Origin of the sequence: Comamonas faecalis (genome assembly GCF_039538025.1) — a bacterium.
In the GTDB taxonomy this organism is placed as follows: domain Bacteria; phylum Pseudomonadota; class Gammaproteobacteria; order Burkholderiales; family Burkholderiaceae_C; genus Comamonas_C; species Comamonas_C faecalis.
Genome location: NZ_BAABBP010000029.1, coordinates 1 through 46064 on the forward strand (window position 1 = coordinate 1; position 46064 = coordinate 46064).

Here is a 46064-nt window from a genome sequence, read left to right on the forward strand (position 1 = left end):
AGGCCGGATCCAACAGCGCGCTCAACTCGGCTATCCCGTTGGCGGGCAGTGCCTCCAACGTCTCGTTCAGGGTGATCTGCAGCAGGCTCAAAGCAAAAAAGGGAACGTGGTTAACACGCTCCCTTTTAGACCAATTCAGCCTCGCCCTGGCTTAACTGATCGGCATTGCCCGTCACTCCGGCAAAAGCCGGAGTCCGGTGACGGCGCCTCCCTCGCTGAAAGGGCAGGATATTGGCTCCGGATCAAAGTCCGGGGCCATTTTTTTCGTCCGCAGGACGGAGCGCACGGAAAGCTTGGACCGCCACCAAAACAGTTCCCCTATTCGGCACCAGGCAGCACCAGCTGCTGCCCCCAGGGTACGCCCGTCCACTGGTCATAGTGCGCCACGACGACGATGCGCTGGGACTGCAGCTGCGCCGAGGCGGCCAGCGCCTGCGCCAGGTAGCGCACCGACGCCTTGTCCAGCGCCGCCTGCGGCTCGTCGATCAGCGTCAGCGCCGCGCCGCTGGCCAGCGCCGCGGCCAGCAGCGCCTTGCGCCGGCTGCCGGTGGACAGGCGAAACATCTCCTTGTCCTGGTGCTCCACCAGCCCAAAGCCCTGCAGATGGGCCTGCCACTGCGGCTCGCTCCAGCCGGCGTGCTGGCCTGCGCACTGCGCACCCCACTGCAGCGGCGTGATCTCGGGCCAGTCCTCGCGCGTATCACGCCAGAACACCTGGGCTCGCAGTGCCGCAGGCGCCTGGGCCATCTCCGCGCCCTGCCAGCGCACGCTGCCCGCCTGCGGCGCAAGCTGGCCGGCCAGCAGGCGCAGCACGCTGGTCTTGCCCGCACCGTCGTCGCCCACCAGCAGCGTCAGGCCAGGGGGAAAATCGGCACTCCAGTCGCGCAGCAGCACCACGCCGCCAAAGCCGAGCGATACGCCCCGCAGCTGCACGGCGCCCATCGTGTCTCCATCCATTGCCCAACCCTTCCATCGTGTTGCACTACCTTGATTTTGACGCCGCCGAGGACGACGCCGGCAACCAGACCTGGGACGCGCTGGCCTGCGTAGATGTCGCCCACCTGGCGCCGCTGCAGGCCGAAATCTGCGCCGTGCTGGCCTGGGCGCACCGGCAGTTTCCCGGCGGCTGCGCGCCGCTGGATGACGGCGGGCTGTGGGACGTCGACCTGCAGTGCGAGCGCGCGAACCAGCCGCTGCAGCCCCTGCACTACGACGCTGCCAGCGGCCGGCTGCTGCCGCCGATTGCACTGGGCGAGGGGGAGCGCGCCACGCTGTCGCTCACACTGTGCTGCGTGCCGGCGCTGGCGGCCGACTTCGAGGCTGCGCTGCAGCCGGCTGACTGACGGCCGGCCAGCACACCCATCAAGGCTGCGGCTTGCCACCCGGCCCATCGCCCGGCCCTCGCGGCAGCGCCTGCGCATTGCGCTCGCGCAGCTGGGCGAGCTTCTGGCCGATCTGGATCTCCAACCCGCGCGGCACCGGCTCGTAGAACACCGGCGGCTCGATGCCCTCGGGAAAGTAGCTCTCGCCCGCGGCGAAACCACCCTCCTCGTCGTGCGCGTAGCGGTAGTCGCGCCCGTAGTCCAGCTGCTTCATCAGCTTGGTCGGTGCATTCCTCAGGTGCAGCGGCACGGGCCGCGTGCCGTCCTGGGAGACGAAGGCGCGCGCCTTCTTGTAGGCCGTGTAGCCGGCATTGCTCTTGGGCGCGGCCGCCAGGTACAGCACGGCCTGCGCCAGCGCAAGCTCGCCTTCGGGACTGCCCAGGCGCTCGTAGGTCTGCGCCGCGTCCTGCACGATCGTGAGCGCCCGCGGGTCGGCCAGGCCGATGTCCTCCCAGGCCATGCGCACGATGCGCCGCGCCAGATAGCGCGGGTCGGCGCCGCCATCGAGCATGCGCACCAGCCAGTACAGCGCGGCGTCGGGGTCGGAGCCGCGCACCGACTTGTGCAGCGCGCTGATGGTGTCGTAGAACTGCTCGCCGCCCTTGTCATAGCGGCGCATCTGCTGTCCCAGCACCGACACCAGCCATTCATCCTCGATGCGCGCCACCTTGGCCTGCGCGGCGGTGACCGCCAGCGTCTCCAGCGTGTTGAGCAGGCGGCGCGCGTCGCCGTCGGCGTAGGCAATCAGGCGCTGCAGCGCTGCGTCCTCGATCTCGGGCAGCGCGCCCAGTGCCTGCGCCTTGGCGACGATCTGGCCCAGCTCCGGCGGCGACAGCGGCTCCAGCACGTACACCGTGGCGCGCGACAGCAGCGCCGAGTTGACCTCGAACGAGGGGTTTTCCGTCGTCGCACCGACGAAGGTGAACAGCCCGCTTTCGACGTGCGGCAGGAACGCGTCCTGCTGGCTCTTGTTGAAACGGTGCACCTCGTCGACGAAGACGATGGTGCGCTGCTGCATCAGGCCGTCGCGTGCGCTCTCGGCCTGCTGCACCGCATCGCGAATGTCCTTGACGCCGCCCAGCACCGCGCTGATCGCGATGAACTGCGCGTCGAACGCCTGCGCCATCAGGCGCGCAATCGTCGTCTTGCCCACGCCGGGCGGGCCCCAGAAGATGCACGAGTGCGGGCGCCCCGACTCGAACGCCAGGCGCAGCGGCTTGCCCGGCCCCAGCACATGCTGCTGGCCGATCACCTCGGACAGCTGGCGCGGACGCAGGCGCTCGGCCAGCGGCTGGTGGAGTGGGTTGCTTGCGGACGTGGTTGTGGACATGGTGGCAATCGTAGCCCTTGGCCACGATCGCTCCAGGCCAATCCACTCCTTTTTATGATGGCTGCATGCCCACCGAACGCCGTGAATCCCTGCCCGCGCTGCTGCGCCGCGTGCGCGCCTGCCAGATGTGCGCCGCCCACCTGCCGCTGGGCCCGCGCCCGGTGCTGCAGGCAGCGCGCGGCGCGCGCATTCTGCTGGCCAGCCAGGCGCCGGGGCGCAAGGTGCACGACACCGGCATCCCGTTCAACGACGCCAGCGGCGAGCGCCTGCGCGACTGGCTGGACGTGAGCCGCGAGCAGTTCTACGACCCGCAGCTGTTCGCCATCCTGCCCATGGGCTTTTGCTACCCCGGCAAGGGGACATCGGGCGACCTGCCGCCGCGCCCCGAATGCGCGCCCGCCTGGCGCGCGCCGCTGCTGGCGCGCCTGCCGCGGCTGGAGCTGACGCTGGTGATCGGCCAGTACGCGCTGGCCTGGCACCTGCCCGACGCACCGCGCAACCTGACCGAAGCGGTACGCGGCTGGCGCGCGGCGCTGGACGGCGCCGGCCCGCACACGCTAGCCCTGCCCCACCCCAGCCCGCGCAACAACGGCTGGTTCAAGCACAACCCCTGGTTTGCCGACGAGGTGCTGCCCAGTCTGCGCGCGCATGTGGCGCAGCTGCTGCAGCGGTAGGTCAGGCTGGGGGCAGGCGGGCGCCGTGAGTTCGGCCAGCAGCGGGTTGGCGCTGGTGCCCGGAAGGCGCGCGTCCAGCAGCTCGATCACGACGTCGATGTCCTTGATGCGCTCGGCAATCGCCTTGCGCGTCAGGTGCATATGACCGGGGAACCACTGGATGGCCATGGGCTGTACCTGCACTTGTCAAACGCAGTGAAGGCACCAGGGATAATCGCCCCCATGGCTTCTTCCCCTCAGAGCAAACAGGATTCCGAGCTGCTGCTCAAGGGCACCGTCTGCGCCCTCATCGGCGCCATCATCCTGCTGGCCCCCTACGTGGCGCGTTCGCCCGACGTGCGTGAACTCATGGCGCAGGTGTACCTGGTGGGGTGGTTTGCGCTGGTGCTGGGCTGCGCGTTTCTGCTGCGCTACGGACTCATTCGCTGGCGCGGGAGGCGCTGACATGGGCAAGCCAGCTTTCGACCCTGAGCTTTTCGTTGCCCAACTGGGGAGTTGAGTAGCAGCTTATTCCAGCGCTGCCCTCATCCCGCCTCCCGCTGGCTGCGCACGGCCAGCACGAAAACGGTGTCCAGACATGGGCGGCCGCGGGGCACGGGCCGGGCTGGCCGCCCGCCCTGGGTGCGCTCGCTGAGGTATTCCATTTCCACATCAATAGAGCCCAGCCACACCCCCAGCTACACCCCCAGATACGCCTGCTGCACCGCCGGGTCGTCGATCAGCTGGCGCGCGCTGCCCGAGAGCGTGACGCGGCCGTTCTCGATGACGTAGGCGCGGTCGGCCGCCGACAGCGCGACCTGCACGTCCTGCTCGACCAGCAGCACCGTGACGCCCTGCCCGCGGATGTTGGACAGCACCCCGACGAGCTGCTGCACGATCACCGGCGCCAGGCCCAGGCTCATCTCGTCGATCATCATCAGGCGGGGAGCGGCCATCAGCGCGCGGGCCATTGCGCACATCTGCTGCTCGCCGCCCGACATGCTGCCGGCCAGCTGCGCGCGGCGCTCGCCCAGGCGCGGAAAGAGCGCGTACATGCGCTCCAGGTCGCGCCGCACCTGCGCCTTGTTCTGCCTGCGAAAAGCCCCCATCAGCAGGTTGTCCTGCACCGACATGCGGTCAAACAGCTGGCGCCCCTCGGGCACCTGCACCAGGCCCTGGCCAAAGACCTGGTCGGGCGTGCTGGCGGTGACGTCGCGGCCGGCAAACGTGATGCTGCCGGTACACGGCAGCAGGCGCGAGAGCACGCGCAACAGCGTGGTCTTGCCCGCGCCGTTGCTGCCCACGAGGGCGACGATCTCGGCCTGGCGCACCTCGATCGACAGTTCGTGCAGCACCGGCATCAGGCCGTAGCCGGCGCTGACCTGCCCAACCTGCAGCAAGGGCGTGGCGGCGGCGGTCATGCGCGCTTCTTTCCAAGATAGGCCTGCACCACGGCGGGGTCGGCCAGCACCGCGCCGGGCGTGCCGTCGGCGATCTTCTGGCCGTGGTGCAGCACCAGCAGGCGGTCAGACAGGCTGCGAATGGCCTTGATCACATGCTCGATCACCAGGATGCCGATGCCCTGCTCGCGCACCTTGCGGATCACGGCGATCACTTCCTCGATCTCGACGTGGTTGAGCCCCGCCATCACCTCGTCGCACAGCAGCAGGCGCGGCTTCATCGCCAGCGCCTTGGCCAGCTCCAGGCGCTTTCTGCCGGGGCCGCCCAGCTCGTCGGCGCGCTGGTCAGCGAATTTGCCCAAACCCACGAATTCCAGGCTCTGGCGCGCCTGCTCGCGCGCCTTGCCCAGCTGCGACTGTCCGCCGCCGTGGCCGAACAGCGCGCCGATCGCCACGTTGTCCAGCACCGACAGGCCCGGAAACGGCTGCATGATCTGGAAGGTGCGGCCAATGCCCAGCCGCGCACGCCGAAACGCCGGCAAGCGGGTGATGTTCTTGCCGTCAAGCAGCACCTCGCCCTCGATGGGGCGGATGGTGCCGCTGATCAGGTTGATCAGCGTCGTCTTGCCCGCGCCGTTGGGGCCGATCAAACCAAGGATTTCTCCCGGTGCCAGCGTGAAGCCGACGTCCGAGACGGCCACCAGGCCCGAGAAGCGCTGCGTCACGTGGCGCAGCTCCAGCAGCGGTGCGGCAGCGGCGTTCACAGCCGGTTCTCCCTGACGTTGTCGCCAAAGTAGCGCCAGCCGCGCTGGCGGATGCGCGCGGCCAGGTGCGTCAGCCCGCGCGGCATGAAGACCACGGCGGCGACGATCACCGCGCCGAAGAACAGGCTGGCAATGCTGGTCACCTCGCTGGACAGCCATTCGGAGACCGCCGCCAGCGAGAACGCGCCGATGATCGGGCCGAACACCGTGCCCGCGCCGCCAAACACGGCCATGATGATCATCTTGACGTTCAGGCTGATGTCGAAGGCGCTCTCCGGGTCGAGGAAGGTGATCCAGTAGGCGTGGATGCCGCCGGCCAGCGCGCTCATCACGCCCGAGATCGTGAACGCGGCCACCTTGTACAGCGTGGTGTTCACGCCCATCACGGTGGCGCCATCCTCGTTCTCGCGGATCGCGATCAGGCCGAAGCCGAAGCGGCTTTTGGTGAGCCACCAGACCACCAGCGTGGAGAGCACCAGCAGGCCCAGCGCCAGGCCGTAGAACAGCCGGTCGTCATTGAGCGGCGGCAGCACCAGGCCGATGTTCTGCCCGGCCAGCGGAATGTTGGAGACGATGGCCGCCATCACGCCCGCCAGCGCCAGCGTCGCAATGGCAAAGTAATGCCCGCGCAGGCGCAGCACCGGCACGCCCAGCGCCAGCGCGAAGACGACGGCCAGCAGCACGCCGAACGCCATGCCGGCGGCAAACGGCAGATGCCACTGCACCATGGCGATCGCCACGCCATAGCTGCCCAGGCCATAGAAGACCGAGTTGCCGAACGAGGGGTAGCCGGTGTAGCCGCCGATGACGTTCCAGCCCTGCGCCAGCACCGCCAGCAGCAGGGCGTTGATGCCGAACTGCACCAGCACGTCCGAGCCGAACCAGGGCACGCCGGCCAGCAGCACGAAGACCAGCGCGACGACGAGTTTCTGCCAGGTCTTCATGCCGTTCTCCCCAGCAGGCCCGTGGGCCGCACGACCAGCACCAGCACCAGAATGCCAAAGCTCGCCACGTCGACGAAGGTGGGGCCGATGTAGAGGATGGTGAGCGACTCGATGATGCCCAGCAGCAGCCCGCCGACCAGCACGCCCAGCGGGTTGTCCAGCCCGCCGATGATGGCGATCGCAAAGGACTTGAGCGTCAGCGACGCACCGATATAGGGGTTGATCTGCGAGACCGTGCCGTACAGCCCGCCCGCCGTACCCGCCAGCGCAACGCCAATGGCAAACGTCATTGCATACAGGTGGCGCGGCTCCACGCCATACAGGCGCGCCGCAACCAGGTTTTGCGCCGTCGCGCGAATCGCCCGGCCCAGGCGCGTGTGCAGCAGGAAAAGCCACATGCCGATGGTGAGCACCAGCGCCGCGCCAAACGCCGCCACGCGCACCGCCGGCAGCACCAGCGGCCCCAGGTGCCACTGGTGGCCGGCGTAGCCCGGGTTGATCGCGCGAAAGTCGGCCGAGAACGCCAGCTGCGCCAGGTAGGTGAGCACCACGTCAAGCCCGAAGGTGAGCAGCAGCGTGTTGAACATCGGCGCGCGCACGATCAGGTTCAGGATGCCGCGCTGCACCGCATAGCCCAGCGCAAACATCACCGCCGCGGTCAGCGGCAGGCCCAGAAAGGGGTCGACGTGCAGGTAGTGAAACAGATGCCAGGAGCAGTAGGCTCCCAGCATGATGAATGAGCCATGCGCCAGGTTGACGATGTTGAGCACGCCCCACACCAGGGCGAGCCCCAGGGCCATCACGGCGTAGAGCCCGCCCAGCAGCAGGCCGTTGACGAGAACCTGGGCCAGCAGTTCCACGGGCGTCCCCTTTCTCTGCGGGTCAGTGGGCGTGAGCGTTCAACAGTCGCGCAGCATCACCGCGCGTTCCATGCGGGCATCGGGTAATGCGCCTCATGCAAGAAGCCCTTGGCGCCGTAGACCTCGACCACCTTGCCGTTCTGCACCTGGATCACGATCTGCGGCAGGTCGATCTGTCCGTTGGCGCCAAACTTGATCGGGCCGTACAGGCTGTCGAAGTTGCTCGCCGCCAGCGCGTCGCGCACTTTTTGCGGATCCAGGCTGCCGGCCTTCTCCAGCGCCATGGCCACGGCCTCGACGTCGGCCGCACCGGAGGCGGCGTGGTAGTCCGGGTCATAGCCGAACCGGGCCTTGTACTCGGCGGCAAACTGCGCCGCGTCGCCGAACCAGCGGTCTTTCAGCGTCGCCTCGGGCAGCCATGCGGTCATGCCGAAGGCGTAGTCCGCGTCCTTGCCCAGCGCCTTGCGAAAGTCCTCGCTGGGCACGCCCACGGTGAAGGAGTAGAGCTTGGGCGCGACGGCCAGGCTCTTGGCATTGCGCACGAAGTTCAGGATCTCGGTCTCGTGGCCCGCCACCAGCACCGCGTCGGCGTTCTTGGCCTTCACCTGCGACAGCAGCGTGGAAAAGTCGCTGGTGTTGCTGCTGTAGCGCTCGTCCATCACCAGGTTGAAGCCGGCGGCCTTGAGCAGCGGACGCGTGCCCTCGGCGGTGGAGACGTCGAACGAATCGTCTGCGTACAGAAGCGCAACATTCTTGGGCCCGTCCTTGAGCGACTTCATCATCTCGACCGTGCTGCCAAAGTAATTGCTCGCCGGCGCCAGCGTGCCGAAGATGTACTTGAAGTCGCGCGCAAAAATCTCGTTGGATGCGCCGCCGCCCTGCACCATCGGGATCTTGTACTTCTCGGACACCACCGAGTCGGCCAGCTGGAAGTTGCTGGCAAAGCCGCCGAGCAGGAAGTTGACCTTGTCCTGCGTGACCAGCTGGGTGTACTGGCGCACCGACAGGTTCACGTCCGACTGGTTGTCGTACAGCTTGAGCGCCAGCTTGTGCTGTTTGCCGGCAACCGTCACGCCGCCGGCGGCGTTGATCTTGTCGACCGCGATCTGGTAGGCGTCGCGGTAATAGCGCCCGGTGTTGGCCACCGGCCCGGTGAGTTGCACCGATGCGCCGAGAACGATGTCCTGTGCCTGAACCGGTGCCGCGGCCGCCATTGCAAGGCCCAGCGCGCACAACGAAGACACGAGGTGCAGCGATTTCATCAACATTGCCGTCTCCTTCGCTTTCAAGACCCGTCTGTCGACGCACGGCCCGATCCAGCCAGTGCAAGACGGTACGAAGTCAGGCTACTCCCGGTGCAATAAAGACATTGCAGGCGTGGACTTTGGGCGCACGCCTCTTCAGCGGCACGCGGCAGCTGCCGCAAAGAAGAGGCGTAGCCGGGAAGGCGGGCGAAGCCGCGTCAGGATCGGCGCCGCGCGTGCGGCATGTGAAAGTCCAGCGCCCGCATGGCCATCAGGGTTTCGACGAAGAAACTCAGCAGCGCCAGCATGAAGGCCAGCACGCCGGTGAGAAACCCATTTGCGGCCCAGCGGCTGGTGGCCCAGTCCAGCGTCTCGCCGACGAAGAGCACGACGATGGTCAGTCCGATCAGCAGCGCGCACAGCGTCAGCAGGCCGATGCATACATTGGCCAGGCGCCCGCGCCGGCGCAGCCAGGCCAGCTCCTGCAGCGCAAGCTGCAGCTCCTGCGCTTCCTGGCAGGCCAGCGCACGCTCTTCCACCTTGCGCCCGCGGTCGATGATGCGCGCCAGCCGCCCGGCGACCACGCCCATCATGCCGGCCACCGCGGTGAGCAGAAACACCGGCGCCACCGCCAGCTGGATGCTGTGCGTGATGCCCGAAGGATCGAGTGGCAGTGCCATGGCAATCACCTGCGCCTACTGGCGCAGCACGTCCGCGCCGGCCGGCGGCGTGAAGCGGAAGGTGGCGGCAGGCAGCGGGTTGTTGGTCTGCAGGCCCTCGAAGCGAATCAGCGAGTGCTGGCCGAAGCTGTCCTCGATGTCCAGCGCCGCCAACTGCTGGCCGGCAAAGCCCACGCGCACGTTGCGGATCTGGCCGTCTGCCGCCTTGGGCGTGGCCAGCACCCAGTGCAGGCCGTCCGCGTCGGGGGCGTTGTCCAGCGTGAACTCGGCACGCAGCGCCGCCATGTCGGGCGCAGTGGCCAGCAGCGCCGCGGGGGTAGCGCCCAGCGCCTGGTCCTGGGCGCGCTCGGTCACCTGATTCAGGTCTTCGTCATACAGCCACAGCGTGCGCCCGTCGGCAATGATGGACTGGGCAAACGGCTTGTCGTAGACAAAGCTGAAGCGCCCCGGGCGCTCGAACGCAAAGTGCCCGCTGGACACCTTGGGCGCCGCCACCTCGCCCGCGCGCGGCGGCGCCGTCACGGTCTGGGTGAACGCGGCGCTGCCGCTGCGCGCGTTTTGCAAAAACTGCGCCAGGCTCTGCAGGCCATCGGCCCAGGCCAGCGGCACGCCGGCCAGTGCCAGCAGCAGGGCTGCCAGGGGTTTTTTCATGAGTCCGTCCTTGCGCATGCGCCAAAGGTGGGGAAATTCAGGTGTGCCAGTGTGCACCCGGCGGCGGCGCCGTCAATCCTCGCGCGCGGGCACCAATACTTCACGCTGGCCGCTGGAGGTCAGCGCGCTGACCAGGCCGGCGCGCTCCATCTGCTCCAGCAGGTTGGCCGAGCGGTTGTAGCCGATGCGCAGCTTGCGCTGCACATAGGAGATGCTGGCCTTGCGGTCCTTGAGCACCACCTCGACGGCCTGGTCGTACATCGGATCCTTCTCGCCGTCGGCGTCGCCCCCGTCCAGGCCCAGGCCGGCGTCGTCGCTGCCCTCGCCGCCTTCGAGCACGCCTTCGATGTAGTCGGGCTCGCCCTGCTCCTTCAGGTAGCTGACGACGCGGTGCACCTCGTCGTCGCTGACGAAGGCGCCGTGCACACGCACCGGCAGGCCGGTGCCGCTGGCCATGTAGAGCATGTCGCCCATGCCCAGCAGGGTTTCGGCGCCCATCTGATCCAGAATGGTGCGGCTGTCGATCTTGCTGCCCACCGAGAACGCAATGCGCGTGGGAATGTTGGCCTTGATGAGACCGGTGATCACGTCGACGCTCGGGCGCTGCGTCGCCAGGATCAGGTGGATGCCGGCGGCGCGCGCCTTCTGCGCCAGGCGGGCGATCAGCTCCTCGATCTTCTTGCCCACGACCATCATCAGGTCGGCCAGCTCGTCGATGATGACCACGATGTGCGGCAGCCGGGTCAGCGGCTCGGGCTCCTCGGGCGTCAGGCTGAAGGGGTTGCCGATCGACTCCTCGCGCGCGGCGGCCTCGTCGATCTTGGCGTTGAAGCCCGCCAGGTTGCGCACGCCCAGCTTGCTCATCAGCTTGTAGCGCCGCTCCATCTCGGCCACGCACCAGTTCAGGCCGTGCGCAGCCTGCTTCATGTCGGTCACCACCGGGCACAGCAGGTGCGGAATGCCCTCGTAGACGCTCATCTCCAGCATCTTGGGGTCGATCATCATCAGGCGCACGTCGCGCGCCTCGGCCTTGTACAGCAGCGACAGAATCATCGCGTTGATGCCCACCGACTTGCCCGAGCCGGTCGTGCCCGCCACCAGGCAGTGCGGCATCTTGGCCAGGTCGGCCACCACGGGCTTGCCGACGATGTCCTTGCCCAGGCCCACGGTCAGCAGGCTCTTGGCGTCGTGGTAGACCTGCGAGCCCAGGATCTCCGACAGGCGGATCATCTGGCGCTTGGCGTTGGGCAATTCGAGGGCCATCGTCGTCTTGCCGGGCACGGTCTCGACCACGCGGATCGACACCAGCGAGAGCGAGCGCGCCAGATCCTTTGCCAGGTTGACCACCTGCGAGCCCTTGACGCCGGTGGCCGGCTCGATCTCGTAGCGGGTGATGACCGGGCCAGGCTGTGCCGCCACCACGGTCACCTCGACGCCGAAGTCCTTGAGCTTTTTCTCGATCAGGCGGCTGGTCATCTCCAGCACCTCGGGCGAGACCGTCTCGCGCTGCGCCGCGGCCGCGTCCAGCAGATCGACCTGGGGCAGGCTGCTGTCGGGCATCTCGGTGAACAGCGGTTTTTGCCGCTCCTTGACCACGCGCGTGCTCGGCACCGCCTCGACCAGCACCGGCTCGACAATGGTCACCGGCTGCGGGTGGTGCGCCTCGATGTCGTGGCGCTCTTCCTTCAGCACCGCCTCGCGCTCACGCGCGGCGCGCCGCCCCTCGGCCTGGTCGCGCGCGCGCTCGCGCCGCGCCAGCCCGCCAAGCACCAGCGCGTCGATGCGCGCGCCCAGGCTCTCGGCCAGCCGGCCCCACGAGAAGCCGAACACCAGCGCCATGCCCAGCACCAGCGCAATCACGCCCAGCAGCCCCGAGCCGGTAAAGCCCAGCCAGCGCTCGGCCAGCGGCCCGGCCAGATAGCCCAGCACGCCGCCGGCGTGGCCCGGCAGCTGCGGCTCGAAGCGGTACATGCGCGACCACTCCAGCGCCGAGCTGGTCGTCAGCAGCAGCACCAGGCCCGCGCCATGCACGGCGCGCTCGCGCCAGCCGGGCGCTCCGCTGCCCGCGCGCATCCAGCGCGCCAGCGACGCCAGCCAGCCATGCACCGCGGCGGCCACCAGCCACCAGACGGAAAAGCCGAACAGAAAATAGCTGGCATCGGCCAGCCAGGCGCCCAGGCGCCCCATCCAGTTCGCGGGCGCATCCGCGCCGCTCAGGCCCGATGTGGACCAGGCCGCGTCCTGTGCCGAATAACTTGCCAGCGCCAGCAGCCACACCACCAGGGCCAGCAGGCCCAGCAGCAAAACCAGCTCGTGGCCCAGGCGCAAGACCCCCGACCGGGGCGCCGAGCGCGCCGCCGCGGAGGCATTCAGGGTATTGAGGGAATAGGTCATACGAAGCAACCCGCAAGCTTAACCCATGGCCCTGCCCGGTTGCCCCAGGCCAGTCGGCGCGATAAGCGCGATACTTGCCGTTTCACCTTTGTTGCCCAACAAACAGCGATCCGCCATGACGACCAACACGCACGCCAAAGTCCTGATCCTCGGCTCCGGCCCCGCCGGCTACACCGCCGCCATCTACGCCGCCCGCGCCAACCTCAACCCGGTGCTGATCACCGGCATGGCCCAGGGCGGGCAGCTGACCACGACCACCGACGTGGACAACTGGCCCGCCGACGTCAACGGAGTGCAGGGCCCCGAGCTGATGCAGCGCTTTCTGGAGCACGCCGAGCGCTTCGAGGCAAAAATCGTCTTCGACCAGATCAACGAGGTCGACCTGTCCAAGCGCCCGTTCACGCTCAAGGGCGACAGCGACCAGTACACCTGCGACAGCCTGATCATCGCCACCGGCGCGTCGGCCAAATACCTGGGCCTGCCCAGCGAAGAGTCCTTCATGGGCCGCGGCGTGTCGGCCTGCGCCACCTGCGACGGCTTCTTCTACCGCGAACAGCCCGTGTGCGTGATCGGCGGCGGCAACACCGCCGTCGAGGAAGCGCTGTACCTGGCCAACATTGCCAGCAAGGTCACGCTGGTGCACCGGCGCGACAAGTTCCGCGCCGAGCCCATCCTGGTCGACAAGCTGATGGAGCGCGTCGCCGCGGGCAAGATCGAGCTCAAGACCTTCTTCACCCTCGATGAGGTGCTGGGCGACGACAGCGGCGTGACCGGCATCCGCATCAAGAGCACGCAGGACGGCCACACGGAGGACATCGCGCTGCAGGGCTGCTTCATCGCCATCGGCCACGCGCCCAACACCGACATCTTCAAGGGCCAGCTGGAGATGGAAGGCGGCTACATCACCACCCAGGGCGGCCACAAGGGCTTTGCCACACAAACCAGCGTGGCCGGCGTGTTTGCCGCCGGCGACGTGCAGGACTACGTCTACCGCCAGGCCATCACCAGCGCCGGCACCGGCTGCATGGCGGCGCTGGACGCGCAGCGTTTCCTGGAACAGCAGGAATAAGAACGTGTTCACGATCTCCACGCGGGTGTGCAGGCGCGGAATCGGGCGCCCCTTCGCGCGAGATCGTGAACACGTTCCAAGGGCAACCGCGCTATAATGCGCGGCTTTGCTGAATTTGGGCCCGCCCGAAGGACGCCGGGTTACCGCCACCCGATGCAATTGGCGAGGTGAGGTTGCAGGCCGATGCATGTCAAGTGCACAGGGCCTGCGGCCGTGCAATTACGGAAAAGTCCACAATGGCACGCGTATGTGAAGTCACGGGCAAGAAGCCCCAGGTGGGACACAAGGTCTCCCACTCCAACATCAAGACCAAGCGCCGCTTTCTGCCCAACCTGCAGTACAAGCGCTTCTGGGTTGAGAACGAGAACCGCTGGGTGCGCCTGCGCGTTTCCAGCGCCGCCCTGCGCCTGATCGACAAGAACGGCATCGAGTCCGTGCTCGCAGACATGCGCGCGCGTGGTCAGGCCTGATTTTCTTTAAAGGAGAAACACCATGGCCACCAAAGGCGGACGCGAAAAAATCAAGCTGGTTTCCACTGCGGAGACCGGCCACTTCTACACCACCACCAAGAACAAGAAGACGATGCCCGAGAAGATGAGCATCATCAAGTTCGACCCCAAGGCGCGCAAGCACGTCGAATACAAGGAAGCCAAGCTGAAGTAATTCGGCCCCGCTCCTGCAAAAACCGCCATGGCTTGCGCCCTGGCGGTTTTTTTACGCTGAAGGCGCGGGCGTCAACGTGAAGCAACGCACGCCCCCTTCTTCGTCATTCCGGCGAAAGCCGGAATCCAGGGCCGCGACCCTGGACCCCTGTCCCTCGCCCAACGTCAACTCCGCTGCCACACAGCAGCAAAAAAACCATCCGTCTGGTGTCGGTGCGGCCACAGGCGCAGGTAACGCTGGCCGTCCTCGCCGCCGCTGCACAGACCGACCGCGCCCTCCACCTTCAGCTGCGCCAGCAGGTCGCCTGCGGCCAGCGGTGTGAAATCGGCATGCGCCGCGCCAAAGGCCTCGGCAATCGCCTCGTTCTCCCCAGGCAACACGCTGCAGGTGGCATAGACCAGGCGGCCGCCACTTTTGACCAGACGCGCGGCACTTGCCAGGATCGCCGCCTGTTTGGCGCAAAGCTCCTGCACCGCCTGCGGGCTCTGGCGCCACTTCAGATCGGGGTTGCGCCGCAGTGTGCCCAGGCCGCTGCACGGCGCATCGACCAGCACACGGTCGATCTTGCCCGCCAGGCGCTTGACGCGCTCGTCGCGCTCATGCGCCAGCGCCGCCGGATGCACGTTCGACAGTCCCGAGCGCGCCAGCCGGGGCTTGAGGGCATCGAGCCGGTGGCCGGACACGTCGAACGCATACAGCCGACCGGTGTTGCGCATCTGCGCGCCAATCGCCAGCGTCTTGCCGCCTGCGCCGGCGCAAAAATCCACCACCATTTCGCCGCGGCGCGCGTCCAGCAGCAACGCCAGCAGCTGCGAGCCCTCGTCCTGCACCTCGACGGCACCGCGTGTGAACGCGTCCAGGCGGTTCAGCGCCGGCTTGCCCTGCACGCGCAGGCCCCAAGGTGAATAAGGCGTGGCCACGGCCTCGATGCCCGCCTGCGCCAGCTCCTTGCGCACCTCCTCGCGCTTGGCCTTGAGCAGATTCACACGCAAATCCAGCGGTGCCTGCTGCTGCAGACTCTCGGCCAACGGCCAGAAATCCGCGCCCAGCTGCGCCTTGAGCGGCTCCGCCAGCCACTGCGGCAGGTTGTGGCGCTGGGGCTCCAGCAGGTCGGCCTCGGACACCGCGTCGCAGTCGTCCACCCAGGCGCGCTCCTGGGGTGTCAGCGCGCTCTTGAGAAAGTCGCGCGGCCCGGCAAAGCCAAGAATGGCCAGGCGCCGCTCGCGCGGGCCGTTGCCCGAGCGTGCCAATTGCTCGAACAGCAGTTTCCTGCGCAGCACGGTGTACGCGGTCTCAGCCAGCGTCGCGCGCTCGCGCGGACCCAGACTGCGGTGGTTGCGAAAGTAGCGCGACACCACGGCATCCGCCGGGTGCTCGAAAGTCAGAACTTGCTGCAGCAACTCGGCGCAGGCGTCCAGAAGGGCTTTGGGATGCATGGGGGGATTGTCCCATTGCCGGCACGTGTCTCGGCCGGGGGCACGCTCACGCGCGCAGCAGCGCCGCGATTGCCCGCGGATAAATCACATGCTCCTGCGTCAACACGCGCGCGGCCAATGTGTCGGCGGTGTCGCCGGGCAGCACCGGTACCACGGCCTGCTCCAGGATGGGGCCTACGTCCAGTTCTGCCGTGACCTGGTGCACGGTGGCACCGGCGAATTTGCAGCCGGCGTCGATCGCCCGCTGGTGGGTGTGCAGGCCGGTGAAGGCCGGCAGCAGCGACGGGTGGATGTTGAGCAGCCGCCCGGCGTAATGCGTGACGAAGCCCGGCGTGAGGATGCGCATGAAGCCCGCCAGCACGACCAGCGCGGGCTGGTGGCGGTCGATCAGCTGCATCAGCGCGGCGTCGAAATCGTCGCGGCTGGCAAAGCCCTTGTGGTCCAGCGCTTCGGTGGCAATGCCCTGGCTGCGGGCAAACTCCAGGCCTTTGGCGTCCGCCTTGTTGCTGACGACGGCGGCCACGCGCGCCCCCAGGGTGCGCGCCCAGTCCTGTTGCTGCGCCGCGCGCACGATGGCGGCCATGTTGGAGCCGCCGCCAGAGATCAGAATCACGATGTTTTTCATGTTCCCCGGATTATCCCTGCCATGCCCTTCGATCCCCGCACCCAGCCACTGACCGCGGCGCAAGCGCGCGTGCTTGCCACGCTGCTCGAAAAGTCGCGCACCGTCCCCGACAGCTACCCGCTGACGCTCAACAGCCTGGTGGCCGGCTGCAACCAGAAGACCAGCCGCGAGCCGGTGATGCAGCTGGCCGAAGCCGACGTGCTGGCCGCGCTGGACGCGCTGCGTGACCGCACGCTGGTCGTCGAGATCGGCGGCGCACGCGTGGCGCGCTGGGAGCACAACTTCGAGCGCGGCATTGGCGTGCCGATGCAGGCGGCGGCGCTGCTGGGCCTGTTGATGCTGCGCGGCCCGCAGACCGCGGCCGAGCTGCGCCTGAACGCCGAACGCTGGCACCGCTTTGCCGACACATCTTCGGTCGAGGCGTTCTTGCAGGAGCTGGCCGAGCGCAGCGACGAGCGCGGCGGGCCGCTCGCCCTGTTGCTGCCCAAGGCGCCGGGCGCACGCGAAGCGCGCTGGGCACAGCTGCTGTGCGGGCCGGTCGACCTGGCCGCCATCGCGCAGCCGGCCGTGGCGGGCAGCGGCGGCGACGCGCTGGCGCAGCGCGTGCAGGCGCTGGAAGATCAGGTCGCACAGCTGCAGGCGCAGGTGCAGGCCTTGATGCAGCAGCAGCCGTAGCCGCACCGCCGCGTGTCCTCGGGGGGCCGCAGGGTGGGGCCGGATGTCTCGCCGCTGACAGCCAAAAAACGAACGCGCGTGCTACAAAAGCAGCTGATCAGAGGAGACACTGCATGGATCTAGCCTTCACCCCCGAAGAACAAGCCTTCCGTGAGGAAGTCCGCGCCTGGGTGCGCGCCAACTTGCCGGCCGAGCTGGCGCACAAGGTGCACAACGCGCTGCGCCTGACGCGTGACGACATCCAGGGCTGGGCCAAGGTGCTGGGCAAGAAGGGCTGGCTGGTCGCCGGCTGGCCCAGGGAGTTTGGCGGCCCGGGCTGGACCGCGGTGCAAAAGCATTTGTTCGAGGAAGAATGCGCTCTGGCCGGCGCGCCGCGCATCATGCCGTTTGGGCCGGTGATGGTGGCGCCGGTCATCATGGCCTACGGCACGCCCGAGCAGCAAAAGCGCTTCCTGCCCGGCATCGCCAGCGGCGAGGTGTGGTGGAGCCAGGGCTATTCCGAGCCCGGCTCGGGCTCCGACCTGGCGAGCCTGAAGACCCGCGCCGAACGCGTGGGCGACAAATACATCGTCAACGGCCAGAAGACCTGGACCACGCTGGGCCAGTACGGTGACTGGATGTTCAACCTGGTGCGCACCAGCAACGAAGGCAAACCGCAGACCGGCATCTCCTTCCTGCTGCTGGACATGAAGAGCCCCGGCGTGACAGTGCGCCCGATCAAGCTGCTGGACGGCGAGTGCGAGGTCAACGAGGTGTTCTTCGACAACGTCGAGGTGCCCTTTGATCAGCTGATCGGCCAGGAGAACAAGGGTTGGACCTACGCCAAGCTGCTGCTCAGCCACGAGCGCACCAACATTGCCGACGTGAACCGCAGCAAGCGCGAGCTGGAGCGCCTCAAGCGCATCGCCAAGGCCGAGGGCGTTTGGGACGACATACGCTTTCGCGACCAGATCGCGCTGCTGGAGGTGGACATCGTCGCGCTGGAGATGATGGTGCTGCGCGTGCTCAGCATGGAAAAAAGCGGCAAGAACCCGCTGGACATCGCCGGCCTGCTCAAGATTCGCGGCAGCGAGATCCAGCAGCGCTACAGCGAGCTGATGATGCTGGCCGCCGGCCCCTACGCGCTGCCGCTGCTGCAGGAGGCGATGGATAGCGGCTGGGCCGGCCACTACCCCGGCGGCGTGGTGGCCAATGCGCCGCTGGCGAGCACCTACTTCAACATGCGCAAGACGACGATCTACGGCGGCAGCAACGAAGTGCAGCGCAACATCGTCGCGCAGACGGTGCTCGGCTGACGCCGTTCACCGTCCGCGCTGTGCGCGACAGGACTGCTCCCCCGCGCCCCCTCCGGGAGGGGGCTCTAGCGAGAGCTTCGCTGCATGTAAAAGCGCTACGCGCTCACTGAAAAAACGCATTGAGGAGATTGGCAATGGATTTCAATTTTTCCGACGACCAGGAACAACTGCGCGACGCGGTGCGCCGCTGGGTGGACAAGGGCTACACCTTCGAGCGCCGCCGCACCATCGTTGCCGCCGGCGGCTTTGACCGCGCGGCGTATGGCGAGCTGGCCGAGCTGGGCCTGGCGGCGCTGACCGTGCCCGAGGCGCACGGCGGCATGGGCCAGGGCGCCATCGATGCCATGGTGGTGATGGAAGAGCTCGGCCGCGGCATCGTGCTCGAGCCGCTGGCGCAGACCTACGCTGCCACCGCCGCGCTCGGCCAGTACGCCGGCGCCGACCTGCAGGAGCGCTGGCTGCCGCAAATCGCCAGCGGCGAGGCGCTGGTGGTGCTGGCACAGCAGGAGCGCAAGGCGCGCTACCGCCTCGACGTTTGCGAGGCGAAAGCGGCTCAAACCCAGGCGGGTTATGCGCTGACAGCCATCAAAAGCATTGTTCCCGCCGGCGACCAGGCGGACGCCTTTCTGGTGCCCGCGCAGCTCGGCGGCGCCATCGCGCTGTTCCTCGTCGAGCGCACCGCCAGCGGCGTCGCCACGCAGGGCTACGGCCTGCAGGACGGCAGCCGCGGCGCGGAGCTGACGCTCACCGACGCCCCGGCCGCCCTGGTGACCACCGACGGCCTGGCCGCGCTGGAGCTGGCCGTGGACACCGGCATCGCCGCCGCCTGCGCCTACGCCGTCGGCGTGATGGATCAGACAGTGCGCGTCACCGCCGACTACCTGAACCAGCGCAAGCAGTTCGGCGTGGCCATCGCCAGCTTCCAGGCGCTGCGCCACCGCATGGCCGACATGAAGATGCAGCTCGAACTGGCCCGCTCGATGAGCTACTACGCCAGCCTGAAGCTCGGCGCCCCGGCGGCCGAGCGCCGCCGCGCGCTGGCGCGCGCCAAGGTGCAACTGGGCCAGTCGATGCGCTTCGTCGGCCAGCAGGCGGTGCAGCTGTCGGGCGGCATCGGCGTGACCGACGAGTACATCGTCAGCCACTACTTCAAGACGCTCACGCAGCTGGAGATGACCTGGGGCGACAGCCTGCACCACCTGGGCGAGGTGTCGAGCCACATGCAGGAGACGGCCGGCGTGTTTGCCTGACACGGCGGGCTGTGACACAGCGGTTGCAGGCCACGGTCATGTCGATGTTTCCCGAAAAAAATCAACGACGCCCGTGCACCGCCTGCGGCTCACGCTCCATGGTCTCAAGCAAAAACCGCTCCTGCGGTTTTTCTGACGCGGTTTTGGGAATCTGCGCCAGCACCTGGATGAAGCTCGGCATCATGCCCGCCTCCAACTGCTGGCGGCAGTGAGCAAAGAGCTGCTGCGCATCAAAACTGCTGCCGGGCTTGGGAACGACGGCGGCAACCACCTCTTTCTCGCCCGGCGCCAATTGCTCGCTGGCGACGCCGTAGACGTAGACGTCATCGACCAGGCCGGATTCGGCAATGGCTTTTTCGATGAAGGCGGTGGCGATGAATTCGCCGTTGCGCCGGATGCCGCTGCCCTGGCGGTAGTCGAAGTACAGCCAGCCGTCCGCGTCCTCGTGCACCACGTCGCCCATGTGCAGCCAGCCGCCGGCGCACTTGCGCGCCGAGGCCCCGGGGTTGCCGTAGTACTGCACGACAAACGGTTCGCCGCTGGCGTGGCGAAACCAGAGTTCACCCTGCTGGCCGCGCGCGACGTCGTTGCCGGCCTCATCGACGATGCGGTGCTGCAAGGTGGGCGGGGGCTTGCCGATGCTGCCCACCGGCCCCTGGCCGGGGTAGTTGAAGGTCAGGCCTCCTTCGGCCGCGCCGTAGAACTCCAGGATTTGCACACCAAAGCGTTGCTGGAAGTTCTGCCAGAGGGCCGCCGGCATGCCGGCCGAGACGACGAAGCGCACCGGGTTGTCGGCGTCATCCGCCTTGGGTGGCTCGGCGTAGACCGCCGTCGTCATGCCGCCGAGCAGCGTGAAGCTGGTGGCGCCGTATTTGCGCGTGATGTCCCACAGCCGCGACTTGGTAAAGCGCCGCGAGAGCACGCAGCGCAGGCGGCAGGCCAGCGCCGCGCCCAGCGTCAACAGCTGCGCGTTGGCGTGGGTGAGTGACAGGCCGGAATACAGCACGTCGCCCTCGCGGTAGCCAAACAGGCGCAGCGCCAAGGCGGCCGTCTCGCAATAGCGCCGGTGCGTCATGACGATGCCCTTGGGATCGCCGGTGGTGCCGCTGGTGAAGATCAGCTCCAGCGGGGCGTCGAGGTCGGTGCTCAAGATGGGCAGGTCGGGCACGGCCAGGGGCGCGGCGGCGACCCAGTCGACCACGTCGGCGTAGGCGGTCAGCGGCTGCTCGCCCTCGTCGGTGGCAAAGGCCAGCACCCAGCGCAAGCCGGGCAGGCGCGCGCGCAGCGGCTGCAGATGGGGCAGCGCGTAATCGGCGGCAAAGGCGGCGCTGCACTGGCTGCTGGCCAGCAAGAAGTGCAGCTTGTCGCCCTTGGTGCGCGGGTCTATGGGCACGACGGCCGCGCCCACGATGCCCGCCGCCACCATGGCCTCGACGAACTCGGCGTGGTTGGCCATGAGCAGCGCAATGCGCTCGCCCGGCTGCACGCCCAGCTGCAGCATCAGCTGCGCCATGCGTCGGCCGTTGTCCCACAGCTCGCGGTAGCTGCGCACCTCGTCGGGGCGCTGACCCGCGCCTTCGATGGTCAGCACCGGAAAGTCCGGCAGCTCGGCGGCGCGGTTGGCGATCAGGCCGGGGAAGATGTTGTCTGCGTACTGCGTCATCTGCGTCTCCTTCACATGCCAAGCAGCGTCAGGCAGGCCACGGCCTCTTCCACGCCCGCCAGCCCGCCGCCGTTTTCCGCCAGCGCAATGCGCGCGCCCGCCACCTGGCGCGGCCCGGCCTCGCCGCGCAGCTGCGTCACCAGTTCAAAAACCTGCCCCAGACCGGTCGCGCCAATCGGGTGGCCCTTGCTCTCCAGCCCGCCCGAGGGGTTGATGGGGATGCGCCCGCCGATCGCCGTCTCGCCGCGCTCGGCCGCCAGCCCACCCTGGCCCATGGGCACCAGGCCCAGCAGCTCGGACTGCAACACCTCGCCGATGGCGGTGGCGTCGTGCACCTCGGCCACGCCCACGTCCTGCGGCGCCACGCCGGCCTGCTCGTACAGGCGCTGGGCAGCTTTACGCACCAAGTGGTTTTCCAGATCGGTGGCGTCGCGCTCGCTGCCGGTTTGCAGCACGCAGCCGAGCACGCGCACGGCGCGGCGCGCCTCACCCGAGAGGCGCTTCAAACCCGCGGCGTTGCAGACGACGGCCGCCGCCGCGCCGTCGCTGACCGGCGAGCACATGGGCAGCGTCAGCGGGTAGCTGATCGGCGGCGCGGCCAGCACCTGCGCGACGCTGAAGGCCTCGCGGAACTGCGCCAGCGGGTTGTGCACCGAATGCGCGTGGTTCTTGGCCGCCACGGCGGCAAACTGGCGCTGCGTACTGCCAAATTCGCGCATGTGCATCCGCCCCATGGCGGCGTAGATGTCCATGAACACGCTGTAGGGGCGGCCCGACTGGCTGCCCTCGGGCGGCATGACGCCCTGGCCCATGGCCAGCAGCCGCGCCTGGCTGGCGGCCGTGTCGTGCACGTCCCAGGCGCCGTCGAAGGCGGCAAACATGCGCGCCTTGTCCTCACTCACCATCTTCTCGGCGCCCACGGCCAGCACGATGTCGCAGCTGCCGGCCTGCACCTGCTGCACCGCCAGGTGCAGCGCGGTGCTGGCGCTGGCACAGGCGTTTTCCACGTTGATGATGGGTATGCCCTGCACGCCCATGGCGCGCAGCGCCAGCTGCCCGCGCACCATGTGCTGGCCTTCCATATGGCCTTGCGTGGCGTTGGCGAAATAGGCCGCCTGCAGCTGATCGAGCGCGCAGCCCGCATCCTGCAGCGCCGCCTGCACGGCCTGGCGCGTCAGGTCTTGCACGCTCAAGGCCAGATGGCGGCCAAACGGCGTCATGCCGACACCGGCAATAAAAATCGGTTCCACAAGCGGCTCCTGCCCTGGGTTTTGAACAAAAAAGGCCGCCAGCGCTTACCAGACAAGCGCCAACAGCTATTAAAAACGCAGCATCAATGCGTTTTCACTTCCCAGGACAGAAAGCCCTCATTGGCCTGCGCGGCCAAGAGCTGGCGTGCGCCCAGGATGCGTGCGCCCGAGCCAAATCCCACCGCCTTGAGCTGCTTGCCCAGCACGCGCTGGGCGGCCTCGGCGGCGAACACGCCGGTTTGCGAATAGGCGCAGCTGCCGCGCAGGATGACGCTGACGGACTGCGTGTTGCCGCGCGCCTGGCAGGACACCAGGGCGCGGTGCACCTCGGGGTTTTCGCGCGGCGGCTCGACCTGGGTGATCTGCTGGCCGATGGCGTTGGTCACCTGCTCCTGCGCGGCGGCGTCCAGGTTGCGGTGATCCTTCTCGAAGTTTTTCAGCACGTCGAGCACGGCCATCATCATGTCCTGGTTGCCCAGCGCGAACAGCACCTGGCAGTTCTTGACGCGAGGGTCGCCGTGGTACCACACCGGCTCGCCCGCGCCGCCCCAGGGCATGCCCTTCAGGATGCGGTGCACGCCGGGCACGGCCACGTCGTAGGCCTGCGCCCAGGGCCACTGCACCAGCTCGCCACCCTTCAGGTAATACATGGGCTTGGTGCACATGCGCAGGAAGGACATGGTCGAGGCCACGCTGATCTGCGAGTCACCGTAGTACATCAGATCCAGGCTGTCGATGCCGGGCGTCTCCAGCGCAATCTCGGCGGCAATCGCGCCTTCGGTCCACATGTAGGAGTTGGCCGGGCACAGCGCCAGCTCCTTCGCCGCAAAGGCAGCGCCGTACTCCTTTTGCAGGTAGAGCATCCAGTCGGTCTCGCCGGTGGTGTCAAAGTAGTGGCAGCCAGCATGGAGCGCCGCCTGCACCACCGGCTCGCCCAGCTGCATGAAGGGGCCGACGACGTTGAGCACCACCTTGCGGCCCTTGAACAGCTCGGCCAGGCTGGCGCGGTTGTGCTCCACGCCCACGCATTGGTAGTCGTGGCCTTCGAGTTCTGGAATCCTGGCCATCTCGGCCTTCAGGCGATCGGCGTTGCGCCCAGCGGCGATGAAAGGAATGCCGCGCTCGGCGAGCTTCCACGCGGCCAGCTTGCCGGTGTAGCCGCTGGCGCCGTACAGAACGACTTGGTATTGCGATGCCATGGTGTGTCTCCTTGGGTTGGTTTAGAGCAGGTCGGGGTTCATCAGGTGGTAGCCGCCCTTGATGGCGAGGATTTCGTTGCAGCCGTCCTCGATCAGCGAGGCACGCGCGTCGCGCATGATTTTTTCGACCGGGTAGTCGCGCGTCAGGCCGTTGCCGCCGTGCATCTGCACCGCCTCGCTGGCCACTTCAAACGCGGTTTGCGTGGCCGTCACCTTGGCCGCCATGGCCGCCTGCAGCGCCATGGCCGGGGCCTGGAAGTTGTAGTGCAGCACCCGGCGCGAGAGCGCGCAGGCCGCCTCGACCTTGCGGAACATGTGAAACAGCCGGTGCGCCACCTGCTGGTGGCGAATGATGGGCACGCCGCCGGCCTTGCGCTCATGCGCGTAGGCCAGCGCCAGGTCGTAGGCCGAACGCGCGCAGCCGGTGAAGATGGCCGACATCAACCCGTTGGCCAGGGTGTGCACCAGATAGGTGGCCTGCTGGTACTGCTCCGGCCCGGCGAGCAAATGGGCCTTCGGCAAGCGCACGTTGTCAAAGTAAATCTCGCCCTGGTTGAGCGCGCGCTGGCCCAGCTTGTCCAGCGGCTTGCCGCGCGTGATGCCGCGCGTGTCCATCGGGACGATGACCACGGCGCCGTGCTTCGTGTCCGGCCCGCTGCCCGTGTCGCAGGCGGCGTAGAGGATGCCGACCTGGCCTATGGTGCCGTTCGATACCCAGGCCGACTTCTGGCCGGTGATCACCAGCTCGTCGCCCTCGATCTTCACCACACAGTTTGGCCGGCCGTATTCGCCCTGGGGGTGAAAAATCATGCGCGCCGGATCCAGCGTGTCGCTGCCGTGATCCGGTTCGGTGATCATCCAGCAGCCCAGCTTGGCATCCTGCGCAATGCTGCGGCAAAAGCCGTTGCCCAAAATCGCGCTGACCATGGCCGGGATCAGCCCGGCGCCGATCGAAATCGCCAGGCCGGCGTCGCCCCAGCCCAGCTCCTCGAACAAGATCGCCATGGTGCGGGCGCGCTCCGCCGGCTCCAGCGCCAGCAAATCGTCCACGCCAAAGCCCAGCGCGGCAAACTGGCCGTACATGGCCCACAGCGGCGAATCGGGCGCGATCACCGCCTCGGGCGCCATGCTGTCAAGCTGGCGGCCCAACGGGCGCAGCACCTCGCTGGCAAAGCGGCGCACCGTCGCCTGGATGGCGGCGGGCGTGTCGGCGAAATCGGGCTCGGCGCCCAAGGGGGTCAAGGCTACGTAGGCCATGGGTGTGTCTCCTGGTTGGCAAAATCGATGGGGCCACTGTAGGAACCGCCCTGCCCGGCGCCCATCCCCCAGCGTCGGCGACGACGGGGGCGCGGCGGGGGATGGCCCGGGGGATGCCATGGGGGATGGGGCAAGCCCCCTGCCCCGCACCGGCGGGGGGGCCTAGACTCGGTGCCCATGTCCGCCTGTGCCCCCGCCCCCTTCTTGCGCACCAAGATCCGCGTGCTGCGTCCGCCGCACGGCAGCATCGACCGGCCCCGGCTCGACGCGCTGCGCGAGCAGCTGCTGCAGCTGCCGCTGATGACGCTCAGCGCACCCGGCGGCTTCGGCAAGAGCACGCTGGCCGCCAGCTGGGTCGCGCACTGGCAGGCGCAGGGCCTGCACTGCACCTGGCTGACGCTCTCGCAGGACGAGGACGAGCCGACGCGTTTCGTGCACGCGCTGGCGCAGGCGCTGCAGCGCCTGGGGCAGAACGTCGGCCAGGCGGCGCTGGCGCTGCTGCAAGGCCGCGCGCTGGCCGCGCCGCGCGCCGTGCTGGCGCTGCTGCTCAACGACCTGGAGGACTTCGACGGCCAGGCCATCGTCGTGCTCGACGACTACCAATGGATAGAGGACAGCGCCATCCACGACGCGCTGGCCTTCTTCATCGCCCACGCGCCACCGCAGCTGCACGTGCTCATCACCTCGCGCGTCACGCCCGCGCTGCCGCTGGCGCGCCTGCGCGCGCACGGCCTGTGGCACGACGTGGACGCGGCGCAGCTGCGCTTTGACCTCGACGAGGCCACGCGCCTGCTGCACGACGGCAGCGGCCCGGCGCGCCACAGCAGCTCGCAAATCAGCGCACTGCACGCCAGCACCGAGGGCTGGGCCGCCGCGCTGCGCCTGGCGGCGCTGGGCCCGCCGCCGCAGGCCGCGCCTCTGTCAACGCCAGCGGCGCCAGCGCGGGCACTGCCTGCGCAGCACGGCGGCGCCGCCCTCTTCGCCACCTTGTTCGAGGACTTGCTGCAGCGCCTGCCGGGCGAGACCGTGCGCTTCATGGCGCAGACCGCCGTGCTCGAACGCCTGTCGCCCGCGCTGTGCGACGCCGTCGGCGAACGCGCGGACAGCGCCGCGCAGATGCAGCAGCTGCAGCAGCACCACCTGCTGATCGCGCCGATGGACAGCGAGGGCCGCTGGCTGCGCATCCACCAGCTGCTACGCGAGCATTTGCTGGCGCAGGTGCTCGCCCGCCTGGGGCTGGACGCGGCGCAGCTGCACCGGCGCGCCGCACAGTGGTTTGCGCAACAAGGCGCCTGGAGCGACGCCGTGCGCCACGCGCTGCAGGCGGGCGACCAGGCCCAGGCCGCCCAGTGGCTGGCGCACTGCGGCATGGCGCTGGTGCAGACCGGCGACCTGCTGACGCTGCTCTCCTGGCGCCGCCAGCTTCCGCCCGCGCTGCTGGCCGGCCAGCCGCGCGTGCAGCTGGCCATTGCCTGGGGCCTGGCGCTGGCCACGCGCTTTGCCGAGGCCGAGCCGCTGCTCGCCGAGATCGAGCAGGCCGCACACGCGCGCCTGGCCGGCCAGGCGCTGGCGGACACGCTGGCCGAATGCCTGGCGATCCGCGCCGTCAACGTCGCGCTGCAAGACGACTCGCTCGCCGCCGGCGAACTGGCGCGCCAATGGCAAAGCGCGCCGCGCAACGCCGACGCCTTCACGCACAACGCCGTCGGCAACGTGCTGCGCTACGTGCACTGGAAGGCAGGCGACCTGGTGCAGGCCTACGAGCAACCCTGGCAGGCGACGACTGCCGAGGAAGACCGGCACAACGCCTTCTCCACCGTCTACCGCCACACCATCCTGGGCGGCATTGAGCTGGAAAAAGCCTGCCTGGACCTGGCCGAGCGCCACGCGCGCGAAGCGCTGCGCTGCGCGCACCAGTACGGCGGCGCGCTGTCCGTCTCGGCGGCACTGGCCGCGCCGCTCCTGGCGCAGCTGCACTACCAGCGCGGCGACTGGCGCGAGGCGCAGGCGCTCCTGGCGCCGCTGCAGCCGCTGATCGACAACACCGCAATGCACGAAAGCGCCCTGCTGGCCTACCAGGTGCTGGTGCGCACCGCGCAGTTGCAGGGCCTGCCAGTGCTGGCCTACGAGCAGCTCGAACGCGGCGAGGCCATGGGCTACAACCGTGGCTGGGACCGGCTGGTGGCCGCCATGCTGCACGAGCGCGTGCGCCTGTTGATCGGCGAAGGGCGGCTGGACGAGGCCAACGCCACCTGCATCCGGCTCACGCGCCTGGCTGCCCACGCTGACGCCCTGCCGCGCTGCGCGCGCTCTGCGCTGTGCCTGCTGCGCGACAACGCGCTGGCGCGTCTGGCCCTGGCCCAGCAGCGGATCGGCGAGGCGTGTAGCGCCTTGGCCGGGCAACTGGCCCAAGCCCAAGCGCACGGACAGATACTGCACGCTCTGCAGCTGGGCACCTGCCTGGCGCTGGCGCACATGGCCGCAGACCAGCAAGACGCCTGCTTCGCCCAGCTATGCAGCACGCTGCAAGGCGCACAAAGCGCTGGCGCGCCCCGCTGCATCCTCGATGAAGGACCCGAACTGCAGGGTTTGCTGGCGCGCTTTAGCGCCACACGTCAGTGCGACGGCGAACTACCCGCCTTCGTCGCAAACCTGCTGGAACGCAGCCAGCAGCACGCCGGTACCCGCACCGCCCTCACTGCTGCAGGCGGCCTGACCGAACGCGAACAGCACGTACTGCAGCAGGTGGCGCAGGGCCGCTCAAACAAAGAAATCGCCCGCGCCATGGCCATCTCGGCCGAAACCGTCAAAACCCACCTGAAGAAGATTTTTGAAAAACTCAAGGTGCAGCAACGCGCCCAGGCCGTTGCGTTGGGCCGCACCCTGGGGTATTTGTAACCTCAGCAAACGCCGGCGTGTTTGCTCAATACGACGAGCTGCGACGCCGTCACACCCTGACGCCGCACCAGCAGGCCGCGCTTCATTTGCCGCTACGCAGCGGCCGGCATAACGGGCACAGCGGCGCTTAACTGAGCAGCCGCGACGACCGGGGCACGTGCGCCATCAGGAATTGCATCTGGTCGGCCAGGATGCGGCGATTCCTCAGGATGAAGTCTTCCCACAGGCTAGGCACGTAGGGTGTGTACAGCAGCGGCATGTGCGCCTGCTCGGGCGTGCGCGGGCCCTTGCGGTGGTTGCAGGCGCGACAGGCGGTCACGACGTTCATCCAGTGGTTCACGCCCTGGCGCGCCACCGGCACGATGTGCTCGCGCGTCAGCACATCGTCGTGGAAATGCCCGCCGCAGTAGGCGCAGATGTTGCGGTCGCGCGCAAAAAGCTTGTCGTTGGTGAGGCTGGGCGTCTGGCCGAACGGGTCGATGTGGGGCACGCCGCGCGTGCTGATGATGCTGCTGACCGCAATCTGCGACTGCACGCCGGTGCGCGCGTTGTGGCCGCCGCGAAACAGCGCCACCTGCGCGCCCAGCTCCCAGCGCACCGCGCCCGCGGCGTAGTACACGACCGCGTGCTCCAGCGAAATCCACGACTGCGGCACGCCCTGTGCCGACAGCTTCAAGACCTTCACGGCGACTCCCTTGCCCCCGAGGGCGACAATTGAACCGGTTCACACGCTGCAACGTGCGCCCCCCAGGGAACGCCGGCAGCACCAGCCAATATACTCCCAACGCTTACAACCGGCAGCAACCGCATTGCAGCCTGGTACCGAGTGTTAGTGCAGTGTTCGATGCTTGATGCGACAAATAAAACCGATGGATTTTTGGTCTGGGCAAGGCGTAAACCGCAACGATAGCCGTCGCTATCGCGAGAATTTGCAACGCCGCCCAGGCCGAAAAGACGCGGTTTTATGTCGCAGATAGCGTCGAACACTGCACTAGCAAAACCAAAGCATTCCCATGAAAATCTTCCGTGGCTTCCAGCGCCCCCAGCTGGCCAGCGCCTGTGCGCTGACCATTGGCAACTTTGACGGCGTGCACCGCGGCCACCAGGCCATGCTGGCGCTGCTGGGCAACGAGGCGCGCCAGCGCGGCATTGCCAGCTGCGCGCTGACCTTCGAGCCGCACCCGCGCGACTACTTTGCCCAGGCGCACCGCAAGCCCGAGCTGGCGCCCGCGCGCATCGGCACGCTGCGCGACAAGCTGCTGGAGCTCGAGCGCTGCGGTATCGACCAGGTGGTGGTTCAGCCCTTCAACGCAGCATTCGCCGCGCTGTCGGCGCAGGACTTCATCGACCAGGTGATCGTGCGCGGCCTGGGTGCGCGCTACGTGCTGGTGGGCGACGACTTTCGCTTTGGCAGCCAGCGCCAGGGCGACTACGCGCTGCTGGACACCTGCGGCCAGCGGCAGGGCTTCGACGTGGCGCGCATGATGAGCTACGAGGTGCACGGCCTGCGCGTATCGAGCACCGAGGTGCGCGCGGCGCTGGCCGAAGGCCGCATGCAGGACGCCGAGCGCCTGCTGGGCCGCCCCTACGCGATCAGCGGCCACGTGGTGCACGGGCGCAAGCTGGGACGCAGCCTGGCCGAGTCGCGCCGGGGCCTGGGCGACGGCTTTCGCACGCTCAACCTGCGCTTCACCCACTGGAAGCCGGCGGCCAGCGGCATTTTTGCGGTGCTGGTGCACGGCCTGAGCGACGCACCGCTGCCCGGCGTGGCCAACCTGGGCGTGCGCCCATCGCTGGATCCGCGCGACGTGAACGGCGGGCGCGTGCTGCTGGAGACGCACTGCCTGCAGTGGCCCGCCCACCTGGGCGCCGAGGGGGGCTACGGTAAAATCATCCGCGTGGAACTGCTGCACAAACTGCACGAAGAGCGCAAATACGACAGCCTCGCGGCGCTCACCCAAGGCATTGCCCGGGACTGCGAAGACGCCCGCGCGTACTTTGCCGCGCTGCCCAGCCACACCGACATCCGCCGCCAGACCACGCGCGACCGAATTTGACGGGGCGCGCCAGCCCCTGCCTCCCGCACACCCGATGCCCCCTGCAGGCAAGCCGCCTGCACGTTCCTGTTTTGAAGGTAATCCATGTCTGAGACCCAAGCCGCCGGCGGCAAGCGCAAGCCAGCCGACAACCCCTACCGCGCCACGCTGAACATGCCCGACACGCCGTTCCCGATGCGCGGCGACCTGCCCAGGCGCGAGCCCGCCTGGGTCAAGGAATGGGACGAGCAAGGTGTGTACAAACAGCTGCGCGATGCGCGCCGGGGTGCGCCCAAATTCATCCTGCACGACGGCCCGCCGTATGCCAACGGCCAGATCCACATCGGCCATGCGATGAACAAGATCCTCAAGGACATGATCGTCAAAAGCCGCCAGCTCGAAGGCTTTGACGCGCTCTACACCCCCGGCTGGGACTGCCACGGCCTGCCGATCGAGAACGCCATCGAGAAGCTGCACGGACGCAACCTGCCACGCGACGAGATGCAGGCGCGCGGCCGGGCGTTTGCCTCCGAGCAGATCGCGCAGCAGATGGAGGACTTCAAGCGCCTGGGCGTGCTCGGTGAATGGGACAACCCGTACAAGACCATGAACTACGCGAGCGAAGCGGGCGAGTTGCGCGCGCTCAAGAAAGTCATGGAGCGCGGCTTTGTCTACCGCGGCCTCAAACCCGTGTACTGGTGCTTCGATTGCGCCAGCTCGCTTGCCGAGTTCGAGATCGAGTACCAGGACAAGCAGAGCCAGACGCTGGACGTGATGTTCCCCGCGGCCGACCCGGCCCGGCTGGCCGAGGCCTTTGGCCTCAAGCAGCTCGACAAGCCGGCGTTCGCAGTGATCTGGACGACGACCGCCTGGACGATTCCGGCCAACCAGGCGCTCAACGTCAATCCCGAGCTGGAATACAGCCTGGTCGACACCGACCGCGGCCTGCTCGTCCTGGCCAGCGCGCTGGTCGACAAATGCCTGGAGCGCTGGGGCATTGCCGGCAAAGTGGTCGCCACCACCGTCGGGCAAAAGCTCGACCACATGCCCTTCAAGCACCCGCTCAGCGCTGCCGATGCGGGCTATGACCGCATCTCGCCGGTCTACGTGGCCGACTACGCCACCGCCGAGGACGGCACCGGCATCGTGCACTCCTCGCCCGCCTATGGCGTGGACGACTTCAACAGCTGCGTGGCCAACGGCCTGAAGTACGAAGACATCCTCAACCCGGTGCAAGGCAACGGCCAGTACGCGGCGGACTTTCCGCTGTTTGGCGGCCAGCCCATCTGGAAGGCGGTGCCCGTCATCATCGACGCGCTGAAGGTCGCCGGCCGCCTGATGGGCACGGCCGGCATCACACACAGCTACCCGCACTGCTGGCGCCACAAGAGCCCGGTGATCTACCGCGCCGCCGCGCAGTGGTTCATCCGCATGGACGAGGGCGAGGGCGTGTTTACCGACCCGGCGCAAAAGCCGGCCAAGACGCTGCGCCAGATTGCGCTCGAAGCCATCGAGCACACCCACTTCTACCCCGAGAACGGCCAGGCGCGCCTGCGCGACATGATTGCCGGGCGCCCGGACTGGTGCATCTCGCGCCAGCGCAGCTGGGGCGTGCCCCTGCCCTTCTTCCTGCACCAGGACTCGGGCGAGCTGCACCCGCGCACCATGGAGATCATCGACCAGGCGGCCGCCATCGTGGAGGCGGGCGGCATCGAGGCCTGGAGCCGCGTGACGACGGAAGAAATCCTGGGCTCCGAGGACGCCAAGGCCTACACCAAGAGCACCGACATCCTTGAGGTCTGGTTCGACTCGGGCTCGACCTTCTGGCATGTGCTGCGCGGCACCCACGCCGGCATGCACCACGACGAGGGCCCCGAGGCCGACCTGTACCTGGAGGGGCACGACCAGCACCGCGGGTGGTTCCACAGCTCGCTGCTGCTGGCCAGCGCCATCTACGGGCGCGCGCCCTACCGCGGGCTGCTCACCCACGGCTTCACCGTCGACGGCCAGGGCAAGAAGATGAGCAAGTCGCTGGGCAACACCGTCTCGCCGCAGCAGGTCAGCGGGAAGATGGGCGCCGAGATCATCCGCCTGTGGTGCGCGTCCACCGACTACTCTGGCGACCTGGGCATCGACGACAAGATCCTGGCGCGCGTTGTCGACGCCTACCGCCGTATCCGCAACACGCTGCGCTTTCTGCTGGCCAACACCAGCGACTTCGATCCGGCGCAGGACGCCGTCGCCCATCAGGATCTGCTGGAGATCGACCGCTGGGCACTGGCGCGTGCCGCGCAGTTCCAGGCCGAGGTGCTGGCGCACTACAAGGTCTACGAATTCCACCCGGTGGTCTCCAAGCTGCAGCTGTTCTGCTCGGAAGACCTGGGCGGCTTCTATCTGGACATCCTGAAGGACCGCCTGTACACCAGCGCCGCCAAGAGCCTGGCGCGGCGCAGCGCCCAGACCGCGCTGCACCAGATCACGCACGCCATGCTGCGCTGGATGGCGCCGTTTCTGTCGTTCACGGCCGAAGAGGCGTGGAAGGTGTTCGGCAGCTCGCCCAGCATCTTCCTGGAGACCTACCAGACGCTGCCCGCGGGAGACGACGCGCTGCTGGCCAAGTGGGAGCGCCTGCGCGCCATCCGCGACGTGGTGAACAAGGAGATCGAGCACCGGCGCGAGGCGGGCGATGTCGGGGCGTCGCTGCAGGCCGAGGTCCGGCTGGCCGCCCAACCCGAAGACCTGGCGCTGCTGCAGTCGCTGGGCGACGACCTGAAGTTCGTCCTCATCACCAGCGCCGCCAGCGTCCACGCCGGCGATGCGCTGGCTGTCGACGTGCAGGCCAGCGAGCACGCCAAGTGCGAGCGCTGCTGGCACTGGCGCGCCGACGTGGGCGCCAACCCGGCCCACCCCACGCTGTGCGGGCGCTGCGACAGCAATCTGCACGGCGCGGGCGAAACCCGGGCGTACGCCTGAGCATGGCCGCGCGCGATGACGCGGCCGCCAGCGCGCGGCTGTGGCCCTGGCTGGCCTGGGCCGGCGTGCTGGCGCTGCTCGACCAGTGGAGCAAGGCGCTGATCCTGCAGCACTACGCCTGGGGCGACGCAACGCCGGTCACCGGCTTCTTCAACATCGTGCGCGCGCACAACACGGGCGCCGCGTTCTCGCTGCTGGCCGATGCCGGTGGCTGGCAGCGCTGGCTGTTCACCGCGCTGGGCGTGGCGGCGGCGGGCTTCATCGTCTGGCAGCTGCGCCAGCACCCGGGCCAGCGGCTGTTCGCGTTCTCGCTGGCCAGCATCCTGGGCGGCGCCGTGGGCAACGTCGTCGACCGGCTGCAGCACGGCTACGTCGTCGACTTCCTGGACTTTCACTGGCCGTGGCTGGCCGGCCTGTTCTACCGCGGGCACTTTCCCGCGTTCAACCTGGCAGACGTGGCGATCAGCGTCGGCGCAGCCTGCCTGGTGCTCGACGAGCTGCTGCGCCTGCGGCGCAAGAACCCGGCCTGAATCCACCCGCCACCGCAGCGCGGCGGGCGGCTGGCGGGCGTCACGCCTGCGGCGCGTAGCCGACCAGGGCGCTTGCCGCCGCCTGCAACGCCAGCTCCGGCGCGGCGGACGACCGCCGATTCACTGCCGCACCCTGCTCCAGCCGGAAGCTGGCGGCCAGCTCGGCCAGCTGGCGCGCCTGCTCCTGCAGCGCGCTGGACGCGGCCGAGGTCTGCTCGACCAGCGCGGCGTTTTGCTGCGTCACGCCATCGAGGTGCGACACCGCCTGGTTGATCTGCGACAAGCCCATCGACTGCTCGCGGCTGGCGCTGGCGATCTCGTCGACGATGCCTGCCACGTTCTGGATGCCGCTGACGATCTCCTGCATCGTCGCGCCGGCCTGCGCCACCTGCTGCGTGCCCACGTCTACCTTGCCCACCGAATCGGTGATCAAGTCCTTGACCTCGCGCGCCGCCTGGGCGCTGCGCTGCGCCAGCGCCCGCACCTCGCCGGCCACCACCGCAAAGCCGCGGCCCTGCTCGCCGGCGCGCGCCGCCTCAACCGCCGCGTTCAGCGCCAGGATGTTGGTCTGGAAGGCAATGCCGTCGATCACGCCAATGATGTCGACGATCTTGCGCGAGCTGGTGTTGATCGCCTCCATCGTGTCGACCACCTGCCCCACGACCTGGCCGCCACGCTGCGCCACACCTGTGGCGGCGCTGGCCAGCTGGTTGGCCTGCAGCGCGCTGTCGGCATTGTTCTGCACCGTGCCCGACAGCTGCTCGGTGGCCGACGCGGTCTGCTCCAGCGCACTGGCCTGCTGCTCGGTGCGCGAGGACAGATCCTGCGTACCCGCCGCCACCTGGGTCGACGCGCCGGCAATCGCCTGCGCGCCGTCGCGCACCTGGCCGATCGTGCGGCTGAGGTTGCTACGCATTGCCTCCATCTGCTGCAGCATCCGGGCAATCTCGTCGCTGCCGCTCGCGGTGATCGGCTGGGTCAGGTCGCTGGCGGCAATCGCCGCGGCTGCGCGGTTGGCGCGCGCGAACCCGCGCACCAGCCGCGCCAGCAGCGCCAGCGCCAGCAGCGACGCGGGAAGGCCCAGCAGCACGATGGCGCCGGCAAACCACCACAAGCCCTGGCGGTAGCGCTGCTCGGCCGCCTGGTAGGCCGCGTCGGCACGCGCCACCTGGTAGGCCCGGAACCGCTGCGACGCCTGCACCAGCGCATTGCCCTCGAACTGCCCGGCGGCCAGAAAGCCGGCCATCACCTGGTCGTCATAGTTACCCGCCTGCAGCGCCTGCACCGCCTTGTCCAGCTGCGCCACCCAGGCCTGGCGCGCCTGCTGCATGCCGCGCGCCAAGGCCTTCTCCTCGTCGCCCAGCGCCTGCTCTGACAGCGCTTGCATCTCCTGCGACACCTGGGCGCGATTGGCCGCCACCGCGTCCAGGTGCTCCTGCACCGGGTGATCGTGCAGCCCTGCCAGCGCACCGTCCGGCGCATGCTGGAAGGCCAGCAGCACCTGCAGGCGGTTGTGCACCGTCAGATCGGCCGCGTCGCCGGCCTTGAGCGCCAGCACCATGGCGTGGCCGTGCACCTCCTGCAGACTGTTTCGCGCCATATACAAGCCCCAGAAGCCGACCCCGATGACCACGGCGCCCGACAGCCAGCAGCCGAGCAACACCATCAGATAGCGGTGGGTGATGCGCAGGTTGTTCCACATCGTTTCAGTACCAATAGAAAAAAATTAAACAAATACTGACAATTGTGGCCGATTTTGCCAGTCACTTCGGGCAAGCCGCAGGCCATGGCTCGGGCATTGCGGTGCATGCTGCAGGCGGAGCAAGTCCATGGGGAGAAAGGCCCAAGGCGCGCGCCTTGCCCTTGCAACGTCAACGCAAGTCCCTGTTTGGGGTTATGGTGTAAGGTTTTTCCGCGACTCGTCGTCGCACCCCGTGTCCACCGCCCGGTTTTATGAAGCATTTGTTGAACTTGTTGGCCGCCGTCGCCCTGCTGATCTGGGGCACCCAGCTGGTACGCACGGGCGTGCTGCGGGTGTTTGGCGCCAACCTGCGCACGATACTTGCCAAGAGCCTGGGCAACCGCTTCACCGCCGCGCTGGCGGGCATCGGCGTGACCGCGCTGGTGCAGTCGAGCACCGCCACCTCGCTGATGACCGCCTCCTTCGTCGGCCAGGGGCTGATCACGCTGCCGGCGGCGCTGGCGGTGATGCGCGGCGCCGACATCGGCACCGCGCTGATGGCGCTGCTGTTCTCGCAAGACCTGTCATGGCTGTCACCGGTGTTCATCTTCGTGGGCGTGGTGCTGTACGTGTCGAGCAAGGCCACCACTGCCGGGCGCGTGGGGCAGGTCTTCATTGGCCTGGGGCTGATGCTGCTGGCGCTGGAGCGCGTGGTGCAGGCCACCGAGCCGATGATGGCCTCGCCCATCACCCACCTGATTCTGGAGACCATGGCCAGCGACCTGACCGCCGAGATCATCGTCGGCGCGATCCTGGCCATCGTCTCCTACTCCAGCCTGGCCGTCGTGCTCCTGATCGCCGCGATGGCCGACACCCAGGTCGTCCCACTGGGCATGGCCCTCGGGATGGTGCTGGGCGCCAACCTGGGCAACGGCCTGGCGGCGGTGCTGACCATGGCCAAGTCCAGCGTCGAGGTGCGCCAGGTGACCATTGGCAACATGTTCTTCAAGATCATGGGCGTGGCGCTGATGGCGCCCTTCATCGGCACGTGGATCCGCTACGTCGAGCCGCTCCTGCCGGGCACGGCGCACAGCGTGGTGCTGTTTCACCTGGCCTACAACATCATCATCAGCGTCGGCTTCATCGGGCTGACACAGTGGGTGGCGCAGCTGATCAGCCGCGTGCTGCCCAAGCCCGCGCCCGCGCCGGGCGACCGCCCGCACCACCTCGACCCCTCGGCGCTGGGCACGCCGTCGCTGGCGATCTCGTTTGCGGTGCGCGAGGCGCTGTACCAGGCCGACGTGGTCGAGACCATGCTGGTGGGCGTGATGCACGTGATCCGCGACAACGACGAGGCCCAGGCCGAGCGCCTGCGCAAGATGGACGACGAGGTCGACACGCTGTATTCGTCGATCAAGTACTACCTGACCAAGGTGCCGCGCGACGACCTGGGCGAGAAGGAGAGCCGGCGCTGGACCGACATCCTGAGCTTCACGATCAACATGGAGCAGATTGGCGACATCGTCGAGCGCATCATCCAGGACATCGAGGAGAAGAAGATCCGCCGCGGTTTCAAGTTCTCCGAAGCGGGCCTGCGGGAGATCTCCGAGCTGCACCAGCGCCTGGTCAACAACCTGCGCCTGGGCATGAGCGTATTCCTCAACGGCAACGTGCGCGACGCGCAGCGTCTGCTGGAAGAGAAGGCGCTGTTTCGCAACCTGGAGCGCTCCTACGCCACCAACCACCTGATGCGCCTGTCCGAGCGCACCGTGCAGAGCATGGAGACCAGCTCGCTGCACATCGACCTGATCAGCGACATGAAGCGCATCAACTCGCTGATCTGCTCGATCGCCTACCCCATCCTGGAGCAAGGCGGCGCCCTGCCCACGCCGCGCCCGCGCGACCAGCAAAGCGGTGGGTCACACCTGCAAAGCGATCATCCCTGATTCCATTTCCATATCAACCGATTACTTTGTCGGCTTCGCTTGTCGTGCTACAGCACTGTCTGCGCTTCACCTTCGCGTACTCGATCGATATAGAAATGGAATGAGGCGCAGCAAGCCGCCGGTCACTGCGGCCGGCGCGCATAGCGCTGCGCCAGCACCGCGCAGACCATCAGCTGCATCTGGTGGAACACCATCAGCGGCAGCACCACCATGCCCGCGGCCTGCGAGGCGAACAGCACCTTGGCCATGGGCACGCCGCTCATCAGGCTTTTCTTGGAGCCGCAAAAGACGATGGTGATCTCGTCCTCCTTCGAGAATCCCAGCCGGCGCGCCAGCACCGTGGTGCCGACCAGTGCCGCCGCCAGGATCACCGCGCACACCAGCAGCAGGCCGGCCAGTGAAGACAGCGGCAGCATGGCCCACAGCCCGCCGGCCACCGCGGCGCTGAACGCGGTGTAGACCACCAGCAGCACCGCGCCCTGGTCGACGAACTTGAGCGCCGCGCCGTGGCGCGCCATGAGCGGCGCGCTCCAGCGGCGCGACAGCTGGCCCAGCACGAAGGGCAGCATCAGCTGCGCCATGATGCTGCCGATGCTGCCCCACAGGTCCTGCTGCGCGCTGCCCACGTGCGGCAGCACCAGTTCGACCAGCACCGGCGTGATGAAGATGCCCAGCAGCGTCGACGCCGACGCGCTGCAGATTGCAGCCGCCATGTTGCCGCGCGCCACCGCGGTGAAGGCAATGGCCGACTGCACCGTCGCCGGCAGCGTGCACAGAAACAGCACGCCCATGTACAGCTCGGGCGTGACCAGCGGCGCCAACAGCGGGCGCAGCGCCCAGCCCAGCAGCGGAAACAGCGCAAACGTGCTGGCCACCACCAGCAGGTGCAGCCGCCAGTGCGTCAGCCCCGCGACGATGGCCTGGCGCGACAGTTTTGCGCCGTGCAGAAAGAACAACAGCGCCACCATCGCGACGGTGGCGTATTCGAACAGCGCCGCCGCCACGCCGGTGGCCGGCAGCAGCGAAGCAAGCGTCACCGTGGCGACGAGCAGCAGGGTGAAACGGTCGGGAAGCCAGTGCGGGACAGCCATGGTGGGTCTTGAGAGTGTGTTTACGCTCTGAGAAAAAAAGGGGGGGAGATTGTGCGGCAGCGCAACGCGCCAAGACACCGGCACGGCTGCAGGCTGCATTCACCAGCCGTAAAAATCGACCAGCACGCGCGCCGCTTCGGGCGTGAAGCGCTCGTGGGCCAGCCAGTCCTGCACCTGGTCGTGCACCAGGCAGGCAAAGCCCTGCACCTCGCCGTCGCGGTTGTGCGGCGCCACGCCTTCGGGCACGGCGGCGGCGTACCAGGTGATGCGCTCGATGAGGTAGCCGGCGCCGCCGCCCTCGCCGCAGGGGTGGGCAAAGTCGACCACGCCGCCCATGCGCAGCTGCTGCAGCTGCGCCAGCTGCAGGCCGGCCTCCTCCCAGGTCTCGCGCTCCAGCGCCTGGTCGGGCGACTCGCCCGCGCCCACCATGCCGCCCATCAGCGTGTCCCAACGCCCCGGGTGCGTGGGCTTGGTCTGCGCGCGCTGCTGCAGCCACAGCCGGGCGCCATCGGCGCTGGTGCCCACCAGGTGCACTGCCTCGGTCGCCATGCCCAGCACACGCACCGCGCCACGCTCGACGGTCGCCAGCGCCTGGCCGGCATTGCCGCGCACCGTGATCTGCTCGTCGCGCCAGGGGCCACAGCAACCGGCGCTGCGCAGCGCCTGCGCCAGCGCAGCCAGCGCCTGCGTCGCGCCCTGCAGCGGCAGCACCCAGGCCGAAGCACCTGCGCGCTGCTGCAACGCAAGCGGACAGCGGCCGTCCAGCCGCGCCAGCACGCCGTACCGTTCAAGAAACCCCGCCTGCACCGACCCGACGCGCTCATCGCCCAGCCACAGCGGAACACGCGGCGCAGCGGGTGGGCACTGCGCCTGCGCGCAAATGGCGCGCGCCCACGCGGGTTGTGCGCTCACAGGGTCAGGATGGTGCAGCCCGTGGTCTTGCGCGCCTCCAGGTCGCGGTGCGCCTGCTGCACGTCTTCCAGCGGGTAGCGCTGGGCGACGTGGATCTTGACCTGGCCGCTGGCGACGACCGCAAACAGGTCGTCGGCCATGGCCTGCGTCGCCTCGCGCGAGCGCAGGTGGGTGAACAGCGTCTGGCGCGTGACGTAGAGCGAGCCCTTGGCGCCCAGCACGCCGGGCGAGAATGGCGGCACCGGCCCCGATGCATTGCCAAAGCTTGCCATCAGGCCGAACGGGCGCAGGCAATTCAGCGACCCCTCCCAGGTGTCCTTGCCCACCGAGTCGTAGACCACCTTGACGCCGCGCCCGCCGGTGATGTCCTTGACCGCGGCGACGAAGTCCTGCGTGCGGTAGTTGATCGCGTGCGCCGCGCCATTGGCCAGCGCCAGCGCGCATTTCTCGTCGCTGCCTGCGGTGGCGATCAGCTGCAGGCCCAGCGCCCGCGCCCACTGGCAGGCAATCAGGCCCACGCCACCGGCCGCGGCGTGAAACAGCACGTGGTCGCCCGGCTGCAGGCCTTCGACCGGCAGCGTCTTCTTCAGCAGGTACTGCGCCGTCATGCCCTTGAGCATCATTGCCGCGCCGGTCTCGAAGTCGATCGCATCGGGCAGCTTGCACACGGGCCGCGCGCTCATCACGCGCACCTGGCAGTAGCTGCCCGGCTCGTTGTGCGCATAGGCCACGCGGTCGCCCGGTTTCAGGTGGGTCACGCCGTCGCCGACGGCCTCGACCACGCCCGCGCCCTCGGCGCCCAGCACGGCCGGCAACGGCAGCGGATACAGGCCGCTGCGGTGGTAGCAGTCGATGAAGTTCAGGCCGACGGCGCGGTGGCGGATGCGCACCTGGCCCGGGCCGGGGTCGCCCACCGCGACGTCTGCCAGCTGCAACTGCTCGGGGCCGCCAGTCTGGCGAATCTGTACGACGCGGTTCATTGGGCCACTCTCCTGGTTCGTGTGAAAACGATGATGGTGCCATGGATGGCGCAGCCCTGCCCGCTGCCACAGCCTGCGGCACACGACGGCAGGGCTTACAGTCACGCCCCATGGCTTCCTCCTCACGACTGACGCCCGCCACCGCCCTGCTGCTGACCACGGCACCGCTGCTGTGGGCGGGCAACGCCGTCGTCGGGCGCGCGGTGCACGAGCTGATCGCCCCGGTCACGATGAATTTCCTGCGCTGGCTGCTGGCCTTCGTGCTGCTGGCGCCGCTGGCCTGGCGCGTGCTGCGCCCGTCCAGCAGCCTGTGGCCGCACTGGCGCCGCTACGCGCTGCTGGGCCTCTTGGGCGTGGGCTGCTACAACGCGCTGCAATACCTGGCGCTGCAGACGTCGACGCCGCTCAACGTCACGCTGGTGGGCTCGGGCACGCCGATCTGGATGCTGCTCTTCGGCGCGCTGCTGTTTCGCACGCCGGTCACGCGCCAGCAGCTGGCCGGCGCGCTGCTGTCGGTGGCGGGCGTGGCCGTGGTGCTCTCGCGCGGCAGCTGGCAGCAGCTTTTGCAGCTGCGCCTGGTGGCCGGCGACCTGTACATGGTGCTGGCCACGATGGCCTGGGCGCTGTACAGCTGGCTGCTGGTCGCTACCCGCGAGCCGGCCGACCTGCGCGGCGACTGGGCCGCGTTTCTGATGGCGCAGGTGGTCTTCGGCCTGGCCTGGTCGGGCGTGTTCTCTGGCGCCGAATGGGCGGTCAGCGGCGTGCACTTCGTCTGGGGCTGGCCGCTGGTGCTGGCGCTGATCTTCATCGCCGCCGGCCCCGCGGTGATCGCCTACCGCTGCTGGGGCCTGGGCGTGCAGCGCGCCGGGCCGGTGATCGGCGGCTTCTTCATCAACCTCACGCCGCTGTTCGCCGCGCTGCTGTCGGCTGCCTTTCTGCAGGAGATGCCGCGCCCGTACCACGGGCTGGCCTTCGTGCTGATCGTCGGAGGCATCGTCGTGTCGGCGCGGCGCTGACTACTGCGTCAGAAGCTGCCCGGATACGCGCCCCCGTCGGCCAGCCAGTTCTGGCCGGTGACGTAGGCCGCCTGCACGCTGCACAAGAACGCGCACAGCGCGCCGAACTCCTGCGGCGTGCCGAAGCGCCCTGCCGGAATCTGCGCCTGCTGCGCCTGGCGTACCTCCGGCTCCGGACGGCCGGTTTTTGCGGCCGCTGCGGCAAAGGTGGTGGCCAGGCGGTCGGTGTCGAACTTGCCCGGCAGCAGGTTGTTGATCGTCACGCCGCGCCCTGCGAATGCCGGGTTGCGCGCAGTGCCGGCGACGAAGCCGGTCAGGCCGCTGCGCGCGCCGTTGGACAGGCCCAGGATGTCGATCGGCGCCTTCACCGCGCTGGACGTGATGTTGACGATGCGTCCAAATCCGCGCTGCGCCATGCCGTCGATGGTCGCGCGGATCAACGCGATCGGCGTGAGCATGTTGGCGTCCAGCGCGCGCATCCACTGCTCGCGCTCCCACTGGCGAAAATCGCCCGGCGGCGGCCCGCCCGCGTTGGTGACCACGATGTCGAAGTCGCGCCCCGGCCCGCCTGCGGCCGACAGCGCCGCCGCGCGCCCCTCGGGCGTGGTGATGTCGGCCGCCACACCAATGACCTGCACCGCGCCATGGCCGGCGGCCGCGCCATCGGCCTGCAACCGGGCGACCGCGTCCTGCAGCGCGTCGGCATGGCGCGCGTTGACGACCAGGTTCACGCCCTCGCGCACCAATGCCTGCGCACAGCCATGGCCCAGTCCCTTGCTGGCGCCGCACACCAGCGCCCATTTGCCGGAAATTCCCAGATCCATCGTGGCCTCCGTTTTCGTGATCCGTGTGATTTGCTGCGGCGACTGTAGCGGGTGCGCGCCGCCCGCGCGCCGCTGCGGTCAATGCCCGGGCGCGTGGAAGAACCTGTGGTGCAGCCGCCGCAACGACCACCAGACGCTGATCGCCACCACAGGAATGGCCAGCGCAGCCGTGGTCTCGGGCGCCAGCGGCCAGCCCAGCGGCTGCGCGCCGCGGGCCAGGTAGCTGACCAGGCCGACGATGTAGTAGGTGATGGCCGCCACCGACAGCCCCTCCACCGTCGCCTGCAGCTGCAGCTGCTGGTCCTGGCGCTGGTTCATCGCCGCCAGCAGCGCCTGGCTGCTTTGCTGCTGCGCGATCTCCACGCGGGTGCGCAACAGGTGGCTGATGCGTGCTATGCGCTGCGACAGCGCGTCCTGGCGCCGCGCCGCCCATTCGCAGGTGCTGCGCGCGGGCGACAGGCGCCTGTCCATGAACTCGCCAATCGTCTGCAGCGTTCCCAGGCGCGCCTCGTCGATGTCGCGGATGCGCTGCGCCACCAGGTCGAAGTAGGCACTGCTGGCCGAAAAGCGCGCGTGCGTGGCCGCGTACAGACTCTCGACCTGGCCGGCCAGGCGCGTGAGGCGGTCGAGCAGCGCGGGCTCGGCGTCGCAGTCGGCGCTGCGGATCGCCTCGGCCAGCGCGGCCAGCTCCTGCTCGGCCCGCGCCAGCTGCACCGCGGCCGCACGCGCCTGCGGCAGACCAAGCAGCGCCGTCATGCGGTAGGTCTCTATCTCCAGCAGCCTTTGCACCAGCCGCCCCAGGCGCCGCGGCGACAGCGCGCCGGCAAGCACCACCATGCGCGAGCTGCCGTCGGCGTGCAGCGCGAAGTCGGTGTACACGCAGGCCTGGCCGCCGGTCACGCTGCTGGCCACCAGCTGCTCCTCGTCCAACGCCTGCATCTGCAGTTGCGGGTAGGCCAGCGCGCCCTGCGCGGGCAGCGGCTGCACCCACAGCTGCAGCCGGCACAGGCATTGGCCGGGCAGGCGCGCCAGCCAGTCCTGGGGCACGGCGTCGCTGGCCTGCACCGGATGGGCGCCGCCGCCCTCAAACGCCACCGCGGTGAAGGTCCAGGCGACGAATTCGGTGTGCTGCTCCCAGCGCAGGCGCCAGCGCCCCAGGTCGGCGCGCGCGTGCGTCATGCCCGCATCGGGCGCGCTCAGGTGGTGGGCGTGCAGCAGCTGCGCCAGGTGCGCGCGGCTGGCCTCGCGCTCACTCGCGTCGGCCCACATCACGATGTGGGTGATCGCCAGCGGCGGCGCCAGGGCCTCGGGCGGGCGGGCGTGGATCTCGTTGTGCAGCAACGCGCGCTGCGGGTGCTCGGGCGGCATGTGGGTGGCGGGCATGGCGCGATTGTGGGGGATGGCCGCGACAGTACAAAAAACGGCACCCGAAGGTGCCGTGAAGGGGGAAACCACGAATCAGGTGGCCGTCACTCCTCGACGAAGGCCTCCTCGCGCTTCTTGCTCACCGCGGGCAACAGCACGATGACGAGCAGCAACAATGCCGCTGCGAGCAGGCCGGCCGACAGCGGGCGCGTGACCAGCACGCTCCAGTCGCCGCGCGACAGCAGCAGCGCGCGGCGCAGGTTTTCTTCCATCATCGGCCCCAGGATCAGTCCCAGCAGCAGTGGCGCGGGCTCCATGCCAAGCTTGTAGAAGCCGTAGCCGACGAAGCCGAACAAGCCGACCAGCCAGACGTCGAAGGTGTTGTTGTTGGTGGTGTACACGCCGATCGCACAGAACAGCACGATGGACGGGAACAGCCAGCGGTAGGGCACCGTGAGCAGCTTGATCCAGATCCCGATCAAGGGCAGGTTCAGGATCACGAGCATCGCGTTGCCGATCCACATCGAGGCGACCAGGCCCCAGAACAGGTCGGGGTTGCTGGTCATCACCTGCGGGCCGGGCTGGATGTTGTGGATCGTCATCGCGCCGACCATCAGCGCCATCACCGCGTTGGGCGGAATACCGAGCGTCAGCAGCGGAATGAACGAAGCCTGAGAACCGGCGTTGTTGGCCGACTCGGGCGCAGTCACGCCGCGGATGTTGCCCTCGCCGAACGGCACCTCGCCGGGCTTGAGCTTGGTCTTCTTCTCGATGGTGTAGGCGGCAAAGGCCGACAGCAGTGCACCGCCACCGGGCAGGATGCCCAGCGCGCAGCCCAGGCCGGTGCCGCGCAGCATGGCCGGGAACATGTGCTTGAAGTCTTCCTTGGTCGGCATCAGGCCGGTGACCTTGGCGGCAAACACTTCGCGCTCTTCCTCGGGGCGCGAGAGGTTGGAGATGATTTCGCCGTAGCCGAACACGCCCATGGCGATGACGATGAAATCGATGCCGTCGGTCAGCTCCGGAATGTCGAAGCTGTAACGCGCTACGCCCGAGTTCACGTCAGTGCCGATCAGGCCCAGCAGCAGGCCCAGCAAGATCATGCCGATCGCCTTGAGCAGCGAGCCCGATGCCAGCACCACCGCGCCGATCAGGCCCAGCACCATCAGCGAGAAATACTCGGCAGGGCCGAACTTGAAGGCGACCTCGGTCAACGGCCCAGCGAAGCTGGCCAGCATCACGGTGCCCACGCAGCCGGCAAAGAACGAGCCAAGCGCCGCCGACGCAAGCGCCGGCCCCGCCCGGCCCTTGCGCGCCATCTGGTAGCCGTCGATCACCGTGACCACCGACGATGACTCACCCGGCAGGTTGACCAGGATGGCCGTGGTCGAGCCGCCGTACTGCGCGCCGTAGTAGATGCCGGCCAGCATGATCAGCGCCGACACCGGCGGCAGCGCATAGGTGGCCGGCAGCAGCATGGCGATGGTGGCCACGGGACCGACACCCGGCAGCACGCCGATCAGCGTGCCCAGCAGGCAGCCGACAAAACAGTACAGCAGGTTCTGAAGCGTGAAGGCCACGCTAAAGCCCAGTGACAAATGTTCGAATAATTCCATGGTGTGTGCTCCTGTATGTGTCAGCCCACGATGAAGCTGGGCCAGACGGGCAGCACCAGGCTGAGTGCCCGAATGAAGACGAAATAACTTCCTGCGGCCAGGATGGTGGCCAGGATGAACACCTCCTTGAACCGGAAGTGATCCCCCGCCAGGCTGGCGACGAAGGTGAGGCCGTAGATCGCGACGATCAGCCCCATCGCTGGCACGTCAAAGCTGGGCAGGCCGATCAGGAGCACCCCGAACAGCAGGTTGGCGCCGATGATGAACACCGCCTGCTTCCAGGCCCACTTGCCGATTGGGTCGCCATCTACGGTCTCGACCACCGTGGACTTGAACATGATCACGGCGCCGATGATGGCCAGCAGAATGCCGATCATCATCGGGAAATAGCCCGGCCCCATCCGGGCGCCGGTGCCGATCTGGTAGTTGGTGGCGCCAATGGCAAAGCCCCCTCCCACCACCAGGTAGGCCAGGCCAGCAAAAAAGTCCTTCTGGCTTTTGATTTTCACGAAAGTCTCCATAACAAAGAGGGTGTGCGATTGTTCACGCGAACACCCCCCCGTGCGTTGTGGAGAACACTTAGGTAGTTGCCTCCATCACCCCACCCACGGCAGTTGCCACAGCCCAAGCTCAAGGGAAAACCCTTGTCCTGGTGTTGTGGGCATCACGTACGACAAAAATCGGATCACCTTCAATAATCAATTGAATTACGCGCAATTCCTCTACGGAATCAAATAACCGAAATGCCATGCACCCGCATTTCACACCACACCCCGCGTAATTCATCTCAATGCCGGCCACCCTGATGCGGTGAATCTGGCACACACCCCAACCCGAACCCCAAGGAGACTCCATCCCCATGGTCAAACACAAGCATTTATCGGGCGGATCGATTGTTCTCATCGGCATCGCAACCACCGTGGGCAGCACGGAATACCAGATCGGCACCATGGCCCGCATGGGCCCCGGCTTTTATCCAATGATGCTGGGCATCGTCATGATGGTGCTGGGCCTGCTGATCGCCATCCTGCCCGACTCCCCGGACGAGATCCTGGCCGACAGGCAGACCGAACCCCTGTGGAGCAAGATAAGAAAACACGCCCGCCCCTGGGCCGCCATCATTGGCGGCATGCTGTTATTCATTATTCTGGGAACTTACGGCGGATTGGTACCAGCCACTTTCAGCCTGATTTTCATCTCGGCACTGGGCGATCACAACAATTCCGTCAAACAAAGCTTTTGGCTGGCAGTGGGAGTGACGGCATTTACCGTTGCCGTCTTCCACTATGGAATGCAAATGCAATTCCCACTGTTCACCTGGTTGTAAATATCAAGGGAGCGTTGTCATGATCGAAAACATCATGCTCGGATTTTCCACGGCATTGAGGAAATCCTGCAAAACCTCCCCGCCTGTCTGGTAGCTGTCAGCCACCGCTGGCATTCTCCTCATCCATGAAGCAAACCAGCCTCGCCCTGAACCTGAGCACGCGCAAGACGCGCAAGCAAGTCTTC

42 protein-coding genes and 1 pseudogene are annotated in these 46064 nt (G+C 68.0%); 16 read left to right on the forward strand and 27 right to left on the reverse strand.

Annotation, left to right across the window (positions count from 1 at the left end; all coding sequences use genetic code 11):
• Positions 1–318 precede the first annotated feature (318 nt).
• On the reverse strand, positions 319–957 hold the full coding sequence (locus ABD767_RS13830; RefSeq protein ID WP_344869826.1) for an ABC transporter ATP-binding protein: 639 nt from the start codon (positions 955–957) through the stop codon (positions 319–321).
• On the opposite strand from ABD767_RS13830, the gene ABD767_RS13835 reads away from it, so the two are divergent.
• Positions 957–1343 carry a hypothetical protein gene (locus ABD767_RS13835; protein WP_344869827.1) on the forward strand — a complete coding sequence of 129 codons (387 nt, stop codon included), beginning with the start codon at positions 957–959 and terminating at the stop codon, positions 1341–1343. The genes ABD767_RS13830 and ABD767_RS13835 overlap by 1 nt on opposite strands.
• Before the next feature lie 19 nt (positions 1344–1362).
• Here the strand turns inward: ABD767_RS13835 and ABD767_RS13840 are convergent, their stop codons facing one another.
• The gene (locus tag ABD767_RS13840; protein WP_344869828.1) at positions 1363–2712 is read right to left on the reverse strand and encodes a replication-associated recombination protein A; all 1350 of its coding nucleotides are present in this window, start codon (positions 2710–2712) and stop codon (positions 1363–1365) included.
• A 65-nt stretch (positions 2713–2777) separates the two neighbouring features.
• On the opposite strand from ABD767_RS13840, the gene ABD767_RS13845 reads away from it, so the two are divergent.
• The gene (locus ABD767_RS13845) at positions 2778–3386 is read left to right on the forward strand and encodes a uracil-DNA glycosylase family protein (RefSeq protein ID WP_344869829.1); all 609 of its coding nucleotides are present in this window, start codon (positions 2778–2780) and stop codon (positions 3384–3386) included.
• A gap of 24 nt (positions 3387–3410) precedes the next feature.
• Here ABD767_RS13845 and ABD767_RS13850 read toward each other — a convergent pair.
• Positions 3411–3554 (reverse strand): annotated as a pseudogene (locus ABD767_RS13850) (ribosome biogenesis GTPase YlqF); the annotation flags it as partial.
• Positions 3555–3608: 54 nt separating this feature from the next.
• Here ABD767_RS13850 and ABD767_RS13855 point away from each other — a divergent pair.
• Entirely contained in the window at positions 3609–3830 is a 222-nt protein-coding gene (locus ABD767_RS13855) for a hypothetical protein (RefSeq protein WP_103045306.1), read from the forward strand.
• Positions 3831–4063: 233 nt separating this feature from the next.
• Here ABD767_RS13855 and ABD767_RS13860 read toward each other — a convergent pair whose 3' ends face one another.
• From ABD767_RS13860 to ABD767_RS13895, 8 genes are all read right to left on the reverse strand, one after another.
• A complete protein-coding gene (locus tag ABD767_RS13860) occupies positions 4064–4786 on the reverse strand; it encodes an ATP-binding cassette domain-containing protein (protein ID WP_103045307.1) in 723 nt (240 codons plus the stop codon).
• Positions 4783–5529 (reverse strand): ABC transporter ATP-binding protein, encoded by a 747-nt coding sequence (locus tag ABD767_RS13865; protein ID WP_344869830.1) that lies wholly within the window; start codon positions 5527–5529, stop codon positions 4783–4785. The genes ABD767_RS13860 and ABD767_RS13865 overlap by 4 nt, the downstream gene beginning before the upstream one ends.
• Positions 5526–6473 carry an ABC transporter permease subunit gene (locus ABD767_RS13870; RefSeq protein ID WP_103045308.1) on the reverse strand — a complete coding sequence of 316 codons (948 nt, stop codon included), beginning with the start codon at positions 6471–6473 and terminating at the stop codon, positions 5526–5528. The genes ABD767_RS13865 and ABD767_RS13870 overlap by 4 nt, the downstream gene beginning before the upstream one ends.
• Entirely contained in the window at positions 6470–7333 is an 864-nt protein-coding gene (locus tag ABD767_RS13875; RefSeq protein ID WP_103045309.1) for an ABC transporter permease subunit, read from the reverse strand. Before ABD767_RS13875 ends, ABD767_RS13870 begins: the two co-directional genes overlap by 4 nt.
• A gap of 56 nt (positions 7334–7389) precedes the next feature.
• Positions 7390–8601 (reverse strand): ABC transporter substrate-binding protein, encoded by a 1212-nt coding sequence (locus ABD767_RS13880; protein ID WP_103045310.1) that lies wholly within the window; start codon positions 8599–8601, stop codon positions 7390–7392.
• Positions 8602–8795: 194 nt separating this feature from the next.
• A complete protein-coding gene (locus tag ABD767_RS13885) occupies positions 8796–9257 on the reverse strand; it encodes a DUF2721 domain-containing protein (protein ID WP_103045311.1) in 462 nt (153 codons plus the stop codon).
• Between the two features lie 15 nt (positions 9258–9272).
• Entirely contained in the window at positions 9273–9908 is a 636-nt protein-coding gene (gene lolA / locus ABD767_RS13890) for an outer membrane lipoprotein periplasmic chaperone LolA (protein WP_103045327.1), read from the reverse strand.
• A gap of 72 nt (positions 9909–9980) precedes the next feature.
• The gene (locus tag ABD767_RS13895) at positions 9981–12302 is read right to left on the reverse strand and encodes a DNA translocase FtsK 4TM domain-containing protein (RefSeq protein ID WP_103045312.1); all 2322 of its coding nucleotides are present in this window, start codon (positions 12300–12302) and stop codon (positions 9981–9983) included.
• A 115-nt stretch (positions 12303–12417) separates the two neighbouring features.
• Between ABD767_RS13895 and trxB the strand changes: the two genes are divergently transcribed.
• The 3 genes from trxB (at position 12418) to rpmG (ending at position 14034) form a co-directional block, all read left to right on the forward strand.
• The gene (gene trxB, locus ABD767_RS13900; RefSeq protein ID WP_103045313.1) at positions 12418–13371 is read left to right on the forward strand and encodes a thioredoxin-disulfide reductase; all 954 of its coding nucleotides are present in this window, start codon (positions 12418–12420) and stop codon (positions 13369–13371) included.
• Positions 13372–13607: 236 nt separating this feature from the next.
• Entirely contained in the window at positions 13608–13841 is a 234-nt protein-coding gene (gene rpmB, locus ABD767_RS13905; protein WP_103045314.1) for a 50S ribosomal protein L28, read from the forward strand.
• Between the two features lie 22 nt (positions 13842–13863).
• Positions 13864–14034 (forward strand): 50S ribosomal protein L33, encoded by a 171-nt coding sequence (gene rpmG, locus ABD767_RS13910; RefSeq protein WP_103045315.1) that lies wholly within the window; start codon positions 13864–13866, stop codon positions 14032–14034.
• A gap of 164 nt (positions 14035–14198) precedes the next feature.
• Here rpmG and ABD767_RS13915 read toward each other — a convergent pair whose 3' ends face one another.
• Both ABD767_RS13915 and purN read right to left on the reverse strand, forming a co-directional pair.
• Positions 14199–15470, reverse strand: coding sequence for an RsmB/NOP family class I SAM-dependent RNA methyltransferase (locus tag ABD767_RS13915; protein ID WP_103045316.1), 1272 nt, complete (start codon positions 15468–15470; stop codon positions 14199–14201).
• Between the two features lie 46 nt (positions 15471–15516).
• On the reverse strand, positions 15517–16095 hold the full coding sequence (gene purN, locus ABD767_RS13920; RefSeq protein ID WP_103045317.1) for a phosphoribosylglycinamide formyltransferase: 579 nt from the start codon (positions 16093–16095) through the stop codon (positions 15517–15519).
• 21 nt (positions 16096–16116) lie between these two features.
• Between purN and ABD767_RS13925 the strand changes: the two genes are divergently transcribed.
• The 3 genes from ABD767_RS13925 (at position 16117) to ABD767_RS13935 (ending at position 19315) form a co-directional block, all read left to right on the forward strand.
• Complete coding sequence (locus ABD767_RS13925) at positions 16117–16770, forward strand: DUF480 domain-containing protein (protein WP_103045318.1); 654 nt, start codon at positions 16117–16119, stop codon at positions 16768–16770.
• A 113-nt stretch (positions 16771–16883) separates the two neighbouring features.
• On the forward strand, positions 16884–18065 hold the full coding sequence (locus ABD767_RS13930) for an acyl-CoA dehydrogenase family protein (RefSeq protein ID WP_103045319.1): 1182 nt from the start codon (positions 16884–16886) through the stop codon (positions 18063–18065).
• Positions 18066–18199: 134 nt separating this feature from the next.
• Complete coding sequence (locus tag ABD767_RS13935) at positions 18200–19315, forward strand: acyl-CoA dehydrogenase family protein (protein ID WP_103045320.1); 1116 nt, start codon at positions 18200–18202, stop codon at positions 19313–19315.
• Positions 19316–19376: 61 nt separating this feature from the next.
• Here ABD767_RS13935 and ABD767_RS13940 read toward each other — a convergent pair whose 3' ends face one another.
• From ABD767_RS13940 to ABD767_RS13955, 4 genes are all read right to left on the reverse strand, one after another.
• Positions 19377–20978, reverse strand: coding sequence for an AMP-binding protein (locus ABD767_RS13940; protein ID WP_103045328.1), 1602 nt, complete (start codon positions 20976–20978; stop codon positions 19377–19379).
• Positions 20979–20989: 11 nt separating this feature from the next.
• Positions 20990–22228 carry a thiolase family protein gene (locus ABD767_RS13945; RefSeq protein WP_344869831.1) on the reverse strand — a complete coding sequence of 413 codons (1239 nt, stop codon included), beginning with the start codon at positions 22226–22228 and terminating at the stop codon, positions 20990–20992.
• Between the two features lie 83 nt (positions 22229–22311).
• On the reverse strand, positions 22312–23427 hold the full coding sequence (locus ABD767_RS13950) for a DUF5938 domain-containing protein (protein ID WP_103045322.1): 1116 nt from the start codon (positions 23425–23427) through the stop codon (positions 22312–22314).
• 21 nt (positions 23428–23448) lie between these two features.
• Entirely contained in the window at positions 23449–24684 is a 1236-nt protein-coding gene (locus ABD767_RS13955) for an acyl-CoA dehydrogenase family protein (protein WP_103045323.1), read from the reverse strand.
• A 177-nt stretch (positions 24685–24861) separates the two neighbouring features.
• Between ABD767_RS13955 and ABD767_RS13960 the strand changes: the two genes are divergently transcribed.
• The gene (locus ABD767_RS13960) at positions 24862–27582 is read left to right on the forward strand and encodes a winged helix-turn-helix domain-containing protein (protein ID WP_146031463.1); all 2721 of its coding nucleotides are present in this window, start codon (positions 24862–24864) and stop codon (positions 27580–27582) included.
• Positions 27583–27709: 127 nt separating this feature from the next.
• On the opposite strand, the gene ABD767_RS13965 is transcribed toward ABD767_RS13960, so the two are convergent.
• The gene (locus ABD767_RS13965; RefSeq protein WP_103045325.1) at positions 27710–28267 is read right to left on the reverse strand and encodes an HNH endonuclease; all 558 of its coding nucleotides are present in this window, start codon (positions 28265–28267) and stop codon (positions 27710–27712) included.
• A 328-nt stretch (positions 28268–28595) separates the two neighbouring features.
• Between ABD767_RS13965 and ABD767_RS13970 the strand changes: the two genes are divergently transcribed.
• The 3 genes from ABD767_RS13970 (at position 28596) to lspA (ending at position 33121) form a co-directional block, all read left to right on the forward strand.
• Positions 28596–29639 carry a bifunctional riboflavin kinase/FAD synthetase gene (locus tag ABD767_RS13970; RefSeq protein WP_103046423.1) on the forward strand — a complete coding sequence of 348 codons (1044 nt, stop codon included), beginning with the start codon at positions 28596–28598 and terminating at the stop codon, positions 29637–29639.
• A gap of 84 nt (positions 29640–29723) precedes the next feature.
• Positions 29724–32591, forward strand: coding sequence for an isoleucine--tRNA ligase (gene ileS / locus ABD767_RS13975; RefSeq protein WP_103046424.1), 2868 nt, complete (start codon positions 29724–29726; stop codon positions 32589–32591).
• 2 nt (positions 32592–32593) lie between these two features.
• A complete protein-coding gene (gene lspA, locus ABD767_RS13980) occupies positions 32594–33121 on the forward strand; it encodes a signal peptidase II (protein ID WP_103046425.1) in 528 nt (175 codons plus the stop codon).
• Positions 33122–33161: 40 nt separating this feature from the next.
• On the opposite strand, the gene ABD767_RS13985 is transcribed toward lspA, so the two are convergent.
• Positions 33162–34823 carry a methyl-accepting chemotaxis protein gene (locus tag ABD767_RS13985; RefSeq protein ID WP_103046426.1) on the reverse strand — a complete coding sequence of 554 codons (1662 nt, stop codon included), beginning with the start codon at positions 34821–34823 and terminating at the stop codon, positions 33162–33164.
• 251 nt (positions 34824–35074) lie between these two features.
• On the opposite strand from ABD767_RS13985, the gene ABD767_RS13990 reads away from it, so the two are divergent.
• Positions 35075–36748, forward strand: coding sequence for a Na/Pi symporter (locus tag ABD767_RS13990; RefSeq protein WP_103046427.1), 1674 nt, complete (start codon positions 35075–35077; stop codon positions 36746–36748).
• 122 nt (positions 36749–36870) lie between these two features.
• On the opposite strand, the gene ABD767_RS13995 is transcribed toward ABD767_RS13990, so the two are convergent.
• The 3 genes from ABD767_RS13995 to ABD767_RS14005 all read right to left on the reverse strand — a co-directional run bounded on the left by ABD767_RS13995 (position 36871) and on the right by ABD767_RS14005 (position 39731).
• Positions 36871–37839, reverse strand: a complete 969-nt coding sequence (locus tag ABD767_RS13995; protein ID WP_103045551.1) for a bile acid:sodium symporter — start codon at positions 37837–37839, stop codon at positions 36871–36873.
• A 99-nt stretch (positions 37840–37938) separates the two neighbouring features.
• Positions 37939–38751 carry an NUDIX domain-containing protein gene (locus tag ABD767_RS14000; protein WP_103045552.1) on the reverse strand — a complete coding sequence of 271 codons (813 nt, stop codon included), beginning with the start codon at positions 38749–38751 and terminating at the stop codon, positions 37939–37941.
• Positions 38748–39731, reverse strand: coding sequence for an NADPH:quinone reductase (locus ABD767_RS14005; protein WP_103045553.1), 984 nt, complete (start codon positions 39729–39731; stop codon positions 38748–38750). Before ABD767_RS14005 ends, ABD767_RS14000 begins: the two co-directional genes overlap by 4 nt.
• A gap of 110 nt (positions 39732–39841) precedes the next feature.
• Between ABD767_RS14005 and ABD767_RS14010 the strand changes: the two genes are divergently transcribed.
• Positions 39842–40747, forward strand: a complete 906-nt coding sequence (locus ABD767_RS14010) for an EamA family transporter (RefSeq protein ID WP_103045554.1) — start codon at positions 39842–39844, stop codon at positions 40745–40747.
• Between the two features lie 8 nt (positions 40748–40755).
• Here the strand turns inward: ABD767_RS14010 and ABD767_RS14015 are convergent, their stop codons facing one another.
• The 4 genes from ABD767_RS14015 to ABD767_RS14030 form a co-directional block, all read right to left on the reverse strand.
• Positions 40756–41571 carry an SDR family oxidoreductase gene (locus ABD767_RS14015; RefSeq protein WP_103045555.1) on the reverse strand — a complete coding sequence of 272 codons (816 nt, stop codon included), beginning with the start codon at positions 41569–41571 and terminating at the stop codon, positions 40756–40758.
• A gap of 78 nt (positions 41572–41649) precedes the next feature.
• A complete protein-coding gene (locus tag ABD767_RS14020) occupies positions 41650–42954 on the reverse strand; it encodes a DUF3422 family protein (protein ID WP_103045556.1) in 1305 nt (434 codons plus the stop codon).
• A gap of 86 nt (positions 42955–43040) precedes the next feature.
• The gene (locus ABD767_RS14025) at positions 43041–44552 is read right to left on the reverse strand and encodes a tripartite tricarboxylate transporter permease (RefSeq protein ID WP_103045557.1); all 1512 of its coding nucleotides are present in this window, start codon (positions 44550–44552) and stop codon (positions 43041–43043) included.
• A gap of 20 nt (positions 44553–44572) precedes the next feature.
• Positions 44573–45061: a tripartite tricarboxylate transporter TctB family protein gene (locus ABD767_RS14030; RefSeq protein WP_103045570.1), complete on the reverse strand. Its 489-nt coding sequence runs from the start codon at positions 45059–45061 to the stop codon at positions 44573–44575.
• A gap of 350 nt (positions 45062–45411) precedes the next feature.
• On the opposite strand from ABD767_RS14030, the gene ABD767_RS14035 reads away from it, so the two are divergent.
• Positions 45412–45879 (forward strand): tripartite tricarboxylate transporter TctB family protein, encoded by a 468-nt coding sequence (locus ABD767_RS14035; RefSeq protein WP_344869832.1) that lies wholly within the window; start codon positions 45412–45414, stop codon positions 45877–45879.
• A 3-nt stretch (positions 45880–45882) separates the two neighbouring features.
• Here ABD767_RS14035 and ABD767_RS14040 read toward each other — a convergent pair.
• Positions 45883–46064, reverse strand: a 182-nt coding sequence (locus ABD767_RS14040) for a hypothetical protein (RefSeq protein WP_344869833.1), incomplete at its 5' end; no start/stop codon positions are given.

Coding starts and splice junctions, on each gene's coding strand:
- ABD767_RS13830 (WP_344869826.1), bottom strand. CDS start 957: ATGGATGGAGACACGATGGGCGCCGTGCAGCTGCGGGGCGTATCGCTC.
- ABD767_RS13840 (WP_344869828.1), bottom strand. CDS start 2,712: ATGTCCACAACCACGTCCGCAAGCAACCCACTCCACCAGCCGCTGGCC.
- ABD767_RS13845 (WP_344869829.1), top strand. CDS start 2,778: ATGCCCACCGAACGCCGTGAATCCCTGCCCGCGCTGCTGCGCCGCGTG.
- ABD767_RS13855 (WP_103045306.1), top strand. CDS start 3,609: ATGGCTTCTTCCCCTCAGAGCAAACAGGATTCCGAGCTGCTGCTCAAG.
- ABD767_RS13860 (WP_103045307.1), bottom strand. CDS start 4,786: ATGACCGCCGCCGCCACGCCCTTGCTGCAGGTTGGGCAGGTCAGCGCC.
- ABD767_RS13870 (WP_103045308.1), bottom strand. CDS start 6,473: ATGAAGACCTGGCAGAAACTCGTCGTCGCGCTGGTCTTCGTGCTGCTG.
- ABD767_RS13880 (WP_103045310.1), bottom strand. CDS start 8,601: ATGTTGATGAAATCGCTGCACCTCGTGTCTTCGTTGTGCGCGCTGGGC.
- ABD767_RS13885 (WP_103045311.1), bottom strand. CDS start 9,257: ATGGCACTGCCACTCGATCCTTCGGGCATCACGCACAGCATCCAGCTG.
- lolA (WP_103045327.1), bottom strand. CDS start 9,908: ATGAAAAAACCCCTGGCAGCCCTGCTGCTGGCACTGGCCGGCGTGCCG.
- ABD767_RS13895 (WP_103045312.1), bottom strand. CDS start 12,302: ATGACCTATTCCCTCAATACCCTGAATGCCTCCGCGGCGGCGCGCTCG.
- trxB (WP_103045313.1), top strand. CDS start 12,418: ATGACGACCAACACGCACGCCAAAGTCCTGATCCTCGGCTCCGGCCCC.
- rpmB (WP_103045314.1), top strand. CDS start 13,608: ATGGCACGCGTATGTGAAGTCACGGGCAAGAAGCCCCAGGTGGGACAC.
- rpmG (WP_103045315.1), top strand. CDS start 13,864: ATGGCCACCAAAGGCGGACGCGAAAAAATCAAGCTGGTTTCCACTGCG.
- ABD767_RS13915 (WP_103045316.1), bottom strand. CDS start 15,470: ATGCATCCCAAAGCCCTTCTGGACGCCTGCGCCGAGTTGCTGCAGCAA.
- purN (WP_103045317.1), bottom strand. CDS start 16,095: ATGAAAAACATCGTGATTCTGATCTCTGGCGGCGGCTCCAACATGGCC.
- ABD767_RS13925 (WP_103045318.1), top strand. CDS start 16,117: ATGCCCTTCGATCCCCGCACCCAGCCACTGACCGCGGCGCAAGCGCGC.
- ABD767_RS13930 (WP_103045319.1), top strand. CDS start 16,884: ATGGATCTAGCCTTCACCCCCGAAGAACAAGCCTTCCGTGAGGAAGTC.
- ABD767_RS13935 (WP_103045320.1), top strand. CDS start 18,200: ATGGATTTCAATTTTTCCGACGACCAGGAACAACTGCGCGACGCGGTG.
- ABD767_RS13940 (WP_103045328.1), bottom strand. CDS start 20,978: ATGACGCAGTACGCAGACAACATCTTCCCCGGCCTGATCGCCAACCGC.
- ABD767_RS13950 (WP_103045322.1), bottom strand. CDS start 23,427: ATGGCATCGCAATACCAAGTCGTTCTGTACGGCGCCAGCGGCTACACC.
- ABD767_RS13955 (WP_103045323.1), bottom strand. CDS start 24,684: ATGGCCTACGTAGCCTTGACCCCCTTGGGCGCCGAGCCCGATTTCGCC.
- ABD767_RS13960 (WP_146031463.1), top strand. CDS start 24,862: ATGTCCGCCTGTGCCCCCGCCCCCTTCTTGCGCACCAAGATCCGCGTG.
- ABD767_RS13970 (WP_103046423.1), top strand. CDS start 28,596: ATGAAAATCTTCCGTGGCTTCCAGCGCCCCCAGCTGGCCAGCGCCTGT.
- ileS (WP_103046424.1), top strand. CDS start 29,724: ATGTCTGAGACCCAAGCCGCCGGCGGCAAGCGCAAGCCAGCCGACAAC.
- lspA (WP_103046425.1), top strand. CDS start 32,594: ATGGCCGCGCGCGATGACGCGGCCGCCAGCGCGCGGCTGTGGCCCTGG.
- ABD767_RS13985 (WP_103046426.1), bottom strand. CDS start 34,823: ATGTGGAACAACCTGCGCATCACCCACCGCTATCTGATGGTGTTGCTC.
- ABD767_RS13990 (WP_103046427.1), top strand. CDS start 35,075: ATGAAGCATTTGTTGAACTTGTTGGCCGCCGTCGCCCTGCTGATCTGG.
- ABD767_RS13995 (WP_103045551.1), bottom strand. CDS start 37,839: ATGGCTGTCCCGCACTGGCTTCCCGACCGTTTCACCCTGCTGCTCGTC.
- ABD767_RS14005 (WP_103045553.1), bottom strand. CDS start 39,731: ATGAACCGCGTCGTACAGATTCGCCAGACTGGCGGCCCCGAGCAGTTG.
- ABD767_RS14010 (WP_103045554.1), top strand. CDS start 39,842: ATGGCTTCCTCCTCACGACTGACGCCCGCCACCGCCCTGCTGCTGACC.
- ABD767_RS14015 (WP_103045555.1), bottom strand. CDS start 41,571: ATGGATCTGGGAATTTCCGGCAAATGGGCGCTGGTGTGCGGCGCCAGC.
- ABD767_RS14020 (WP_103045556.1), bottom strand. CDS start 42,954: ATGCCCGCCACCCACATGCCGCCCGAGCACCCGCAGCGCGCGTTGCTG.
- ABD767_RS14025 (WP_103045557.1), bottom strand. CDS start 44,552: ATGGAATTATTCGAACATTTGTCACTGGGCTTTAGCGTGGCCTTCACG.
- ABD767_RS14035 (WP_344869832.1), top strand. CDS start 45,412: ATGGTCAAACACAAGCATTTATCGGGCGGATCGATTGTTCTCATCGGC.